51 protein-coding genes (1 of these 51 cut by a window edge) are annotated in these 56,113 nt (G+C 70.8%); 26 read left to right on the top strand and 25 right to left on the bottom strand.

From position 1 onward, the window contains the following. Positions 1–141 precede the first annotated feature (141 nt). From ACIPJI_RS24115 to ACIPJI_RS24095, 5 genes are all read right to left on the bottom strand, one after another. Positions 142–354 (bottom strand): hypothetical protein, encoded by a 213-nt coding sequence (locus tag ACIPJI_RS24115; protein WP_307709870.1) that lies wholly within the window; start codon positions 352–354, stop codon positions 142–144. A 241-nt stretch (positions 355–595) separates the two neighbouring features. Next, positions 596–2,131, bottom strand: coding sequence for an APC family permease (locus ACIPJI_RS24110; RefSeq protein WP_307709871.1), 1,536 nt, complete (start codon positions 2,129–2,131; stop codon positions 596–598). Further along, positions 2,128–3,597, bottom strand: coding sequence for an aldehyde dehydrogenase family protein (locus tag ACIPJI_RS24105; RefSeq protein ID WP_402248704.1), 1,470 nt, complete (start codon positions 3,595–3,597; stop codon positions 2,128–2,130). Before ACIPJI_RS24105 ends, ACIPJI_RS24110 begins: the two co-directional genes overlap by 4 nt. A gap of 304 nt (positions 3,598–3,901) precedes the next feature. Next, entirely contained in the window at positions 3,902–4,558 is a 657-nt protein-coding gene (locus ACIPJI_RS24100) for a lytic polysaccharide monooxygenase (RefSeq protein ID WP_402248702.1), read from the bottom strand. Then, positions 4,555–5,394, bottom strand: coding sequence for a hypothetical protein (locus tag ACIPJI_RS24095; protein ID WP_402248700.1), 840 nt, complete (start codon positions 5,392–5,394; stop codon positions 4,555–4,557). Before ACIPJI_RS24095 ends, ACIPJI_RS24100 begins: the two co-directional genes overlap by 4 nt. A 342-nt stretch (positions 5,395–5,736) precedes the next feature. Between ACIPJI_RS24095 and ACIPJI_RS24090 the strand changes: the two genes are divergently transcribed. The 4 genes from ACIPJI_RS24090 (at position 5,737) to ACIPJI_RS24075 (ending at position 10,433) form a co-directional block, all read left to right on the top strand. Continuing rightward, on the top strand, positions 5,737–6,918 hold the full coding sequence (locus ACIPJI_RS24090; RefSeq protein ID WP_402248698.1) for an ROK family protein: 1,182 nt from the start codon (positions 5,737–5,739) through the stop codon (positions 6,916–6,918). Between the two features lie 90 nt (positions 6,919–7,008). Further along, entirely contained in the window at positions 7,009–8,742 is a 1,734-nt protein-coding gene (locus tag ACIPJI_RS24085; protein WP_402248696.1) for an alpha-glucosidase, read from the top strand. Further along, complete coding sequence (locus tag ACIPJI_RS24080; protein ID WP_402248694.1) at positions 8,634–9,566, top strand: carbohydrate ABC transporter permease; 933 nt, start codon at positions 8,634–8,636, stop codon at positions 9,564–9,566. Before ACIPJI_RS24085 ends, ACIPJI_RS24080 begins: the two co-directional genes overlap by 109 nt. 498 nt (positions 9,567–10,064) lie before the next feature. Further along, a complete protein-coding gene (locus ACIPJI_RS24075; RefSeq protein WP_402248692.1) occupies positions 10,065–10,433 on the top strand; it encodes a hypothetical protein in 369 nt (122 codons plus the stop codon). 342 nt (positions 10,434–10,775) lie between these two features. Here the strand turns inward: ACIPJI_RS24075 and ACIPJI_RS24070 are convergent, their stop codons facing one another. The 3 genes from ACIPJI_RS24070 to ACIPJI_RS24060 form a co-directional block, all read right to left on the bottom strand. Continuing rightward, entirely contained in the window at positions 10,776–11,429 is a 654-nt protein-coding gene (locus ACIPJI_RS24070; protein ID WP_402248691.1) for a TOPRIM nucleotidyl transferase/hydrolase domain-containing protein, read from the bottom strand. A 243-nt stretch (positions 11,430–11,672) separates the two neighbouring features. Continuing rightward, positions 11,673–12,539 (bottom strand): GNAT family N-acetyltransferase, encoded by an 867-nt coding sequence (locus tag ACIPJI_RS24065; RefSeq protein ID WP_402248689.1) that lies wholly within the window; start codon positions 12,537–12,539, stop codon positions 11,673–11,675. Positions 12,540–12,618: 79 nt separating this feature from the next. Continuing rightward, on the bottom strand, positions 12,619–13,488 hold the full coding sequence (locus ACIPJI_RS24060; RefSeq protein ID WP_402248770.1) for a Rieske 2Fe-2S domain-containing protein: 870 nt from the start codon (positions 13,486–13,488) through the stop codon (positions 12,619–12,621). 307 nt (positions 13,489–13,795) lie between these two features. Here ACIPJI_RS24060 and ACIPJI_RS24055 point away from each other — a divergent pair, with 307 nt between their 5' ends. From ACIPJI_RS24055 to ACIPJI_RS24045, 3 genes are all read left to right on the top strand, one after another. Beyond that, on the top strand, positions 13,796–13,960 hold the full coding sequence (locus ACIPJI_RS24055) for a hypothetical protein (RefSeq protein WP_356623706.1): 165 nt from the start codon (positions 13,796–13,798) through the stop codon (positions 13,958–13,960). 37 nt (positions 13,961–13,997) lie between these two features. After that, positions 13,998–14,423 carry a DUF1801 domain-containing protein gene (locus tag ACIPJI_RS24050; protein ID WP_356623705.1) on the top strand — a complete coding sequence of 142 codons (426 nt, stop codon included), beginning with the start codon at positions 13,998–14,000 and terminating at the stop codon, positions 14,421–14,423. A 115-nt stretch (positions 14,424–14,538) separates the two neighbouring features. Beyond that, positions 14,539–15,507: a YihY/virulence factor BrkB family protein gene (locus ACIPJI_RS24045; RefSeq protein WP_356623778.1), complete on the top strand. Its 969-nt coding sequence runs from the start codon at positions 14,539–14,541 to the stop codon at positions 15,505–15,507. 72 nt (positions 15,508–15,579) lie between these two features. Here ACIPJI_RS24045 and ACIPJI_RS24040 read toward each other — a convergent pair whose 3' ends face one another. From ACIPJI_RS24040 to ACIPJI_RS24030, 3 genes are all read right to left on the bottom strand, one after another. Continuing rightward, positions 15,580–16,263: a hemerythrin domain-containing protein gene (locus ACIPJI_RS24040; RefSeq protein ID WP_402248687.1), complete on the bottom strand. Its 684-nt coding sequence runs from the start codon at positions 16,261–16,263 to the stop codon at positions 15,580–15,582. A 115-nt stretch (positions 16,264–16,378) separates the two neighbouring features. Next, positions 16,379–16,807, bottom strand: coding sequence for a DUF4383 domain-containing protein (locus ACIPJI_RS24035; RefSeq protein ID WP_402248685.1), 429 nt, complete (start codon positions 16,805–16,807; stop codon positions 16,379–16,381). Between the two features lie 202 nt (positions 16,808–17,009). After that, on the bottom strand, positions 17,010–17,870 hold the full coding sequence (locus ACIPJI_RS24030; RefSeq protein WP_402248683.1) for a helix-turn-helix transcriptional regulator: 861 nt from the start codon (positions 17,868–17,870) through the stop codon (positions 17,010–17,012). A 128-nt stretch (positions 17,871–17,998) separates the two neighbouring features. Here ACIPJI_RS24030 and ACIPJI_RS24025 point away from each other — a divergent pair, with 128 nt between their 5' ends. Beyond that, entirely contained in the window at positions 17,999–18,994 is a 996-nt protein-coding gene (locus ACIPJI_RS24025; RefSeq protein ID WP_402248681.1) for an aldo/keto reductase, read from the top strand. A 91-nt stretch (positions 18,995–19,085) separates the two neighbouring features. On the opposite strand, the gene ACIPJI_RS24020 is transcribed toward ACIPJI_RS24025, so the two are convergent. The 3 genes from ACIPJI_RS24020 to ACIPJI_RS24010 form a co-directional block, all read right to left on the bottom strand. Further along, entirely contained in the window at positions 19,086–20,123 is a 1,038-nt protein-coding gene (locus ACIPJI_RS24020) for a DNA topoisomerase IB (RefSeq protein WP_402248679.1), read from the bottom strand. Between the two features lie 150 nt (positions 20,124–20,273). Continuing rightward, entirely contained in the window at positions 20,274–21,353 is a 1,080-nt protein-coding gene (locus ACIPJI_RS24015) for a PleD family two-component system response regulator (protein ID WP_307709892.1), read from the bottom strand. Next, positions 21,346–21,570 carry a hypothetical protein gene (locus ACIPJI_RS24010; RefSeq protein WP_310650526.1) on the bottom strand — a complete coding sequence of 75 codons (225 nt, stop codon included), beginning with the start codon at positions 21,568–21,570 and terminating at the stop codon, positions 21,346–21,348. The genes ACIPJI_RS24015 and ACIPJI_RS24010 overlap by 8 nt, the downstream gene beginning before the upstream one ends. A gap of 659 nt (positions 21,571–22,229) precedes the next feature. Here ACIPJI_RS24010 and ACIPJI_RS24005 point away from each other — a divergent pair. From ACIPJI_RS24005 to ACIPJI_RS23990, 4 genes are all read left to right on the top strand, one after another. Further along, entirely contained in the window at positions 22,230–22,955 is a 726-nt protein-coding gene (locus ACIPJI_RS24005) for a phosphodiesterase (protein ID WP_402248678.1), read from the top strand. Positions 22,956–23,096: 141 nt separating this feature from the next. Continuing rightward, entirely contained in the window at positions 23,097–23,597 is a 501-nt protein-coding gene (locus ACIPJI_RS24000; RefSeq protein ID WP_402248768.1) for a DUF5709 domain-containing protein, read from the top strand. Positions 23,598–23,757: 160 nt separating this feature from the next. Then, positions 23,758–24,339: a sugar O-acetyltransferase gene (locus ACIPJI_RS23995; protein WP_402248677.1), complete on the top strand. Its 582-nt coding sequence runs from the start codon at positions 23,758–23,760 to the stop codon at positions 24,337–24,339. Between the two features lie 12 nt (positions 24,340–24,351). Then, a complete protein-coding gene (locus tag ACIPJI_RS23990) occupies positions 24,352–24,897 on the top strand; it encodes a TetR/AcrR family transcriptional regulator (protein WP_307709896.1) in 546 nt (181 codons plus the stop codon). Positions 24,898–25,063: 166 nt separating this feature from the next. Here the strand turns inward: ACIPJI_RS23990 and ACIPJI_RS23985 are convergent, their stop codons facing one another. The 3 genes from ACIPJI_RS23985 to ACIPJI_RS23975 form a co-directional block, all read right to left on the bottom strand. Further along, on the bottom strand, positions 25,064–26,275 hold the full coding sequence (locus tag ACIPJI_RS23985) for an acyltransferase family protein (RefSeq protein ID WP_402248676.1): 1,212 nt from the start codon (positions 26,273–26,275) through the stop codon (positions 25,064–25,066). 78 nt (positions 26,276–26,353) lie between these two features. Next, complete coding sequence (locus tag ACIPJI_RS23980) at positions 26,354–27,817, bottom strand: hypothetical protein (RefSeq protein WP_402248675.1); 1,464 nt, start codon at positions 27,815–27,817, stop codon at positions 26,354–26,356. Positions 27,818–27,823: 6 nt separating this feature from the next. Next, positions 27,824–28,249: a hypothetical protein gene (locus ACIPJI_RS23975; protein ID WP_356623696.1), complete on the bottom strand. Its 426-nt coding sequence runs from the start codon at positions 28,247–28,249 to the stop codon at positions 27,824–27,826. A gap of 463 nt (positions 28,250–28,712) precedes the next feature. On the opposite strand from ACIPJI_RS23975, the gene ACIPJI_RS23970 reads away from it, so the two are divergent. Next, positions 28,713–32,600 carry a WD40 repeat domain-containing protein gene (locus ACIPJI_RS23970; RefSeq protein ID WP_402248674.1) on the top strand — a complete coding sequence of 1,296 codons (3,888 nt, stop codon included), beginning with the start codon at positions 28,713–28,715 and terminating at the stop codon, positions 32,598–32,600. Between the two features lie 15 nt (positions 32,601–32,615). On the opposite strand, the gene ACIPJI_RS23965 is transcribed toward ACIPJI_RS23970, so the two are convergent. Continuing rightward, entirely contained in the window at positions 32,616–33,509 is an 894-nt protein-coding gene (locus ACIPJI_RS23965; RefSeq protein WP_402248672.1) for a hypothetical protein, read from the bottom strand. Between the two features lie 354 nt (positions 33,510–33,863). Continuing rightward, positions 33,864–35,057, bottom strand: a complete 1,194-nt coding sequence (locus ACIPJI_RS23960; protein ID WP_402248670.1) for a hypothetical protein — start codon at positions 35,055–35,057, stop codon at positions 33,864–33,866. 672 nt (positions 35,058–35,729) lie between these two features. On the opposite strand from ACIPJI_RS23960, the gene ACIPJI_RS23955 reads away from it, so the two are divergent. Then, the gene (locus tag ACIPJI_RS23955) at positions 35,730–36,464 is read left to right on the top strand and encodes a PP2C family protein-serine/threonine phosphatase (RefSeq protein WP_402248668.1); all 735 of its coding nucleotides are present in this window, start codon (positions 35,730–35,732) and stop codon (positions 36,462–36,464) included. A gap of 53 nt (positions 36,465–36,517) precedes the next feature. Here ACIPJI_RS23955 and ACIPJI_RS23950 read toward each other — a convergent pair whose 3' ends face one another. Continuing rightward, positions 36,518–37,531 (bottom strand): helix-turn-helix domain-containing protein, encoded by a 1,014-nt coding sequence (locus ACIPJI_RS23950; RefSeq protein WP_402248666.1) that lies wholly within the window; start codon positions 37,529–37,531, stop codon positions 36,518–36,520. A 771-nt stretch (positions 37,532–38,302) separates the two neighbouring features. On the opposite strand from ACIPJI_RS23950, the gene ACIPJI_RS23945 reads away from it, so the two are divergent. Beyond that, positions 38,303–39,253, top strand: coding sequence for a LysR family transcriptional regulator (locus tag ACIPJI_RS23945; RefSeq protein WP_402248664.1), 951 nt, complete (start codon positions 38,303–38,305; stop codon positions 39,251–39,253). A gap of 100 nt (positions 39,254–39,353) precedes the next feature. Here the strand turns inward: ACIPJI_RS23945 and ACIPJI_RS23940 are convergent, their stop codons facing one another. Beyond that, positions 39,354–39,845: a hypothetical protein gene (locus ACIPJI_RS23940; RefSeq protein ID WP_402248662.1), complete on the bottom strand. Its 492-nt coding sequence runs from the start codon at positions 39,843–39,845 to the stop codon at positions 39,354–39,356. Between the two features lie 328 nt (positions 39,846–40,173). On the opposite strand from ACIPJI_RS23940, the gene ACIPJI_RS23935 reads away from it, so the two are divergent. The 6 genes from ACIPJI_RS23935 (at position 40,174) to ACIPJI_RS23910 (ending at position 45,203) form a co-directional block, all read left to right on the top strand. After that, positions 40,174–40,668: a hypothetical protein gene (locus ACIPJI_RS23935; RefSeq protein WP_402248660.1), complete on the top strand. Its 495-nt coding sequence runs from the start codon at positions 40,174–40,176 to the stop codon at positions 40,666–40,668. A 110-nt stretch (positions 40,669–40,778) separates the two neighbouring features. Next, positions 40,779–41,963, top strand: a complete 1,185-nt coding sequence (locus ACIPJI_RS23930; RefSeq protein WP_402248658.1) for a hypothetical protein — start codon at positions 40,779–40,781, stop codon at positions 41,961–41,963. Between the two features lie 32 nt (positions 41,964–41,995). Beyond that, a complete protein-coding gene (locus ACIPJI_RS23925) occupies positions 41,996–42,370 on the top strand; it encodes a peptidase inhibitor family I36 protein (protein ID WP_356623879.1) in 375 nt (124 codons plus the stop codon). 100 nt (positions 42,371–42,470) lie between these two features. Beyond that, complete coding sequence (locus ACIPJI_RS23920; protein ID WP_402248657.1) at positions 42,471–43,202, top strand: peptidoglycan recognition protein; 732 nt, start codon at positions 42,471–42,473, stop codon at positions 43,200–43,202. A 160-nt stretch (positions 43,203–43,362) separates the two neighbouring features. Beyond that, positions 43,363–43,761 (top strand): 2-C-methyl-D-erythritol 2,4-cyclodiphosphate synthase, encoded by a 399-nt coding sequence (locus ACIPJI_RS23915; protein ID WP_402248655.1) that lies wholly within the window; start codon positions 43,363–43,365, stop codon positions 43,759–43,761. A 284-nt stretch (positions 43,762–44,045) separates the two neighbouring features. Beyond that, positions 44,046–45,203 carry an NAD(P)/FAD-dependent oxidoreductase gene (locus ACIPJI_RS23910; protein ID WP_307709913.1) on the top strand — a complete coding sequence of 386 codons (1,158 nt, stop codon included), beginning with the start codon at positions 44,046–44,048 and terminating at the stop codon, positions 45,201–45,203. A gap of 175 nt (positions 45,204–45,378) precedes the next feature. Here the strand turns inward: ACIPJI_RS23910 and katG are convergent, their stop codons facing one another. After that, complete coding sequence (gene katG, locus ACIPJI_RS23905) at positions 45,379–47,604, bottom strand: catalase/peroxidase HPI (protein WP_402248653.1); 2,226 nt, start codon at positions 47,602–47,604, stop codon at positions 45,379–45,381. Between the two features lie 367 nt (positions 47,605–47,971). Here katG and ACIPJI_RS23900 point away from each other — a divergent pair, with 367 nt between their 5' ends. Continuing rightward, complete coding sequence (locus tag ACIPJI_RS23900; RefSeq protein WP_189477276.1) at positions 47,972–48,382, top strand: Fur family transcriptional regulator; 411 nt, start codon at positions 47,972–47,974, stop codon at positions 48,380–48,382. Between the two features lie 201 nt (positions 48,383–48,583). On the opposite strand, the gene ACIPJI_RS23895 is transcribed toward ACIPJI_RS23900, so the two are convergent. Then, on the bottom strand, positions 48,584–49,837 hold the full coding sequence (locus ACIPJI_RS23895) for a cytochrome P450 (protein WP_402248651.1): 1,254 nt from the start codon (positions 49,835–49,837) through the stop codon (positions 48,584–48,586). 305 nt (positions 49,838–50,142) lie between these two features. Here ACIPJI_RS23895 and ACIPJI_RS23890 point away from each other — a divergent pair, with 305 nt between their 5' ends. Continuing rightward, positions 50,143–51,336 carry a hypothetical protein gene (locus ACIPJI_RS23890; RefSeq protein ID WP_402248649.1) on the top strand — a complete coding sequence of 398 codons (1,194 nt, stop codon included), beginning with the start codon at positions 50,143–50,145 and terminating at the stop codon, positions 51,334–51,336. Positions 51,337–51,526: 190 nt separating this feature from the next. On the opposite strand, the gene ACIPJI_RS23885 is transcribed toward ACIPJI_RS23890, so the two are convergent. Further along, complete coding sequence (locus tag ACIPJI_RS23885; RefSeq protein WP_402248647.1) at positions 51,527–51,907, bottom strand: winged helix-turn-helix transcriptional regulator; 381 nt, start codon at positions 51,905–51,907, stop codon at positions 51,527–51,529. A gap of 141 nt (positions 51,908–52,048) precedes the next feature. Here ACIPJI_RS23885 and ACIPJI_RS23880 point away from each other — a divergent pair, with 141 nt between their 5' ends. Together ACIPJI_RS23880 and ACIPJI_RS23875 are read left to right on the top strand one after the other, a co-directional pair. Further along, positions 52,049–52,456 (top strand): RidA family protein, encoded by a 408-nt coding sequence (locus ACIPJI_RS23880; protein WP_356623893.1) that lies wholly within the window; start codon positions 52,049–52,051, stop codon positions 52,454–52,456. Between the two features lie 213 nt (positions 52,457–52,669). Then, positions 52,670–53,338 (top strand): hypothetical protein, encoded by a 669-nt coding sequence (locus tag ACIPJI_RS23875; protein ID WP_402248645.1) that lies wholly within the window; start codon positions 52,670–52,672, stop codon positions 53,336–53,338. Positions 53,339–53,404: 66 nt separating this feature from the next. Here the strand turns inward: ACIPJI_RS23875 and ACIPJI_RS23870 are convergent, their stop codons facing one another. After that, a complete protein-coding gene (locus ACIPJI_RS23870) occupies positions 53,405–55,129 on the bottom strand; it encodes a SpoIIE family protein phosphatase (RefSeq protein WP_402248643.1) in 1,725 nt (574 codons plus the stop codon). Positions 55,130–55,704: 575 nt separating this feature from the next. On the opposite strand from ACIPJI_RS23870, the gene ACIPJI_RS23865 reads away from it, so the two are divergent. Next, positions 55,705–56,113 carry the 5' end (the start) of a SpoIIE family protein phosphatase gene (locus tag ACIPJI_RS23865; protein ID WP_402248641.1) on the top strand. Its footprint extends 1,691 nt past the window's final position, so the window shows 409 of its 2,100 coding nt (coding positions 1–409); its start codon is at positions 55,705–55,707; its stop codon lies beyond the right edge, outside the window.

The raw sequence follows: 56,113 nt of genomic DNA, 5'->3' as shown, positions 1-56,113 counted from the left end.
GACCCGGCCAGAGCCGCGAAGGACGTGCCGCCGTGGCGTCATCGCGGGGGATCCTCGCCCACCGGCCCGTCGACGGACTCGCGGATGAGATCGGCGTCCCGGTCCACGGCGTCCTACGGGGCCACCGGGCCGTCGGAATGCTCAGCCCTGCGGTCTCGAGCCTTGCAGTTCGAGATCGCCGCCCGCTGGTTGGCGGGCCGCAGCCATGACCGCGGTCGTCGTCAGACGAATGACGGAGAGGGGGAGTACGCCCTCCCAGCCCAGAATCCTCATGGCGACGGTGCCGGTAGCGTCCGTTCGGATCTCGAGGCCGAGAGTGTCGGTGCTGTTCCATGTCGCTTCGCGGTTGTCCATGGTCAAGGATGACGCTGACGAGCCCTCCAGCGGTGAGGCACGCCGATGGCAGCGACCAGGAGCGGGTCACCGGCGACTGCGGGGCCACCCGGCGCCGGTACGCCGGGAGTCCTCGTCGACGACGCAGACAGTGACGTCCGGGTCCTCCGTCAGCGGCGCCGCGACGACGACTCGGCGGTGCCGCCGCCGACCACGACATACGGGCATGTCTCTCCGGTACGAGGACCGGCGGCGGCCGGGTTCAGGGGACCTCGGCCCGGTGCTCCGCCAGCACGCCCGTGCGGTGCCGTTGCACGAACCAGTAGTAGGCAAAGCCGCCGGCGGCCACGATGCCGATGAAAAGGAACGCCCCCCAGCGCAGGTACCAGTGCTGGGGACCCGTCGCGTTGTAGACCTCGGCGCGTGGCCAGGCCAGGTTCAGCGACATCGCAGCCCCCCACAGCACGGCGAGGACGTTGATCGGCAGGCCGAAGCGGCCGAGCGAGAACCGGCCCTCCTGCGCGTGCCACTTGCCGCGCAGTCGCTGGATCAGCATCGGCACCGTCACCAGCAGGTACGCGACGTAGATCATGATGATCGCGATGCTGGTGATCACCGAGAAGATCTGCGGCTGGTCGATGTTGACGACCAGGATGATCACGCCGACAGTGCCGATCAGTACCGCTGGGATGACCGGCGTCTGGAAGCGGGGACTGACTTTGGCGAGCACCGAACCGGCCGGCAGGTTGTTGTCCCTGGCCATCGCGAACATCAGCCGGATGCCGGCGGCGTGCACGGCCAGCACGCACACCGTGATGGCGACGACGACGCACCACAGGAAGATCTCGCCGATCGTCGGCCCGAGGGTCTCGAGCACCACGTACTGGAGTCCGCCGGTGGACAGCTCCTTCGCGTGCAGATCGGGCACGGCCATCAGCGCGAACAGCAGGATGAAGCCGCCGATGAGGAACGAGGCGATCAGTGCCCGCAGGATCGCGCGTGGGGCGTTGCGCCCCGGGTCGTGAGATTCCTCGCCGAGCGACGAGGCGGTGTCGAAGCCGTACATCACGTAGGCCGACGCCAGCGAAGCCGTGAGGAAAGCGCCGAAGTAGCCGAGGCTCGACCCGCTGCCCAGCCCGTACGTCTCGGTGAGCACGCTGCTCGGGCCACGGGTGATGTGCGCCGCGAGGAAGACGATCAGGGCGACGGCCGCGATCAGCTCGATGAAGACACCGGCCGAGTTGATCCGCGCCATCAGCTGTACACCGAACGCGTTGACGAGCGTGGAGAAGAGGATCAGGACGGTGCCCAGCAGGACCGCGTTGGCGGCCGCGTCGCCCGGCTTGCTGCCGTCGCCGACGAACTGGAACCAGTCGTCGATCTGCGGCAGCGTGATCTGGTAGGCAAGGGCGACGGCCGAAAGAGTCACCATGGTGGCGGTCATCATCATCCAGCCGCCGAGCCAGCCCACATGCGGGCCGCCCATCTTCTTCGCCCAGTTGTAGACCGAGCCCGCGACCGGGTAGCGCGCCGCCAGCTCGCAGAAGCACAGCGCCACCATCAGCTGGCCGGTGAACACCATGGGCCAGGACCACCAGTAGGCCGGCCCGCCGAAGCTGACGCCGAAGTAGAACAGCTGGAAGGTGCCGGTGAGGATCGAGATGTAGCTGATACCGGCGGCGAACGTGTGGAAGTTGCCGAGCGTGCGCTTCAGTTCCGGCCGGTATCCCATCTCGGCGAGGGAGTCGTCGCCCTGCACCGCTTCCCGTCCGCCGGCGGCGCCCGGCCCGGTGGTCACGAGAACCACCTCTGCGGAGCGGGCGAGAGCCTCCGCCAGACGTGTTTTGCTTCCTGGTACTCGGCGAGCCCCGCCGGGCCCAGCTCGCGGCCGAAGCCGGACTGCTTCATGCCGCCCCACTCGGCCTGAGGGACGTAGGGATGGAAGTCGTTGATCCACAGCGTGCCGGCCCGGACGCGCGAGGCGACCCGGTGCCCGCGGTCGGTGTCCTCGGTCCACACCGCACCCGCCAGCCCGTAGACGGTGCTGTTCGCCAGCGCCACCGCCTCGTCCTCGTCGCGGAACCGCTCGACGGTCAGTACCGGGCCGAAGGATTCGTCGCGGATCACGGACATGTCCGCGTGGCATTCGTCCAGGACGGTCGGCAGGTAGTAGAAGCCGTTCTGAAGCTCGGGTTGCTGCGGGCGCTCGCCGCCGCAGCGCAGCACGGCGCCCTCGGCGAGCCCGGCGGCCACGTACGCCTCGATCTTTTCGCGGTGCGCGGCGGAGATCAGCGGGCCCGTGCGGGCGTTCTCGTCGAAGGGACCGCCGAGGGGGATACGCTGCGCCCGATCGACGATCTCGGCGACGAACGAGTCGTGCAGCTCGTCCTGCACCAGCAGCCGTGCGCCGGCCGAGCAGACCTGGCCCGAGTGCAGGAACACCGCCATCAGGGCGTGGTCGACCGCCGCTTCGAAGTTCGCGTCGGCGAAGACGATGTTGGGATTCTTGCCGCCGAGTTCCAAGGCCACCTTCTTCACCGTCGGGGCGGCTGCCGCCATGATGCGCCGCCCGGTGACCAGCCCTCCTGTGAACGACACAAGGTCGACGCGAGGATCCTCGGTAAGGGGCGCACCGACGGCCGGCCCGGCGCCGAGCAGCAGGTTGGCGGTCCCATCGGGCAGACCGGCCTCGGTGAGCAGCCGCATCAGCATCACGGCGGTGTGCGGGGTCAGTTCGCTGGGCTTCAGCACGAACGTGTTGCCGGCCGCGAGCGCGGGCGCCACCTTCCACGCGGTCTGCAGCAGCGGATAGTTCCACGGCGTGATCAGTGCGCAGACGCCCACCGGCTCGTGGACGACCCTGCTGTCGACGCCCGGGTCCCCGGTGTCGACCACCCGGTCGCCGCCGCCGGCCGCGACCAGGTTGCCGAAGTAGCGGAAGCAGTTGGCGATGTCGTCCATGTCGTAGGCGCTCTCGACGAGCCGCTTGCCCGTGTCGAGGGATTCCGCACGGGCGAATGCGTCCTTGTCGCGCGCCAGCAGCTCGGCGGTGCGCAGCAGTATGGCTCCACGTTCGGCCGCGGGGGTACGCGGCCAGGGGCCGCGGTCGAATGCTTCACGGGCGGCGGCGATCGCTGCGGCGGCATCCTTGGGCCCCGCCTCGTCGACCGTCGCCACGAGCGAGCCGTCGGCAGGGCAGCGGATCTCCCGCGTCCCGCCTTCGGCCGCGGCGGTCCAGGCACCACCGATGAACAGATCCCGCATGGCGGCCTCCGTGCTTGTGCCGGTGTCACCCGCGCATGTGCGGGTGACACAACTACCGACGGTAGCCGGGGTGACCGGACGTCGCAGCGCGACGGGCCGGTCCTCGCACGGCGGCTCCTGCTCGTCGGTCCGAATGTGTCATGGCAGTGCGAGCGGAAGCCGGTGAGGGAACACGAGCCCGATGGCCGTCTCCGAGGCGGCGAGCAGAAAGCAGGGGCCCTGGTCCCACCCTGTGCCCGAAAGCGGGTGGTGGGCCCCGCGGGAGACACGACGTCCCGCGGGGCCCGGTCGGTCCTCGGTGCCTCTAGACGAAGGTGACGTCACTGCACAGGAAGTACTTCTGGTCCATGTGCGACGCCTTCCAGACGGTCACCACGACGTGCCTTCCGCTGTACCCGGACGTGCTGACGTCCGTGGTGTAGTGCGCCTGGTAGGGGTAGCGGCCGGTCTTCTTCACCAGCTCGAGGTCGTCCCAGCCGATCAGCTGGTATTCCGGGTCGAACCCTTGCTTGGTGACGTAGACCTCGAGCCAGTCCGCGCCGTGCCGTGCCTCGTCGTAGAGGTCGACGGTGAAGTCGGAGCCGATGTCGGTGGTGCGCCACGGGCCGGGGCGGTCGAGAGGGCGGTAGTTGGTCTCGCCCTGGCCGCCGGCGCTGCAGATCTGGCCATCGGGGAAGACCTGCTTGTAGTTGTCCCCGGTGTTGTTGGCGTAGACGGCCTTCCACGCACCGATGGCGTTCGGGTTCTCGTGGTAGGTGCGGTAGCACATGGGGTCCTGGGCCTCGTTCGGCTCGCTGTAGCCCCACCGCTGCAAGCAGCCGTAGTTGCGGGTCTCAGGGGCGATGACCGTGCCGTGCGCGGAGGCCGTCGGTGCCGGCGGAAGCAGGCAGAGCAGGCCGGTGGCCAGCACTCCGGCGCTCACGGCCGTACGGCGTAACGGTGTTGCGGGTGCGAGGTTCATGGTGTTCTTCCTTCGCGTGTCGGGGGATCACCGACCTGACCAGGCTCCGGGTAGTGGATGCGCGCCGACGCGGCTGTGGGGATCAGCCGCTCCTTCTCCGTTCCGGTGGACGCCGGCTCGGCGAAGATCATCATGGAGTTGCGTGGCTCGGTGTGGATGGCCCGGTTGCCGCCACCGTCACTCGTGGTCAACGTGCCGGCGTCGTTCGCGGGGCCCGACATGTCGTTGTAGGCGGTGTACAGCTGCGGGTCGAACTCGACCGAGAACCGGTGGCCCTTGGCGTCGTAGGGCACCTTGATGCGGACCGTCTTGCTGTTGACGGGCTCCTTGGCGAAGTTCAGGCTGCTCGGCTTGAGCTTGACCTGGTCGGCCGAGGAGATGCTCTGATCGGTGCGCAGTGAGACGTCGACCCACACGTCGGTCGTGTACTGGAAGGACGACCAGCTCATGGTGAGGTTCGCCGACGAGGCGAACTCGGCGCCGTCCTCCTTGGTGTAGCCGATCTTCCCCTTGCCGCTGCGAGGAATGCTCATGTAGGCGAACGAGTCGTATCTCGTTGTCGGCGCTTCGGCGGTGGCGACCTTGACGTCGTAGAACGAGGAGCGCCGCACCTTGTCGCCCGCCACGGGGCTGCTGGTGTTGAACTCGTGATTGTCGTGCCACCAGGTCTGCAGTTGCGCACTGTCCGAAACAGCGGCGATGCGCCCGGCGCGGGTGCCCGCCGGTTCTGCGGGTCGCTGCCCGCAGGTGCCGTGGAAAGCCGGCCGTGTCCGTGGTCCATGGCCACGGTGCGCCCGGTCGCCGGATAACGTCCCGTCATTTCTTCCTCGTGTCAACGAAATGAACAAGATTCTCGCCAGGAAGTGTGGGCGGAAGCCATGAGGCAACGGTCAAAGTGGGATGAAAAGCAAATCTTGGTCACGCGTAGGCCCTCATCACGGTTATGTAACGCGCTGTTTTTTTCTTGACGCACTAAAACCAGGGGCGACACACTCCCGTCATGAGCAGCCGGCCGCCCGCGCCGGCGGTGACGGAGAAGGAGGAACGATGGCGAATTCCCCGGCCCCCTACGGCAGTGGGTGCAGCCTCCCCGGCGTACGACCTCGGCCGTATCCGGTTCGATGACCATGGGGCGTACGCACCGGCCCTGACCCGACCCCTACGTGGAGGAACCCGTGATGAGCCCGTCCAAGATCCGATTCTCGGAGCTTGTCAGTGAGCAGACCCGTGCGGAGATCTTCGCGACCGTGCTCACCGCGGGGCCCATCTCGCGCACCCAGCTCGCCCAGCGCCTGGGTCTCGTGCCGTCCTCGGTGACCCGGATGCTGCCGCCGCTTCTCGAGCACGACTACCTGCGGGAGAGCGACACCGCTCCGCAGGGCAGGGGACGACCGCAGAAGATGCTGCACGTCAACCCTGACAAGCACCTCGTCGTGGGCATGAAGATCGGTCCTGCACAGGTCTCCGGGGTGGTCACCGACATGGCGGCCAACGTGCTGGCCCGCGCCGAAGAGCCCATCGCCGACTGCACTCCCGAAACGGCCCTGTCCGCCGCGGCTTGTCTGACCGGCAGGCTCCTCGCCGAGGCGCCCGAGGCGGCGGACAGGGTGCTGGGGGTCGGCGTCGGGGTCAGCGGTCACGTCGACTCAGCAGCCGGAACCTGCCGCTACTCCGCACTCCTCGACTGGAACAAGGTCGATGTGGCCGGCCCGCTGCAGGCGGCTACCGGTCTGCCTGTTGTCGTCAACAACGACGTCAACACCCTTGTGGTCGCAGAGCGCTGGTTCGGCGAGGGCCGCGACGTCGACTCCTTCGCCGTGGTGACCGTCGGCCCCGGCATCGGCTGCGGTCTCCTTCTCGACGGTGCCCTCTACTCGGGCGCCACCGGACTCGCCGGAGAGCTCGGCCACTTGCCCCTCGACCCTGCCGGCCCCATGTGCAGCTGTGGCCGCCGCGGCTGCCTCGAAGCCCTCGCCGGCGACCGGGCCGTCCTGCGCCATCTTCAGGACGCCGGCATCCCCTGCGGCGACATCGCCGAAGCCATCGACCTCGCGCGCGGTGAGGGCGGCTCGGCCCGCACCGTCGCCCGCTCCGCGTTCACCGAAGCCGGTACCGCCCTCGGGCGGGGAATCGCCGGCATGTGCAACCTGCTCAACCTCCAGAAGATCATCATCGCCGGGGAGGGCGCGGTCGCCTACGACCTGTTCGGCCCGGCGATGACCGCAGCCATGGAGGCTCAGGCATTCTCCACGGCCGCCCGTGACTGCGACATCCATGTCGACCCCGCCCGGCACGACCTGTGGGCCCGCGGGGCGGCCTGCCTCGTCATCCGTGACGCCGTGGGCGCCGCCATCTCCTGACCCCGAACGGCCGGGAGAGCCCGACACCGGGCTCGGAACACCCCGCAGTTGTCACTTGAAGTAATCACTCGAACGCAATGAGGTTCTGACGTGCCCGTGAACGAAGCCGGTCCTGCCGACTCCTGGTGGAGCGAGGCGGTGGTCTATCAGATCTATCCGCGCAGCTTCGCCGACTCGAACGCGGACGGCATCGGCGATCTGCAAGGCATCATCGAGCGCCTCGACTACCTCACCGAGCTCGGTGTCGACGTTCTGTGGCTCTCGCCCGTCTATCCCTCCCCGCACGACGACAACGGCTACGACATCAGCGACTACCAGGACATCGACCCGTTGTTCGGGTCCCTGGCCGACTTCGACCGCCTTCTCGCAGCGGTCCACGAGCGCGGCTTGAAGCTCGTCATGGACCTCGTCGTCAACCACACCTCCGACGAGCACGCATGGTTCACCGCCTCGCGCGACGGCGGCCCTCACGGCGACAAGCGTGACTGGTACATCTGGCGCCCCGCCCGCGAAGGCATGGAACCGGGCACGCCCGGCGCTGAGCCCAACAACTGGGGGTCCTTCTTCTCCGGCCCCGCGTGGACCTACGACGAGACGAGCGGCGAGTACTACCTGCACCTGTTCTCCCGTAAGCAGCCCGACCTCAACTGGGAGAACCCGGTCGTCCGCCAGGCTGTGTACGCCATGATGCGCTGGTGGCTCGACCGGGGTGTCGACGGCTTCCGGATGGACGTCATCAACCTGATCTCCAAGACACCCGGGCTGCCGGACGGGGTCGTGCACGAGGGCAGCCGCCACGGGGACGGCAGCCCCCACTACATCTGCGGCCCCCGCATCCACGAGTACCTCGCCGAGATGCACCGCGAGGTCTTCGAGAACCACCCGCGCCGGCTGCTGACGGTCGGTGAGATGCCGGGCGTCACCGTCGAGGACGCCAAGCTCTTCACCGACCCCGCCCGCCGTGAGGTCGACATGGTCTTCCAGTTCGAGCACGTCGGCCTCGACCAGGGCCCGGGAGGGAAGTTCGACGTGCGGCCCCTGAAGCTGACCGACCTCAAAGCCAGCCTCGGACGGTGGCAGACCGGCCTCGGCGACACGGGCTGGAACAGCTTGTACTGGAACAACCACGACCAGCCGCGTGTCGTCTCCCGCTTCGGCGACGACGGCACCGCCTACCGCGACCGCTCGGCCAAGCTGCTGGCCACCGTGCTCCACCTGCACCGAGGCACGCCCTACGTCTACCAGGGCGAGGAACTGGGCATGGCCAACGCCCCCTTCACCTCGATCGAGGACTTCCGCGACATCGAGTCCCTCAACCACCACCGCGAGCAGACCGCCCTCGGTGCCGACGAGAGCAGCGTCCTGGCCGGCCTGCGCCACCGCAGCCGCGACAACGCCCGCACCCCCATGCAGTGGGACACCACCCAGCACGCCGGCTTCACCACCGGTACACCGTGGATCGCGGTGAACCCCGACCACCGCCGCGTCAACGCCAAGGCCCAGCTCGCTGACCCCGACTCCGTCTTCCACTACTACCGCCGCCTCATCACCCTGCGGCACTCCGAACCCGCCCTCACCCACGGCGACTTCCACATGCTCCACCCGGACCACGAACAGCTCTACGCCTTCACCCGCCACGATGCGGCATCCGGCACCGAACTGCTGGTCCTCGCCAACTTCGGCGCGACCGACCTCACCGTCGACCTGCCCGAAGGTTGGGAACACAGCGAGACGCTCATCGCCAACGTTCCCGCGACCACACCACTCGGGGCCACGCACACCCTGCAGCCCTGGGAAGCCCGCGTCCACCGCCGCAACGCCTGACGCCCCCACCGCCAACCGGACGGCCCCACGCCTCCCCCCCGCACCGCCCTACCCGTGCACACCCAAGGAACTCTCATGACGAACATGCGCTTCCGTGCCAGACCAGTGCGGACTACCGCACCAACGGGTCCCTGTCCTGGCCCGAGCAGTGGAACTGGGGCATCATCAGCGACGTCTGGGAACGCGTCGACTTCACCCAGAAACTCGTCAACAGCATCCAGATCAGCCTCGGCGTCGTCCTCATCGCTGTCGTCTTCGCCCTGTTCAACGCCTATGCCATCGGTATCGGCCGCGTCCGCCGGCGCACCGCGTTCCTCGTCTTCTTCCTCGGCGTCAACGTGCTGCCGCAGGAGGGCCTGGTCTACCCCATCTACTACCTCTTCAAGGAGATGGGCCTGTACGACGGCAAGCTCGGCTACACCATCCTCGTCGGCATCACCTACAGCGCCTTCGGCACCTACCTGCTCTCCTCGGTGTTCAGCAGCTTCCCCCGCGAACTCGTCGAAGCGGCCTCCATGGACGGCGCCGGCCGATGGACCATCCTGTGGCGCATCGTCCTGCCCATGAGCTGGCCCACGCTGTCGGTGATGTGCGTCTTCTTCTTCGTCTGGAGCTGGAACGAGTTCCTCTACCCACTCGTCCTCCTCATCTCCAACGACAACCAGACCGTTCCGCTCGGCCTGTCCGTCATGCAGGGCCAGTACACCAGCGACCCCACCGCCATGAGCGCCGCGGCCCTCCTCGGCGTGATCCCCATGATCGCCTTCTTCCTCCTCTTCCAGCGCTCCCTGACCCGCGGTCTCACCGCGGGCGCCGTCAAGTAGCCCGCCCCGAAGGCGCCACCGCCGCCCCGGATCCGGCACACAGCCCGCCCCGCTGCCGGATCCGGGGCTTCTCCGCGTCCTGCCGAGGGTGTGAGCGGTTAACGACCGTTCTGACGTGCGGTTTTTGCTCACGCAGTACGTTGGGCGATGCTGCTCGGTATGCAGCCTCGACGCCGCGGTCCAGCCAGATGCCGGTGAGCCCGGCCAGGGCGGCTGAGTTCACATCGCTTTCCAGCATGGGGCCCACGTCGACCGCCTGCGCGGGGTCCCCATTGGTGAGGACGAGTCGCACACCGAGTAGGCGCGAGGCCCACCGCGGAAGGGGTCGCTGGGGGAGCGGACGCGAGCGGTACGGAGGCACTGAGGACGCCGACGGGTCCATGAGATCATCGTGTCCGCGGCCCTGGGAGCGATCTGGCGCTGTCGTCCTGCCGACCACGGCTGAGAGGCTCGACCGGAGCACCGGCGGGCCACGAACTGCGGCACCTGGGGGGAAGCATGGGGAACAGCGGAATTGCGGCAGTGCGCCAGGAGCGCACACGTGCCGAGCGGCTGACCGAAGGACTGATCGTCGCCGTGGCGTCGGCCCTCTCGCTCGGCCTGCTGGCCGGACCGGCAGTCGTTTTCGGCACGACGGCCTGGCACTTGGTCACCGACACCGGCACCACCGCGTTCAGCCGGCTCCCGGTGCCGGTGATCCTCCTCGCCCTCCTGGCATTGCCGCTCGTCCTGGCCCGCGTGGCGTTCCGCTCGGGCCGGCGCAAGGGCAGGGAGCGGCTGACGGCGGCGGTCCCGGCAGTGCTGACGCTGCTCGGCGCGTCCGTCGTGCCGTTCGCGGCTCTGTGCCTGATCTTGTACGCGGACTGACCTCCGGCCACGACGGCCCGCCCTTGCGGCGGAGCAGTCCATGCGGCGGCCCTGCTCCGCGGCGGCGAACCAGGGGCTACCGGAGCCGGCGGCACGGACTGACCATGGCGGCGGGTCCCTCCTGTCGGAGGGGCCCCAGCTGTCGTTGCAATCGACTGTCAGCCCGGCCGGCGGAGCCGCTCAGGTCCAGCGTGGGGCCCCGAGCGTGGACGCTCCGGCGCTCGAAGTGTCGCCGCGCCGGCTTTGTTCACTTCCACGAACGACCCCGTTTCCGACGGACCCGAGGCCCGATTCGGGAACGTCGCACGCCCGCACCGGTGTGACGCCGTCCACCGAGCAAGTTCAGACGTGCGTGAGGAGGCGCTCCAGCGGCCGGGGAACGCGCTCGAGGTCCAGGTGTGCGATCAGCGCCTGCGCGTAGAGCGCCTTGCGGCCGCTGTGCGTGCCCATGAAGCGCCGCAGTTGGTGCTCCACGGGGCGTTCCCGCTGTGCCGGCTGGCCCTGGAAGGTGTGGAAGGGGCGCATCTCGCCCTGGTCCTCGATCACTTGCTGCACTCCATCGGCCCCGAGGGCGCGGATCAGCTCGTCCTCCAGGTCGGCCACGCACGTGTGGAACCTGAGGGTCTCGAGCCCGGCGTGCGTGAGACCGGACCCGAGCCCGACCCGCTCCAGATGGCGCCGGAAGTGCCGCTCCTCGCCGATGTCACAGAGGCCCGCCAGGGGGAGGCTGAGCCCCGGAGGACCGCATACGTCCAGGAAACGCCCGATGTTCGTTGCACCTCCGAGCGGTACCACCGCGACGCCCTCCGCGCCGAGGTCGCGGCCGTGCCGCGTGGCCAGCGCATCGAGTGCGACCTGATCACTGCTGCCCTCGACGAGCACGATCGTCCGCACACCGCCGGCCAGCTCCCGCGCCACGGCGGCCGCTGCATCCGCCCCCGCTCCGCCGGCCGCCCACGCGACCAGCGCCAGGCGGAATCGCCTCAACTCGTCCACGAGACCTCGCTTTCCGACGCCATCCTGGCACGGCCGAGATCCCGTACGCACGTACGTTTTTCCGTGGGTGACGGCTCAAGGAATCGGCGCAGGTGCGGCCTCGGGTGAGCGGTCAGGCGGGCAGCGGGGCGTACGCAGAGATCTCGCGCCCCCGCGCGACGGTGAGATGCGGCGGCTGATCTTCAGTCGTCACACCGGCCTGCGCGTCACGACGCGCTCGACCGGTGATCGAGAATTCGCGGCCTATACGTCCCGGAAGTGGTCCCGGACCTCGGGGCGTTGCTGGAAGCCCGCTGATGTGTAGGTGGCGACGGCGCCGACATTGGAGCTCGGGGTGCAGACGAGCGCGCTCGACGAGCCCAGCGCCTGGAGTGCGGCCGCCGCGGCGACGCTGATCGCCTTGCCGTAGCCGTGACCGCGATGTTCCCGGTGCACGCCCATCGGCTCGAGCAAGCCGGGCTTCCCCGGACCGGCCGACCACACCGTCACCGCTGCTACCGCGTTGCCCTGGTCGTCGTACGCGACCAGGCACCGGGCGTCGGCGTACGGCAATCCGGCCGCCATCGCGTGCCAGCGCTCGTCCGTGAACCTCGACCCGTCGAACGCCGCCCGTTGTACGGCGGCGAACACGTGCGCCTGCTCCGGCCCGACCACCTCGATCCGCACGCCCGGGTCGGCCACCGGCTCCCTGAGGTCGCGGCGCAGCGGCGTCCACGGCTCGTCGACGTCCCAGCCGTCCTCGAACAGCAGATCCTGGACCAGTGCACCCGTCGGCGCCTCGATGTTCGCCTTCCCCTCGGGCAGCACGCCGCGCTCGGGCTCGGTCACGTCGTCGACCAGCTTCTGCGCCAGTTCCTCGTCCCGCAGAGCGTCCGGTGCGATCGTCAGCCGCAGCAGTCCGGGACCGTCCAGCAGCCCCACGGCGAGAATCCGTCCGTCCCGGCTCCAGGTCCTGACCGCCGCGGCGGTCGCTTCCGCACCTGTCCGCCAGAACCAGCCCAGATCCCCCGGATGCAGTTGCATCGGCGCCCCCTCGTACTGCCACTCCCGCAGCACGCCCACAGCCTTGCTCAACCCGTCGATTCCCGGCTTGCCCATCACCATCGCCATACCCCCGATCACACACCACCGCCCAGCCGGTCCGCACCCGGTTTCCGGGCGGCCGGCGTGGCGGGGGTTCGGCCAGGTCCTAGGCGGCGTCGGTCCTGTGCGGTCCGGCGTCCGACTCCAGGCGCCGCAGGCGTGCTTCGATGCGGCCGTCGGTGATGCGGGTGTCGAAGGCGGGCTGCGGTGCCGTCGCGGGGCCGCGTACGTTCCAGCCGTCGGCCAGCCGGAACACGCTGCCGTGCCAGGGGCAACGGACGCAGCCGTCGCTGATCGTCCCTTCGGAGAGCGGACCTCCCATGTGACTGCACGCGTCGGCGAGAACGTGCACGGTGTTGCTGCTCTCCCGCACCACGAGGACCGGCACGTCGTCGACGTGCCGGCGGACCGCTCGGCCGACGGGGAAGTCGGCGACGACGCCGATCTCCTGCCACTCGGACTTCACGAGATGGGGCACCGCTTCCGCGTGGTTGGCGCCCGAAGCCTGCCGGTAGGCCAGGTGGCCGCCGAGCGTGCCTCCGAGTGCGACCGCCGCCAGCCCCGCGAAGCCGAGGGCCTTGCCCAGTCGGGTACGACCCTGTGTCCGGGCGGTGAACGACCCCGCGTACAGCGCCACGGCCGTGATGTTCGCCGCCGCGTGGACGAGTCCCACCCGCATCTGCTGTCGCTGCAGGTCGGCCCAGTCGACCCAGCCCGCCGCGGCCGCCGGGGGGACCGCGGCGAGCCCCACCCCGATCAAGACACGTGCTCCACGGCGCTGCCCGGGAAGCAGGTCGAGCACTGCCGCGGAGAACCAGCTGCCGATCGGCACCTGCACCAGCAGGGGATGGACGGGATGTCCCAGCCACCTGCCGTGCAGGAAGTCCCTGCCGCGTCCCAGAGGAAGCCCGTGCACGGCCCGCTGGACACGGTCGATCACCCGGTCGTTGCGTGGATGGCGCTCCAGGCGGTCCATCGCCGCGAGGAACCGGCCGGGGCCGGCGGACGACGAGAAGAAACGCTTCCGGAGTTCGGACCCATCGCTGCCCGGTGATTCGTCCCATCGGTTCATAGGAGCTGAGTAACCACGGGCGGGAACGCGAAACAGCATCCAGGTGGAGCCCAGGAGGCAGCAGCGTCGCGGGCGGCCGTGCAATTCACCCCACAGGTGCCGCCGGGGCGAAGTCGGAGCGTGTGGTTCTTCAGGCCTACGGGTACGCGGCCGGGACCCGAGAGGGCAACGATGGAGCCGTACACCATCCATCCCAGGAAGGAATTGGGCCATGTCCGATCAGGGAAACGAATTCATGACTCCGGAACCGGAAGAGGAGCCCGACTTCGCGGACGAGCACTCTCGCCCCACCTATGCCGATGAGCCCTCGACGGAGAACCCCGACGAGTCGGTTCCGTCGGGGGAGGGCGGCGACGGGGGAATGGACCCCGCCTGAAAGGCCGGGATTTGATCACGACCGTATAATGAGGCGCATGGCACATCGGCCGTCAGAGAAGCCGCGACTGCTGTCGGGTGGCAATCCGCAGATTCCGAAGGGCGACGGCGACGGACCTGTCCAGGCCTACATCGATGCGATGCCGGGCTGGAAACGCGATGTCGGCCGCCATCTGGACGACCTCGTCGTTCGGACCGTCCCGGGGGTGCGTAAGGCGGTCCGCTGGAACTCGCCCTTCTACGGCATCGAAGGCAATGGGTGGTTCCTCGGTCTCCACTGCTTCACGAAGTACGTGAAGGTGACCTGGCTCAACGGCTCGTCGTTGGATCCACTCCCTCCGGGCGACTCCAAGCACGAGCGCGTGCGCTACCTCGACATCCGCGAGGACGAGGAGGTCGACGAGGAGCTCCTCGCGAGCTGGATCCGTCAGGCCGCCGACCTGCCCGGTGACGATCTCTTCTGAGCGGGCCGTCCCGGCTGCAACCGTGCGCGGCACGCCGAACCCGCAGGACCTTCGATCCGTGCGAGGAGTGGATACCCCTTGTCCTGCCGGGGGTACGCTGAGAGCGGTGTTCCTCATGGAATGGCTGACAAGGCTTCCGGTGATCGCACGGCTGATGCGTACGCATGTGTGGCGATCGTACGAGCGGCTGGCCACGGTTCACTGGGCCCAGCTCGCCGCCGCCATCACCTTCACCAGTTTCATCGCGCTTTTCCCCCTGATAACCGTCGGGGCGGCCATCGGCGCCAAGCTGCTGAGCGACGACCAGCTCGGGAAACTCCAGGACAAGATCGCCGACCAGGCGCCGGGCCTTTCCGACCTGCTGGACCTGGACAACCTCGTCGCTCACGCCGGAACCGTCGGGCTCATCGCAGGCGCGCTGCTGCTCGTGATCGGCATCAACTGGGTCGGCTCCTTGCGCGGGTGCCTGCGCGCGGTTTGGGAGAAGGAGCAGGACCCGGGAAACCCGATCCTGCTCAGGATCAAGGACACCGGGGTGCTGGTCGGTCTCGGCGTGGTCGGGCTGGTCGCGATCGGCAGTTCGGTGTTCGCGAACGCTGCGGTCGGCTGGGCCGCCGACACGGTCGGGATCGAGGGAGGGGCAGGACGGGCGCTGCTGTTCGTGGCGGGCCTGGCCATCGCCCTGCTGGTCAACTTTCTGCTGTTGATCTACCTGCTCACCCGGCTGCCGCAGGTCCATCCTGGCCGACGTGCGGTCGTGGTCGCTGCCCTGATCGGTGCCGTCGGCTTCGAGCTGCTCAAGTTTCTGCTGACCGGCTACTTGCAGGGTGTCGCGGCGAAGAGCATGTACGGAGCCTTTGCCGTGCCGGTCGCCGTCGTCCTGTGGATCAACCTCATGGCCAGGCTGCTGCTGTACTGCGCCGCTTGGACGGCGACAGCGGTGCAATCCGGCGAAGCCGCTGTGGATGAGAGCTCCGGCCCCGGGGGCAGCCCCGCGGTCGGCGACGCACCACAGGGCGCGATGTCCGACGGCGGCGCACCAGCAGCACCGCCCCGCACGGTGCCTCCAGCGCACGGCCCGTGATGCCGAGCGCTGTAGCGGGTCACAACGCAGCCGACTGATGCGTCGCCGCATCACCGACGGGGACGACTTGGCTCAGTGACTCGCCCGTACTCGCCGTCCTGCGAACCAGGCGGTGATCACTGCCGCGCTCACCACCACGGTCGTCCGGACGCCTGAACTTCCGGCGCCGGCCATGACCAGGTCGCGAGCGCGGTCGAACGCGCTCAGCGGGACTCCGGCCAGCACGTTCGCGAGGGGTCGGCGGGGCACGGCCGGGTGGGGACGCGTGGGAGCGGTGCGCCGTACCGTCTCCCACGTGGTGCCCAGGCGCCTCAGCCTCGCGTGGTCATGGCCGAGCGCCTCCTGGAGCCGGGGAAGGAGCAGTTCCTCCTCGTCGCGGATGTCCTGCCGTATGAGGGAGAAGGCTTGGTCGACGAGCTCGTCGTGGCGGGGATCGGCCGGGTCGGTGCGTTCGACGGCGGCGACCAGGTCGTTGATTTCCTGATGCTCCTGTTCGACTCGCGAGGTCAGTTCCTCGCCGTCGTACGCGAGCCGCCGCAGCGCCGGCCACAGCACGGTCTCCTCGGCGAAGGCGTGGCTGAAGGTCAGCTGAATGATGTCCTTCAGCGTTTGCCGCCGCTCCTCCGGCGGCCTGCCGCCGGATACGTAGCGGTTCATGAGGTGGTCGAGCTTGGCGTGGTCCCGCCGTTGCCGGACCAGGACACTGGCCTCGCCGCCGAGCTCCTCGACGCTCTGCTGTGTGATGGAGGTGGACATCGGGGCCTCCTCAGCCCGTGTGGTGGCCGGCCGGTTCCGGCGTCGAGGCGGGGCCGTACCGACCCGAGGCGAAGTGCCCGTCACGGCCGCGACCGTTCCTCGACGCCGGACGATGTCAGCGGCCCCGTGTCGGGTTCGTCCCGCGGGCCAGCAGGAAGCCGAGGGCGATCATGCCGATGCCGAGGACGAAGTGGAGCCAGTTGTCGGCGGTGTTGAGGGGAACGAAGTTGGCGGCGCTGTCCTCGTCGATGATCAGGCCGTACAGCCACAGGGCCAGGTAGATGACCCCGCCGCCGATGAGGAAGGTGCGGGCGGTTGCGGCGGCCCGGGCCATGGCGAGACCGGCGATCCCGAACAGCAGGTGCACGAGGTTGTGCAGGATCGACACCTGGAACAGACCCAGCAGCTTGGCCTCCGAGTGATGCTCGGCGAATTCCATTGCGTCGTAGTTGGTGGTGATCCCCGGGATGAACCCGAGAACGCCGACGAGAAGGAACACCGCGCCGACGAGCATCGCGGCCTGCTGAACGGGTGACCTGGACATTGACGTGCGGAGTGTGGTCATGACGTGCCCTCCAGGGTTCGTCGCCTTCCCTGCTGGTTCCGCGAGTACCCAAGGCGTCTCGAAGGGCACTCCTTGAAGGCGGTGGACCTGTCGACGAAGGTGCTCGTGACCAGGCGACGGGAGGAGAGCTCGCACAGGCGGTGAGCCGGAGCTGTTCACGGCACAGCCGTGCCCGGCCGCTTCACCGGACGGGCGGGCCCGCCGTCCCCGTGGGGAATTCCTCGACGCCCAGCACCAGCAGCAAGTCCAGCCGCTCGCGGGCCTCGGCGTCCGCCGGGGTGAGCACCAGCAGCAGCTGCCCCTGGTCGGGAGTCATCAGGGTCTCGCAGTCCATCAGCAGGCGGCCCACCCGCGGGTGAAGCACGGTCTTGCGGTCGGCGCGCCGGACCGCCACCGCGTGCTCGGCCCAGAGCCGGCGGAAGTCGGCACTCGCTGCCTGCAACCGGTCGACGAGCCCGGCGACCGTGGGGTCGCCGGACCGGCGGCCGGCGGCCGCGCGCAGGTCGGCCACGAGCTGCCGGGCATGGTGCTCGTGCTCCTCGGGCGGGTGGACGGCCCGGGTGGCGGGGTCGGTGAACCAGCGGTCCACGAGGTAGCGCCGGTCGCCCGACAAGCCGGTGTGGTCGCCCGTGAGCAGGACGGCCGCCCGGTTCTGGGCAAGCACCTCGCCCAGGTCGGACAGCACCAGGGCCGGCGTGTCGCCGAGCAGGTCGAGCATGCGCACCAGGCCGGCGCGGGCCAGGCGGGCCACCCCGTCGGCGGGCGGGGGCCGGTGGCCGGCCAGGTGGAACAGGTAGTCGCGCTCGTCGTCGGAGAGGCGCAGCGCCCGGGCCAGCGCGCCGAGCAGCTGGGTCGAAGGCTGACTGCTGCGGCCCTGCTCAAGGCGTACGACGTAGTCCACCGACATGCCGGCGAGCATGGCCACCTCTTCCCGGCGCAGGCCCGTGGTGCGGCGGCGCGGGCCGTCGGAGATGCCGACCTCCGCCGGGCGGATCCCCTCGCGGCGGTGGCGCAGGAAGTCGGCGAGCTGGTCACGTTGCATGGCTCCATGCTCCCTTGCCGCGGGCGAGCCGATCCAGGGAGCGGCTCTCCCATGATGAACGCTCCGCTCCCGTACGCCGCGGCGCGCCCGCAAGGTGGGTGACGGATTCGACGACGAAGGAGAACGCGATGCAGACACGAACCCTGGGCAGCACCGGCCCGGCCGTTTCCGCGCTTGGCCTGGGTGCGATGGGCATGTCGGACGCATACGGCGCGGCCGACCGCGCGGAGAGCATCGCCACCGTGCACGCCTCGCTCGAGGCCGGCGTCACGCTCATCGACACCGGCGACTTCTACGCCATGGGCCACAACGAGTTGCTGCTCGCAGAGGCCCTGCGCGGCCGGGACCGGGACAGCTACCAACTGTCCGTCAAGTTCGGGATGCTGCGCGGACCGGGCCCCGACTTCGGCGGTGCCGACGCACGTCCCGAGGCGGTGAAGAACTTCCTGGCCTACTCCCTGAACCGGCTGGGCACCGACCACATCGACATCTACCGTCCCGCCAGGCTGGACCCGACCGTTCCGATCGAGGAGACGGTGGGCGCGATCAAGGAGATGATCGAGGCCGGGTACGTGCGACACGTCGGCCTCTCGGAGGTCGACGCGGCGACGATCCGCCGGGCGCACGCCGTGCACCCGGTCGCCGACCTGCAGATCGAGTACTCGCTGATCTCCCGCGCGGTGGAGGCGGACATCCTGCCCACGCTGCGGGAGCTCGGCATCGGCCTGACCGCGTACGGCGTCCTCAGCCGCGGCCTCATCTCCGGGCACTGGGCCGCCGGCCGCACCGCCGGCCCCGGTGACTTCCGTGCCGTCAGCCCGCGGTTCTCGAACGGCAACGTGGAACACAACCTCGCCCTCGTGGAGGCCCTGCGCCGGGTCGCGGACGCGAAGGGGCGCACCGTCGCCCAACTGGCCATCGCCTGGGTGGCCGCACAGGGCGAGGACATCGTGCCGCTGGTCGGCGCTCGCACCCGCGAGCGGCTGGCCGAGGCCCTGCCCGCGATGGAGCTGACCCTCACCGCGGACGACCTCGCCGAGATCGAGAAGGCGGTGCCACCGGGCGCGGCGCGCGGCGACCGGTATCCGTCCGCGTCCATGTCCGGCCTCGGCGTGGGGAACTGAGTCCGGCTCTCCGGCGACGCCCGTGCGCGGGGTCGTGCGGGAAGCAGGCACCTGTGCAACGAAGTTCTGCCCCGCACCGCGTGAGCCGGGTCTAGGAGGGGACCTCGGGCGGGTCGTCCGTGCGCAGCATGTGCAGGACGGCCCGCTCGGCGGGCCCCCGGGTGGCGGGAATGCCGTACGCGCCCTCGTCGCCGAGGTGTGGGAGGGCGGCGGCGATGGTGACGCCCTCTTCGTACAGCTCGATCACTCGCGGGTTGATGTAGGAGTTGCGGCAGATCGCGGGGGTGTTGCCGAGGTATCCGGAGACCTCGCGCACCGCGCGGGCGATGGCACGGCGGCGGGCGGTCTCGCTGCGCGCGACGGATTGTGAGACGGCGAGCGCGACGGCGGCCATGACCGTGGCGTGCCAGGTGCGGAAGTCCTTCGCGGTGATCTCCAGGCCGGCGATCTCCTGGAGGTACGCGTTGACGTCGGCGCTGCTCACGTTGTGCCAGGCGGGCCGCTCCCAGTACGCGAGGAGGCGGTCGCCGCCGCCGCGGCGGCGCAGCAGCGCGGTGAGGCTGCGGCAGACGGCGGGGTCGGCGACGGTCTGGACGATCTCCTTGCCGTGCTTGCCGGTGTACGTGAAGAGGACGGCGCCGCCCTGGCAGCAGGAGTGTTCGCGGAGCAGCGTGGTCAGGCCGTAGCTGTTGTTCAGCTCGGTGTACTGGTCGCTGCCTATGCGGAAGAAGCCGAGGTCGAGGAGGCGTACGGCGGTGGCGAGGACCCGTTTACGCGTCAGGCCACGGTCGCCGAGGTGTCCTTCGACGGCCTCGCGTACGGCGGGCAGCGCCTCGGCGGCGTCGAGTACGTGGTCGTGCTTGGCCTGTTCCTGCTCGGCGCGGAACTGCGGGTGGTACAGGTACTGGCGGCGGCCGGCGGCGTCGGTGCCGACGGCCTGGAGGTGGCCGCCTGGTCGGGTGCAGATCCACACGTCGCTCCAGGCGGGCGGGACGACGAGCGCGCGGATGCGGGCCAGCTCGGCGGGGTCGCGCAGCGGCTGCCCCTCGGCGTCCAAGTAGCGGAAGCCGCGCCCGTGTCGTTTGCGGGTGTAGCCGGGATCGGTGGGCCGGCTGTGGTGAAGACGCAACCCCGCCTCCTCGGACGCGATCGGCCGTCGACATGAGCCGATCCTCCTGTTCCACCTCGCCGCAGCGCGTCTCCTCACGAAGGGCGCTGCTGCACACCTCGCTCCTGTCCGGATACGCCGGCCACAAACTCGCCCCGTCCCGACGCTGGTTCACCGGTTTCCTCGGCGTTCGAGGTAGATGGAGGTGAAGACGGCGACCTTGGCGCGCAGCGCCCAGGGATCGAAGGGCTTGCTCATGTAGTCGACGGCGCCGGCGGCGTATCCGCGGGCGGAGTGCTCCGGATCGACACCCATCGCGGTCAGGAAAATGATGGGGACGTCGCGGGTCCTCGGCCGGCGCTTGATGTGGGCGCACGTCTCGTAGCCGTCCATCTCCGGCATCTGCACGTCCATGATGATGACGGCGAAATCGTCGTGGTCGAGCAACGCCTTGAGCGCCTCGCGGCCGGAAGAGACGGTGACGAGCTCCTGGTCCAGTGTCGCCAGCACCGCGGTCATGGCGAGGAGGTTGTCCGCCTGGTCGTCGACGATGAGGATCTTGGGCATGTCCTGCGGCTGCGAGACGGCGGGCAGAGCCGCAGGCCGCTCCACGGCCTCCAGTTGACGTTCGAGGAGGTCGCAGCGTGCCTCGGCGGCGGCACGCTGTTCCCGTGCCTCACGCAGTTCGTTGTCCAGGCGGGAGACCTCCATCTCGAGGTCGTTGCGCTCCTGGAGGAGTTCGGTGACGTCGGAGTGGGCGGCAGCGAGCTTGTCCGCCCGCTCCCGTTCGGCGCTCCGGTCGGCTTCCAGCTGGTTGAGACGTACCTCCAGATCGGCGATGCGGTGCGTGCGGTCAAGGAGCGCGTCGCCCAGGACGTCGCCGCGGACGCTGGAGCGCCGGGACACCCGGTCGGCGTCGGCCAGTTGCTGTTCCAGGAGTTCGACCGCGTGCTTGGGCGAGGAGGCGGCGTCGACCGCCGAGCCGTACAGGCCGCGAACGAACTCGATGGCCTCCGTGGTGACGGCGGTTCCACGGTGCTCGGCAAGGTCCGTGAAGAGGTCCATGATCACTTGCCACGGGGGTAAACGGGTCCCGTTCAGGTAGCGCGAGAACGTCCCGGGATCGCGCCGGCGCCGCGCCGCATAGCGTCGTACGGAGACCTCCATCCCTTCGAACAGCTCCCGCAGCGCCTGGGCGAGAGCGCGGGACGCCTCGGTGAGATCGTTGCCGAGAGGTCGCAGCTCACCCACGGTCTTCCGCCTCTCCGGCGCCGGCACCCGCCGCTTCGCGGCAGCCGGCGGTCTCGGCGGCGATGAGGCGGTTGAAGAAGGGCACCGACAGCCCGGCGGTCGCGAGGCCCGCGAGAACGCTGCGGGGCGTTCCCTCGCCGGCGAGCGCGGTCAGAACTCCCGCGGTCACGCCGCCGATCAGGGCGAGCAGGAACACCAGGGTCGCTCTCTGGGACAACAGAGGCCGGTCCACCACAGATCTCCGTCCATTCAACCCGTGCAGGGGCAACGGGACTTGTCACGCTTCCGGCGGATTGCCGGAGCGGGGAATCACAGAATGGCGGGCAGTGGGGGCGATGCGCTCCGCGACCGGAGAAGAAGTGCAACAGCGATCGCTGTTGGCACCGGGTCCCTCTGCGGGCGGTGTCGGTTTCCGCTGGTCGGAGCGGCGTGCACGTGACCGTTGCCTGGCGTTGCCCTGCAACGCTGCTGACGCGTTGCCGCGGGCACAGCGGAAAACCGGCTCGCGGGCCGTTCGTCCGGCGCCGTCGGCACGCCGCCCGGGCTCAGCGACCGAGCACCGTGGACCGTCGGCCTCCGCCGGTCCGCTCACCGGCGAGCAGATCTTCGAGGGCGCCACCGGAGCCGTCGCCGACGCGCCGGCAGCCCGAGCCGGTCCAGGCCCGGGCGGCGTCACGCCGCCCACCGCCCCGGCCCGCCACACCGACGTCGCCCGGTAGCCCGCGGGAACGCCTCCGGGGCGTAGCGGGGCGCTGCGTCGCCAAGCGCTGCGTTCGGGGTACGTCGGCCCGCGCAGGGTTCACGTTGCCCGGTACGGGCACCCGCGACGGTGTCCGCTTCCCTCGCGACAGGAGCAGATCGTCGTTGACCAGTCACATGTCTCAGGCAGCAACGAAGCTGCCCGTCGGCGTCAGGCTCGCCGCGCGGGCCGCACGCGGCATCGCGCGCCGACGCCGCGCGCCCGCTCTGCACCCCTTCGGTGTCAGCTGCAACGGCGTCCTCGAGATACATCCGGCCGGTCTTCCTTGGGGCGAGCCGTGGCTCGACGACCCGGGCGTCTACCAGGTCCGGCTGCGGTGGTCACGCGCCGCCGGGCTGACCGGGCGGCTGCCGGACGCACTGGGCCTCGCTGTGCGTGTGTACGACGCCGGAGGCCCCGATCGCCCCTTGGACCTGCTGCTGACCAGCAGCGGCAGCGGGCCGCGGACCAGACATCTGCCCAGGCCCCGGCTCGACGCGCTCGCCGGCCCCTACTCCACGTTGCTCGCCTACCGGATCGGCGACCGGGAGGGCACGCTGGCCGCACATCCGGTGGTGACCTCCCCCTTCGCGCCCGGCGACCTCGCAGGTCTGCGCAGAACCCTTCAGGCGGCCCCGGTCACGTTCCACCTGTGCGCGGCGCAGGCAGGGCAGGCGTGGCGCGCCCTGGGGACGCTCACCACAGGGCCGCCCCACGACCTTCCGCCCGAGGAGACCGTCTCGTACGACCCCTGTCTGAACCGCCTGCCGCATCTGCACCCGACCGCCAGGCTCGGCAGGCTGCGGGAGGCCGCCTACGCCGCCTCCAGGGCGGGAAGACGCGCCGACCGTCCACGGTCGTGACCTCGCCCGGCGCCTACGGATGGGTTACAGAGGAAGACAGGAAGAGATCGAGCCGGTCGGGATGCACAGTGCGACCCCGAACGAGCGTCGCGCCGAACGGAGCGGGACCGGCCCGCGGAGAGGAGAACGGAGGCGGTGATGATGACCGAGGGCAGCATGGCGGACGACGTCTATCAGCCGATGGGCAGGAACGAAGAGCAGGAGGACGCCGCACCTCTGGACCTCCAGAACACAGTGGGCGAGCGTAGCTACGACGACATTCTCGACGAGGGCTATTCGCCGCCCGAGCGGCCGCTCGGGGTGGAAAAGACCGGTACCACCGCGTCGGAGCAGCACGACGGCGAGACCCTCGACCAGCGGCTGGCCCAAGAGCTGCCCGACGCCGGAACGGACGAGTCGGACGGCATCGGCGACCTGCCCGGCGGCGAGGGGGAACCGATCGATCCCGAGGCAGGGACCGAACGGGCAGGACGGCTCGTCGCGCCGGACGAGGGCGCCCACCCGGACACCGACAAGGAGCTCTTCGCCTCCGACGTGGGCATCGACGCGGGCGCGGCCGGGGCCGAGGAGGCCGCCATGCATGTCGTGCGCGACAACGACCTCGAACGGTCGGAACGGGACATGGACAGGGGAGGGACGTGAACCCCGGCCGAAGCCCGTGCCGCGGACGCGCGCGGCGGTCGGACGTCACGGCCGTGACCCGGCGCTGCGCATGAAGCAAGCCGGTGCACCGGTCATGCCGGGCACGCTGAAGGGAAGCGGGAGTGTACGAACGTACCTTCTGGGGTGTACGGTCGTACGCATGGCGACGGACCACTTTGCTGACGACCCTCGCACCAACCTGGAGCGCATGCTCGCGGGCGACCTCTACATCGCCGACGACCCGGCGATCGCCCGCAGACAGCAGCAGGCCATGCGGCTCGCCGCCCGCTACCACGCCGCACACCTCGAGGACCCGGCGAAGGCCCGGCCGATCCTCGAAGAACTGCTCGCCTCCGCGGGCGAGGACGTCGAGGTGCGCCCACCGCTGTACGTCGACTACGGCAGCAACATCACCATCGGGGCCCGCACCTTCGTCAACTACAACCTGACCGCGCTCGACGTCGCCCGGATCACCATCGGCGAGGACTGCCAGATCGGCCCGAACGTCCAACTCCTCACCCCCACCCACCCGCTGGAGCCGCAGCCGCGGCGCGACAAGCTCGAGGCCGCCATGCCCATCACCGTCGGGGACAACGTCTGGCTCGGTGCAGGTGTCATCGTCTGCCCCGGCGTGACCATCGGCGACAACAGCGTCATCGGCGCCGGCTCGGTGGTCACCAAGGACATTCCCGCCGACGTCGTCGCCGTCGGCAACCCCGCCCGGCCGATCCGCCACCTCTGAGACACGGCACCCATGGCTACCGGACACACCGACCCGCAGCGGCGCGAACGGATCATCGCCGCCACCCTCGACCACATCGCCGACGAAGGCATCGCCGGCGTGTCCCACCGCAAGATCGCCACCCGCGCCGGCGTACCTCTCGGCTCGATGACCTACCACTTCGCCGGCATCGACGAGCTGCTCCGCGAAGCCTTCACCCGCTTCGCCGACCACTTCGTCGCCGTCTTCGAGCACCACCTGGGCCGCGTCGACAGCCCGGAGCAGGCGCGCGAAGCGGTCACCGACCTCATCCACACACTCTCCGAGGGTCCGCAACGCGACCTGGTCCTCACCCACGAGCTCTACACCCTCGCCGCCCGACGCCCGGAGTACCGGGAACTGACCCAGGCGTGGATGCTCCGCAGCCGGCATCTCCTGGAACGGCACTTCGACCCCGACACCGCCCGCCAACTCGACGCACTCATCGAAGGACTCACCCTCCACCGCGCCCTCGACCGCGCACCGCACGACCGCGCACTCACCCGCGAAGCGGTCAAGCGCATCACCACCACCGCCTAGCAGCGGCCACAGAGCAGCCTGTGGGGGCGCGGCCCTGACACCGCGTCCCCACAGGCACGAGCACGTCACTGCGGGGCCATGCGTGCGGCAGAGGGGCACGCCGTCCTCGGCCGGTGCCGGGTTGCCAGGGTGGGCGTCCTCGGGCTGTACATCGCGCTGGAGGAACTCACCGAGCAGTGACCGCGGTCCCGCCGGGTCCGGGCTCGGGGCGCATGCCGAACAAGAACCGCGTCACCCGGGTCCTGCGTATCGCGTACTCGTACACGACGAGGATCACCGCCAGTGAACCGGCCACGATCGCCGCGTACTTGACCAGGATCGGCGCGGGCCGGCCCACCACCGCGTACGCGAAGGCGACGACGACCGGCTGGTGCAACACGTACAACGGCAGTGCGGCGAGGGTGAGATATCCCCACACCCGTCCACCCCGGCCCGTGGGACGACCACCTCCCCGGGGCCTGTCCAGCAGTCCCAGGATCGCCATGACCCAGCACCACCCCGCCGCCCCGAACAGCGCCCGGGTGGCCAGCGCGAGCGGGCTCCACGCGGTGAACGGGTCGTCCCCCGCCACGAACCCGGGTGCGGACGCGGCGAACAGGGCGAGCCCCAGCAGCCCGACCGGTACGGCGAGGCGGCGCAGGGCGGCGCGGAACCGGGCGTCGTCGGCCAGTGCGTAGCCGCAGAGGAAGAACAACAGGTAGGCCCAGCGGTTCCAGCCCGCGTAGTCCTCCTCCATGCCCAGCAGCGCGTTGAGCAACGCGAGTGGCAGCACGGGCAGCAGAAGCAGTCCGGGCCTGCGGGCCATCGCCGCGGCCGCGTGCTCGCCGGCGACCGCGACCACGCCCGCGACCGGCACGAGGAGCAGGCAGAAGGCGAGGAGGAGCACCACGAACCACAGGTGGCCGGTCTCGAAGTAGCGGCCGTCGAGGACGAACGGGAAGTCACCGAGGTCGAGACGGACGGTGAGGAAGCGGGGCCAGAAACGCCAGTACGACTCGTGGTAGCCGGGGTCCGCCGCCCTCAGCCGCAGCCACTGCGGGAGGGGATTGAGGGCGAGCGAGGCGACGACCAGCGGAACACCGAGGCGCAGCAGGCGTTCGCGGGCGAACCTGCCGGGGCCGCGGCGCCGGATCGAATGCCGGGTGCCGAGGCCGGCAACGAGGAACAGCATCGGCATCGCCCACACCACGCCGAATCCCGCCAGCACCGTGACGGCGTACGCCGTCTCCGCGTTCTTGACGTAGAAGTCGTCGTCCGGCGCGAAGACGAGGGCGGCATGGAAGAAGACCAGGCCGAGAACGATCAGGGCGCGCAGCGCGTCCAGTTCGCGGCGCCGAGGAGCGGGCGCCCGTGGCTCGGTCTCCGTCTCCGTGTTCATGTCCCCCCTGCCTTCGGCCCAGTATGGGAGAGGACGTGCATGGAGGACAGCGTTCCTCCGGGAGCAGGCGGTCCATGGTCACCGTTCGACGGCGGGCCGGAAGACGACGGGCCGGAAAGCGTCCCGTACGTCGGACCTGGCGGTGGAGACGAACTCGTCACCGCCCGGCCCGAGGTCCGTCGGGCCGTAGTACTCGTAGTGCAGGACCCTCGGGCAGCTGCCGCCGCTGATCTGCACCTCGCGCGGGTCGACGCGCTTTCCGGTGCGCAGTTCGTAGACCTTCAGCGGGATCTTGACCTTGTGGAAGGTCACCTGGTGGGGGAGGTACTCGGACAGGTCGTTCTCGTAGTAGCACGTCTCGACGGCGGCGCCGTTCTCCGCCGTGTCCGCGCAGACCACGAGCGCGGCCTTGGCCGGGTCGCTGGTGCGCCAGTCGCGGGGGAGCTTGTCGGTGTATTCGGTGTCGCCGAGGAACAGCGCGCGGTTGGACCCCTTGCGGTACGGCGGGGCACCGCTGTACTTGGCGGGATTGTCGCAGTAGCCGGTCGACGTATCGGTCGTGGCCTCCACCAAGCGGCGTACCGTGTCCAGTTCGATGGCGCGGCCGGCCTTCTCCACGCCGCTGTGTGCCTCTTTCGTCCGTGCGTCGTCCGGGTACTCGTCGAGCAGGCGCTGGTAGCGCGCCCGCGCCTGCTGCCAGTCGTCCTCGTCCATCAGGTCGTCGCCGCATCCCACCAGCGCGGCGGGTCCTGTACGCGCCGCCGTGTCGGCGGACCGGTCCAGTACGTCGCGGGTGGGCTCGCGGTCGCGGAGCCAGTCGGTGATGTCGGCGGTGTCGCAGGGGTCCTTGGTGGGCAGGCCGTCGAGGAAGGCGTCCAGGACCGTCGCGACGGTGTTCTCGTTGCCGGGCTTCCTCAGGACGAGGGCGAGGACCGCGAAGCCCTCCTCCAGGTTCTCGACGTTCCCGTCCCGTCCGGCGGCCAGCGTGGAGGCGGCCCGCTCCAGCCGGTGGCAGGCCTCCACCACCGCATCGCCGGGGTCGACCACCGGTGCGGCAGCCAAGCGGTGGCCGAACCACACCTCGGCCTGCGCGTCCACGGCGGTTCCGCAGTCGCCGCCCTCGCGGGCCTCGTTCACGCGGTCCTCGATCCCGTAGGCGTCGACGCGCAACAGCACGGCGGTCAGCAGCACCGCGACCGTGACCGCCAGGGTGCCCGCGCGCTGCCCGCGCCGTACGACGTGCTCCGCGCGCCCGCGTGCCAGGAACCAGCCGTGGGCGGTGCCGGCCACCCACCACAGGAGCAGCAGGATCTCGCACCAGGCCGCTGCGGCCGAGGCGGTGAGGCCCAGGAGCATGACCGTGCCGAGGGCGGCGAGCGCGGCCAGCCATCGGTGGCCCAGCAGCAGATGTCCGATGCCGAGCAGCGAGGCGTTGCCGAGTGCCGCCGCCACCGGGTCGCACGGCGTCGGCGGCGTCCTGGGCGGCTCCGGCGGTTCCCCCGGGGACCGGAACGGGTCGTGTTCGTGCGTCGGGTGGTCCATGGGTGATCACCCCTGAGGCGCGGTCGCCGGGCCGCGTACGGAGAACCAGTGGCCCGACCTCTCACCGCACACCACCCACAGCGCGACCCCATCGATGCCGAGGACGACGAGCGCCGCGAGGCTGGGCGTCCCGGCGGCCAGCGAGCCGAGGAGACCGATGAGCGTCGAGAGCGCCACGAAGATCAGCCACGCGGCGAGCACCACGCGGATCCAGGGGCGGCGCTTGCGGGCCAGGACGACGCAGACGACCTGGAGCGCAGCAAGCCCCCAACAGAACAGCGCCACGAACCAGGCCAGGCCCATCGGCATGAGCAGGTCCTGGCCGTGCTCCTGTTTGCTGTAGTTCTCCTCTAGGACCGCCCAGCCGCCGAAGGCCGTGCCCAGCGCGTGCGCGGCGACGATCACAAGGACGAAGATGAGGGCCCCGGACATGCGCGCCGTCGCGGGGGGACCGGCGGGACCGGGTGGATACGGAGAGCTCTGCATCGTGGATCACCTCACGTTTTCGTTGTCCGGCAGGTCGTGGCCGCGGGCCCGGTCCACTTCGTGGACGGCGCTCCGCGGGTCGTCGGTGTATGCGGATACGGGAGGCCCGAGCCCTCTCCTGTTCGCCGGCTCGGACCGCCGTGGGCCGTCCCGGCCACGTCCCTCGGGTATTCGACCGCCCTTCGCGGTTGTTCAGCAGGTCCTCTACCGGTGCCGAACAATCCGGGACGTGGACCGGACGATGCGGGCGGGAGGAATCGTGCGGATCGAGTGAACGCCCGTGCCCCGCCTGCCGATACACCGGAGGCTCGGTTGCGGCCGTCTCCGTGACTGCCTACCGTGGGCGCCCGAGCGGACGCGCTGGGTGATGGCTCGGCGCGACGTGGGTGTACGAGGGTGGGGCGGGCACGTGTCGGGACGACCAGGACCGGGGCGCACCGAGGGCGAGTTGGATCCGCAGGCCGGACCGGTGCCGCGGTTCGCCGCCGAACTGCGCGCGCTGCGCGAGTCCGCTGGGAGGCCCACGTACCGGGCGATGGCTCAGCAGGCGCGGTACGGGGTGACCACCCTGTCGCAGGCGGCGGCCGGGAAGCAGCTGCCCACCCGCGCGGTGACGCTCGCCTACGTGAAGGCGTGCGGCGGCGACGTGATCGAATGGGAGCGGCGCTGGCGCGAGGCGTCGGCACAGTCGGCCGCCGAGGCCGCCGACGACGAGACCTGCCGGCCGCCGTACCGTGGCCTGACCCGGTTCGAACCGGGCGACGCCGAACTGTTCTTCGGCCGCGACCAGCTCGTGGAGCGGCTGACCGAGCTGAACCGCAAGCACCGCTTCACCGCCGTCTTCGGCCCCTCCGGCAGCGGCAAGTCCTCGCTGCTGCGCGCCGGCCTGATCCCCCGGCTGCGCACCCCGGGCGACGGCGAAGGCGCCGGAGAACGTGACGCCGCGCCCGCTGCCGTGCGGATCCTCACGCCCGGTGCGGACCCGTTGCGCACGCACGCCGACCGGCTCCTGCCCGTACCCGGCACCGACGCCGACACCTGGCTGATCGTCGACCAGTTCGAGGAGCTGTACACCCTCGGCGCCGACCCGGCCGACCGGGACGCGTTCATCGACCGCCTCGTCGCCGCCACCGACGCCGACAGCCGGCTGCGCGTCGTCATCGCGGTGCGCGCCGACTTCCTCGGCCGTTGCGCCGAACACCCCCGTCTCACCGCCGCGTTGCAGGACGCTACGCTGCTCGCCGGGCCGATGAGCCGCGCGGAGCTACGTGAGGCCGTCGTCCGCCCGGCCGCCGCGGACGGCCTGATCGTCGAACGCTCCCTGACCGACCGCCTCCTGGACGAGGTCGAGGGCGCCCCGGGCGGACTGCCGATGATGTCGCACGCCCTGCTCGAGACGTGGCGCCACCGCAGCGGCCGCGCCCTGACGGAGACCGCGTACGAAGCGGCCGGCGGGCTGCACGGCGCCGTCGTCCGGACGGCCGAGCAGGTGTACGGCGAACTCACCGCGTCTCAGGCCGAGCTGGCCCGCCGTATCCTGCTCCGCCTCGTCGCCCCCGGCGACGGCACACCCGACACCCGTCGCCCCACCGCGCATACGGAGCTCGACTTCGGCGGCCCCGCCGACACCCGAGTGGTACTGGAACGCCTGGTCCGCGCCCGTCTCATCACCTTCGACGACGGCACCGTCGACCTCGCCCACGAAGCCCTCATCACCGCCTGGCCCCGCCTGCGCGCATGGATCGACGCCGAACGCGACCGGCTGCGCGTCCACCGCTCGCTCTCCGAGGCGGCCCGCACGTGGCAGGCACTCGGCCGGGAGAACGCCGCGCTCTACGCCGGTTCCCGTCTGCACGCCGCCCGCGACGCCTTCCCGCAGGACACCGCATGGCCGCACAGCGCCGCGCAGGAGGGGCGTGAGGACCACCTCACCGATGAACTCACGCCGCTGGAACGGCAGTTCCTCACCTCCTCGCTCCGGCGCCGGCACCGCGCCGTACGCCTGCGCCGTACGGTCGTGGCCGTACTGGCCGCGCTCGTGCTGCTCGCCACCGGCACCGCCGTCGTCGCCCTCCAGGCGCGCGCCACGGCCCAGGCCGAACGGGACGACGCCGTCTTCGGCCGCCTCACCGCCGAGGCCGACGGCGTCCGCGGGACCCGTGCCGGGCTGGCCGCCCGGCTCGACGTCGCCGCGTACCGCATGCGCTCCACCCCGGACCTGCGGACCCGGCTGGCCTCGGACGCCGGCCGGGCGCTGGCCACCCGGCTGCCCGGCCACGGCGGCCTCGGCAGCTCCGTCGCGTTCGCCCCCGACGGCCGCACCCTCGCCAGCGGCGGCCACGACGGAAACGTCCGGCTGTGGGACACCGCCACGCGGCCCGGGTCCGAGGGCGGGCCGGAAGGCACGGGCAGGCTCCTGGGCGAACCGCTGCGCTTCCGTACGGGACCGGTCGGGGCGGTCGCCTTCGCACCGCCGGCCGGAAACCTGCTGGTGGCCACCGGGAAAGGCGGGGGAGTCCAGCTGTGGGACGTACGCGACCGGGCGCGGCCCCGCGCCGTCGGCCGGCCGCTGGTCAGTCACGACGAGGAGAACATCGTCTCCGTCGCGTTCGCCCCCGACGGCTCGACGCTCGCCACCGCCGGCGACGACGGGACCGTACGGCTGTGGGACCTGAGCGACCCGGCCCGCCCCACCCCGCTCGGCGAGCCCGCCAGGGCCGACGGCTCCGAGGCGGGCAGCGTCCGAGCCGTCGCCTTCGCCCCGGACGGGGACACACTGGCCACGGCCGGCTTCGACGGGACCGTACGGATGTGGCGGTTCACCGAGGACGACGGGATCACGCTGCTCGGCAGGCCACTGCGCGAACACACCGCCTCCGTCTGGACGCTGGCCTTCTCCCCGGACGGCCGCACTCTGGCCACGGCCGGCTTCGACGAGACCGTACGGCTGTGGGACGCGTCCGACCCGAGCCGCCTCGAGCCACTGGGCGAACCGCTCACCGAGCACACCGCGCCCGTCATGTCGGTGGCCTTCAGTGCCGACGGCCGCACACTGGCGACCGCGGGCGAGGACGACTCCCCGATCCTGTGGAACGTGGCCAATCCGGCGTACCCGCAGCAGCTCGGGGAGCCGCTGACCGGTCACACGGAGGCCGTGTGGGATGTGGCCTTCCATCCCGACGGCCGTACCCTCGCCAGCACCGGCGCCGACCACAGCGTCCGCCTCTGGCACCGGCCGCCGACCGTCCTCACCGACTTCACCAACCCCCTGACCGCCGTCGCCTACAGTCCCGACGGCCGCCTGCTCGCCGCCGCCAGTACCGACGACGCGCTGATCCGCCTGTGGGACGTACGTGAGCCGGGCAACCCCCGCCGCATACCGCGCACGCTCGCCGGCCACGAGGACGAGGTGCTGACCGTCGCGTTCGCCTCGGACGGCCGTACGGTGGCCAGTGGTTCGAAGGACGGCACCGTACGGCTGTGGGACGTCTCCGCGCCCGAACACCCCGCCCCGCTCGGCGAACCGCTGCACGCGCACGACGGCGCCGCCCTCTCCGTCGCCTTCGCCCCGGACGGCCGGACACTGGCCACCGGCGGCGAGGACGACACGGCGCGGCTGTGGGACGTACGACGGCCGGACCGCGTACGGCCGCTCGGCGGACCGCTGCGCGGCCACACGGACGCTGTCACCTCCGTGACCTTCGCGCCGGACGGCCACACCCTCGCCACCGGCGGCGAGGACGACACGGCGCGGCTGTGGCACGTACGCGATCCGGCGCGGGCACGGCCCGCAGGCAGAGCGCTCACCGGGCACGACCAGACGGTCGCCGCGGTGGCCTTCGCCCCGGACGGGCAGACGCTGGCCACCGGCAGCGGCGACCGTACGGTGCGGCTGTGGGACGTACGACGGGCCGACCGCGTACGTCCGGTGGGGGAGGAGCTGGCCGGGCACCGCGGGCCGGTCACGTCCGTGGCCTTCGCCCCGGACGGTCGCACGCTCGCCACCGGCAGCGGCGACCATACGGTCCGCCTGTGGGACGTGGCCGACCCGGCCCGCGCCGAACCGTTCGGCCAGGAACTCGCCGGCCACCTCGAGACCGTCACCTCCGTCGCGTTCAGCCCGGCCGGCGACACCCTCGCCTCCGCCGGCTACGACCTGACGGCCCGGGTGTGGACCCTGGACGCGGACCGCGCGGCCGACTACGTCTGCGACCGCACCGGCGGCGTCCTCACCCGCGCCGAGTGGGAGGAGCACCTGCCGCAACTCCGCTACCGGGAGGCGTGCGAGGGGCGTTAGGGCCGCCAGGGGCGCTCAGGGGGTGGTGAACCTCAGCACGGCTCCGTCCTCGTTGTGCGCGACGACGGTCGCCTTCAGTTCGTCGCCGAACCCGGCCTCACCGCCCGCGCCACCGAGTTGCATCAGGGTGCCTGCCGTCTGGAAGGTGACGACGTCGTCCCCCACGGAGACATGCACGCTCACCCCGTTCGCCGTGATGTCGGCTGTGGAGGTCACGAGGACCTCGCACTCGCCGTCCGAACAGGCGCCTGTGTTCCTGCCGTCCGCCGCCTTGGGCAGCGGGCTGGTGGGGTCGGGGGCGGGCGAGGACGCCTCGGCGGGCTTCCAGCCCGGGGCGCACTGCTCCGCCCGCTGATAGGCGGCCGCGAGCTGGGCGTCCTTCTTCGTCAGCGCGAGCAGGTCCGGCTGGGGCGAGGTGAGGGACTGCACGAGTTTGTCGACGCCTGCGGCACTGCCCTCGGCGTCGTCGAAGGCCGCGGACGGGGACACGTTGTCGAGTTCGGTCACGACACCCTTCACCTTCTTCAGCCAGGCGTCGAGCAGCCGGTCGGCCGCGGGAACGCCCGACCGGCCGAGGGCCTCCAGGTCGCTTTCCACGTCCTCCACCGTCCTCGGTGCCCCGGAGAGGTAGCTGACGGCAAGGGCCTGGGCGGACAGGCCGCCTTCGTCCGCCTCCCGGATCTCCTTCAGATCCGCAGAGCTGTCCGTCCGAAGCGCCTTGAGCGCGCCCGTCGATCCGCACATGCCGCCGACCCACGTCACCAGTTCCTTGGACGGCGGCCGTGCCGGAGTCGGCTCGGCCGGCCGCTTGCCCGACGCGTCGGCCTTCTCGCCCGGCCCGCCCCCGCAGCCGCCGAGAGCCAGTACCAGCCCGGCGGCCACGAGGGCGACGCTCCCCCTCTTGAACATCCGACGACCTCTCTCCGTGTGCTGAACCCGTCTGGGCCGGGCCGGATGCCCGGCACCGTACGACCAGTTCAACGGGGCGCGGATTGTTCGGTCACCCGGTCCGCAGCAGTGAACAACGCCCCGGGGCCGGCCGCAGCTCGGATCAGCGCGGCGCGGCAGTGTTCAGCAGGCGCTCCCGCTCGTCCGCGCTGAGCAGTCCGGGCGGAAGGGTCTCGTCGCCCAGCAGCCCGCGGAGCAGGGGCGCATGGTCGTCGACGGGAACTCTTCCCGGGGAGGGAGGTCCAACGCAACTGCAGAAGCCTGCGTCGAACGGAGAAACCCCTCGCGGCCGGTCTGCCGGCGGCGAGGGGTCCGCTATTTCTGAGGTTGCTGCTTCGACGTGTCCTTGAAGCGCCCCAGAGCCTTGATCAGAGCGCTTCGTGGGGAGCCTGCCGGCTTGGCGGCCGTGTCCTCCGGGGCCGGGTGCGGCACGCTGCCGGAGCCGGTCGCCTCTGCCAGCGCGGCCTGCGCGAGTTCGGCTGCTTCCCGGTACAGGTCCCGGGACCTGGTCATGGCCTCGAGAGCCTCCGCGTACTTGGTGACGAGCCGGCGGGTGTGGGCCAACTCCTCCTCGATGGTGAGCAGATGCCAGCGGTGGCGCAGGCTGTCGAGCGCCTGTTCGGCGTCGGCCGTCAAGGTACGCGGCAGCTCGGCGAAGGCGGTGACCTTCTCGACGAGTTCGGTGGGCTCCGAGCCGTCCAGGAAGACGCTGCGGACGGCGAAGCGTTCAGCGTCGTACTCCGGGCCCGCTGACGCCGTGGGCAGGACCACCGCCCCGCCCCGAGGCACCCGAACGTGTAGGTCCCTCATCGCCCAATTGACGATCTGGAACTGTTCCGGCGCGGCTCGGTGCTCCACCACCCGATGGCGCAGGCTCGGCGGCAGGAAGGGTGTGAGAGGCCGGCGGCCGCGTGCGTCGGGGGTCATCGCCTCGTGGACGACGATGTGGACGTTCCAGCTGGAGCGGCTGCAGTCCTTGAGCAGACGACGCATCTCCTTGTCGTCGTCCGGCAGCCGATTGGTGGTCCGCAGCCGCAGACCGGGGACGGCGTCGTGGTCCCACTCGATGCGGTCGCTGTCCGGCCAGAACATCGTCGCGGGGGAGGGCCACCGCTGGTCCCAGGTCCGTTCCGCCTTCGCGGCCAGCACCCATCCGACCGCTTCACCTTCGCGTTGCCTGCCGTGGGAGTCGAAGCACGTCAGCTGGGCGCGCACGGTCACATCGCCGTCCACGCGCCAGCGGGCCTCGAAGAGGCGGCGTACGGAGGGGTCCGGTTCGGCGGCGTTCTCGTCGGTGTCGGGTGCGGGGGGCAGGCCGACCGCACCGGCTGCGTAGGCATCACTGGCATCGGCAGGAGCGAGGTCGAGGAAGTCGTCGACGACCCCGGCGGCCTTGAGCGCGATGAGGTTGCGCCGGACGTCCTGCTCGGGCGTCGGTCCGAGGTGGCGCCCGTGCCCCAGCCACGTCGTGTCGGGGGCGGTGGTCGAGGAGGTACTGGTCTTCGGCATGGAGTCGTTCTGTCAGGGGGTCGCGGGCAGCTCCAGTATGGTCCGGACGCCCGGCGGGAAACACAGGAGGGGGAGGCCCGAGATCACGGGTCAGGATGCGCTTTGTCCGCTTATGGGTCGCGGGAGGTTGCTGGCGCCGGCCGGCTCCAGGTGGTCCACGCGGCGAAGGTGTCGATCACGCGCACGGGTGGTCAGTCGCTCCTCGCGCCCCGCCGGAACGGGTGACATGGTGAGGTCGCCCGCATCGAATGGCGCAGTCCCAGATGCCTTTTGCGTGGAATGGTCCATGCATGTACAGATGCGCGACCTCAGCACTGTCCAAGCCGATCTGTCGTGGAAGGCGGATGCCGGATACATCCTCGGCCGCCTTCTTCCGTTCCTGGTGATCGCTCTGTCCGTCGCGGCCGATGCGCTCACTTCCGACCGTGAACCCTTCGACCGTGTGCTCTTCGCGGCCCCGGCACTGGCAGCCGTGACCTGGGGAAGCCGTGTCACCGCGGGCGTGGGACTGCTGTCCATGGTGGCCTCCGCGGGCCTGGCGGAACTGCGGGCCGAGGATCTTCCCGGCGTGCTGATCAACGAGACGGTGCTCCTGGCCGTGACGCGGTCGCCGCAGCCTGGTCGAGCCGTCTCCGGCAGACCCGGGAGGTGGAGCTCCGCCAGGTGTACTCCGTGGCCGAAGCCGCGCAGACGGCACTGCAGCGACCGATGCCGTCACACCTGGGATCCGTCGATCTCCACCTTCTATACGAGGCGTCAGCCGCGGGAGCACATGTCGGCGGGGACTTCTACAAAGCTCTCGAAGTACGCGGCGCGGTACGGATCATGTTGGGTGACGTCCAGGGGAAAGGGCTTGGTGCGCTGGAGACGGCATCCATCCTCCTCGGCTCCTTCCGCGAGTCCGCCTATACGGCCCCGGACCTCCCCGCTGTGGCCGAGCGTCTGGAATTCAGCATGGCCCGCTACGCGGAGCGGACTCAGGACTCGGACGTGGCCGGCCGATTCGCGACCGTGCTGATCGCCGAGATCCCCGACGACGAACCGGTCGTACGGCTCGTCAGTTGCGGGCACCCGGCACCCCTCATCCAGCATCAGGATGTCCTGACGACGGCCGACCTGCCCTCTCCCTCGCTTCCCGTCAATCTCTCCGGACTCGGGCTCGGGAACGGCGACCACGACGTCCAGGAGCTGCCCTTCGAGGAAGGGGACAGGCTCTTGATGTTCACGGACGGCGTGAGCGAGACCCGTGATCACACGGGCGCCTTCTACCCTCTGGAGGAGCGGATGCGTGCGTGGATCAGGGAACCCGCGGACCGGATGACCACGCTGCTGCGGGAGGACCTCGTCCGCTACAGCGGCCACGGCTTCGACGACGACACCGCAGCGGTACTCGTCGTCCGCCGCTGACGAGTCGCTGCCGGCCGGGGCCCCGGAGAGCAGGCATCGCGCGGCCCGCGGCTTCAGTCGGACGCCGGGTGAGGCGGGAGTTCGCCGTGGAGAAGCGCGGTGCCCAACGGAGTGAGGGTGTGGATCACTTGGGCGCGGGCGCGTTGGCTGTGCGCGAGGTTGGCCTCTCTCAAGGCGGTGATGTGTTCGCTCGCCGAGGAAGCGGAGATCTTCAGGCGCAAGGCGAGCTCTCCCGTGGTCGCGGTGGTGTCCAGCGCCGCCAGCACGCGTGCGCGGGTACGGCCCAGCAGCGCGGCCAGAGCCCTGGGATGGCGGTCCCGGGTGACCGCCGGGGCCCAGGACGGGGGATGGGCCACGGGATAGGCGAGGACCTGGGGCAAGCCGGGGTCGGCCAGAGCGATGGGCGTGTTCCAGCAGAAGTGGGAGGGGATCAGCCGCAGGCCGCGCCCGCCCAGGTGCAGGTCCCGGTCCTCGGGGTAGCGCACGTGCAGTACGGGCGGCCGCCAGTCCATCAGGGGCCGGAAGGAGTCCAGCAGTCCGTGGACGCCGCTGTCGCGCAGGACGCGTGTCCGCAGGGCCCGGTCGGCCTCGGTGGTCATGGCCGCCCCGGTCCAGCCTGGCGCGATGATCGCGCGGTGCACGAGTCGGAACGCCGTCGCCACCTCCTCCATCCGGTGCAGTTCGCCACCGGCCAGCGCGCGGGCCCAGTGGGGGAGCGGGTGGGTGACGGCCAGTCGGTGCATCTCCTGGCGCACCTGTTGCCCGGGAGTGGCGTGCAGGGCCTCGAGCGCGGCCCCCAGGCCGTCGGCCGAGGCGTCGGGAGTGAGGAAGTCGGGCCAGTAGCCCGCCGAGGCGGGGGCCAGGGTGGAGAGCATCTTCACCGGGCCCGCCAGGTGTTCCTCGGCCAGCCGGGCGCGGGCGCTGCGCCGCCAGGGGGCGAAGACGGGCAGGCCCCGCCGTGGCTCGGTCAGCTGGTGCAGGCCCAGCAGCGTCTCCCAGACCGGGTCCGGTTCCCGGGCCAGATGGACACGGGCCAGGTCCCCCTCCGTGAGATGAATGCGCAGCACCTTGTCTCCCCCTGTGTGTCGGTCGGTACCGGACACGTTTTCCGGTCATTTCTTCAGGGACCGCGCATCGCGGTCCGGCCGCCGCCGGGACGTGGTCCGCGTCCCGGCCCGGGCCGCGGGCGGGCAGGCCGCCGCGACGCGCCCGCCCACGGCCGCTTCGGCCGATCGCTGTCACGGTCTCGTTGCGTCGGGGCCCGAGGAGAGTCCGCTGCGGCTCGATGGACGGCCCCTGGCCCCCGGTGCTGGGCCGAGGAGCCCAAGAGCGCGGGAGTTCGGAGCTCGGAAGCCGTGCCCGTCGGGTCGGCACCGGTCGGGCCGTCCCCAGCCGTCACGGTGGCGGGGTGTCGTCTTTGGTCCCGGGCGTCGAACCCGCTTTGCGGGCGGCGGGGTCGGTGCGCGACGCGGCGGAGCGGCGACCTCGCGGCCTCCGCCGGAACGGCCTCGGCGTCAAAGCCCCCCGGCCGCCAGGCTGTTACGGTCGAGGTCACCGACGCGGTGACGAACAGGCCGTCGTACGGAAGGCAGCCGACGGGCAGCGCACCGAGGTGCAGCGCACGGCCCACGGCAGAACGCAGGCGCGCCTTGGTTCACCCTTTCCCCCGTTCCCGATGATTCCGCCTGTGCGCCGCCGACCCCCGCCCGTCCCGGTGGTCAGCCCGGTCGGCGGAGCGGCACACACAGCGTCACACGGCGAAATCGCGTCTGCCAGGGAGACGGCGATGAGAAAATAGGCGTGATCGATGCAGAGGCCGCAATGGCCGCAGGTGGAGGATGTCTGCCGTGCCCGAGTCGGTGGGATCAGTGGAGCCGAGCATCCATCAACTGCGTCTTTTCCTGGCGCTGAGCGAGGAGTTGCACTTCGGCAGGGCGGCGGCGCGGCTGTTCATGACCCAGTCGGCGCTGAGCCGCCAGATCCAGGACCTGGAGAGGCGGCTGGGCGTCCCGCTGTTCGCCAGGGACAGCCGCACGGTCCGTCTCACCGACGCGGGCAGCGCCCTGACGATGGAAGCGCGCGCCACGGTGGAGGCGATGGGTCTGCTACGCGTCCGCGCCGGCCAGTGGGCCCGTACGCTCACCGGGCACGTGGTGGTCGGGACCATCGGCGCGGAGGCGGCGATGCCCTACACCAGCGCGATCCTGGAGCGGCTCGGTGTCCTCCACCCGGGGATCACCGTCGAGGTACGCAGCCTCAACTTCACCGAGCATCTCGCCCAGTTGCTCTCCGGTGACATCGATGTTGCCTTCCTCCGGCCCCCGGTGCCGCCGGCCATCGAGCTGCTGGAACTGGCGACCGAACCCCGTGTGGCCTGTCTCGCGGCCGGCGACCCTCTGGCGGACCGGTCCGAGATCTGCCTCGCCGACCTCGCCGACCGGGTCTTCGTGGACGTCCCACCGGAAGTCCCCCGGGTGTGGTGGGACTTCTGGGCGGTGGACCCTCGCCCGGACGGCACCCGTGTGCGCTACGGCCCCGTCGTCTCCGACATGGAGGGGCTGCTTCTGTCCGTGGCACGGGGCGAGGCAATGTGCTTCCTGCCCGCGGCGGCCCGGGACTTCTTCCCCCGCCCGGGGGTGCGTTATGTCGACGTGGTGGACCTGTCCCCGTCCGTGTCGGCCCTCGGCTGGCCGGCCGAGCGTCGCCTTCGGCCGGGCGTACAGGCGGTGCGGGAGGCCGCGGCCGCCGTCATGGCCGCGCCCGGCCGGGAACCCGTGCCGTCCCCCTGAGCGGGCCGACCCTCCACCGGCCGTCGGGGCCTCTCCTGCGAGGCCTCGGACGACCGGGGCAGGTCCCGTGCACACATCACCGGGACCTGCCCCTGGCTCACTAGCAGTTGCGAAGGGACCAGACCGGCGCCCAGTCCTGGGCGTAGACGCCGTTGTCGGCAAACATGACCCTCAAGTGGTTGCCGTTCCCGTCGTACAAGTGCCCGAGAGCACCGCCGGTCTGGCTGTTCTGGAATTCGCCCCAGCCGTTCCAGTTCGACAGCGAGTACCGGTTGCAGGAGTAGAAGAAGAAGACCTTGAAGGTCCCCGCGGAGGGATCGTAGACGGCGGCGCACAGGTTGCCCGTCCGGCAGAAGACGCCACTGCCCGGAGGCACATGCACGGAGTACACGCCCGGTGAGGTCGTCGGCGGGGCGGCCGCCAGGGCCTGCGCGGAGCCGGCTCCCTCGGGCGCCGACGGCATGATCATCATGTGGCCGCCCCGCTTGTCGTCCGGGGCTGATGCCGCCTGGGCCGGTCCGGTGGTGAAGACGGAGGCCAGCACCAGGGTCAAGGTGCCGATCACTCCGAGAAGTGAGCGCTTGGTACGCATTGCTTCACAACTCCCTGTTGGCGCGGCGACACCCGTGCACCCGCCTGTATCGCGCATGCCCGTTGCGCCGACTCGTTCTCGGGCCGTGCTTGCGCCACACAGAGGACCATGCCGGAGGGGCGCGTACCAGGCTCTTCGGGCAGGACCGAAAGGACTTCTCCCGGCAGGCACGGATCAGGAAGCATCACGACCGCGGGCCGGGACGCCGGGTGGACGGTGCCACTGTCCCGCGTCCGGTATGTGCGACGGCGCGACGGCTGCCGCGGCCTCGACAGATGTCGAGAGAGGCCGGCGCCGCTGTGGCGTCGCCTGACAGGAGGTTCAGTCCATGCGCTCCAAGCGCTCCTTCCTCGGCATCGTCGGTGTCCTGGCCTGGATACTGATGGCCGTTGTCTCCACTGGATCGGCTCGGGCGGTCACCGCCTCGGGCAACGGCGTGAGCGGCGATGTGCGGGTGGCGTCGCCGGCCCCGCACGACGCCGGCACGCTGGCGGCCCGGGCCGAGGCCGCGGTCTCGCCGACCGTCTCGCCCGCCGCCCACTTCATCCACCGGGCGGACGGCGAACTCTTCGACTGCAACCCGGGGAATCTCTGTGTCGAGGTCTGGGATCCCACCGTGTCCAAGTGGAAGATCTTCTTCCTCTACCACTGCAACAGGTACTACCTGTCCAACTGGCACGGCAACGGCTACTACCTGAACAAGCAGACCGGAGGGGTCACCTCGTACTTCTACGGGCAGAGCGGCAACGTGCTCCGGGCCTTCACCCCTCCGCAGGTCGGGACCCAGGACTGGACGCCGGTCTGGTCCATCCGTAACTGCTGACACCGGGCCTCCGGCGGGCGTCGGCCCCGGCCGGTCCGGCACGGCATGCCTCAGGGCAGGGCCGGCCGTCACCGGCGCGTCCCGCTCGCCACTCGACCAGGAGATCGTTGATGCACACGACAATGCCCGGCGGGTTCGCCCGCGCCGTTGGACGGCTCGTCCTCGCGGCGGCGTTACTCGCCATGGCCGCAGCACCCGCGCGCGTCGCGACCCCGCAGACGGCCGCGCAGGCCGCCCCACGGACGGCCACGGCGGAGATCCCGCCCGGCGTGAGCGCGGGCGTCGCCGTCTACGACCGCCACACCGGCACCTTCACCGAACAGCACAACGCGCACACACCGTTCCGTGCCGCCTCGGTGGTCAAAGTGCTCATCGCGCTCGACCACCTGTGGAACCGCGGCCCCGCCTACAGTCTGCCGGCGGACGACCGGGCGCGGCTCGATTCCATGCTGCGCGCCAGTAACGACGCCGCCGCCGGCCACTATTGGACGCTGAACGGCGGCTCCTCGATCATCGACCGGATGACCTCCCGTCTGGGACTGGTCGACACGGCGGGCCCGCCCGCCGGTTACCCCGGACACTGGGGCTACACGGCCCTGTCCGCGGCCGACACCGTGCAGATGTACCGCTGGCTCTTGGAGCGCGCCCCGGCCACCCTCCGCGACATCGTCATGGGCAACCTGCGTGCGTCGACGCGGTGCGGCACGGACGGCTTCGACCAACGCTTCGGCATCCCCGCGTCGTTCGAGCGGCCGTGGGCGGTGAAGCAGGGCTGGTCCGGTTTCGGTCCTTCGAGCGATTGCACCAACACGACCGCGACGACGGCCACGCCCGCCACCACGACGGCCGGGAGGTCGGCGGCCGGCCAGGCCGCCATCGACCTCTCGCGACCGGCACTGCACACCACCGGCACCGTCGGAACCGGCGACCGATCGATCGTGGCCGCCTTCACCCTGCACCCGCAGGACACCTCTTTCGGCGCCGCGTACACCGCCACCAACCGGCTCGTTCGTTCGCTGAACGTGCCCGGCGCCCAGCCCCGGGCCGGTGCGTGGTTCGGCACCTGGGGCTCACAGGTCCAGGTCCGTGCCGGCACGACCACCGCTTCGACCGCACTCACCAAGCTCCCCGCGGGGGTGGAAGTGCTGGTCAGCTGCCAGAAACGGGGACAACAGGTCACCGTGCCGCCCTACACGAACGACTGGTGGGCGTACCTGCCCCTGTACGACGGCTACGTCACCAACATCTACATGAGCTCGCCGGACAACGAACTGCCCGGCGTGCCCGTCTGCTGAACCTCCACGTGACGACAAGGAAGGCAACCACTGTGCGTAAACACGTTCTGAGCGCCCTGGCCGGAGTCGCAGCCCTCGCAGGAGTGATGATCACCGCTCCGCCGGCCAACGCCGAGCCCAACCCGCCCGGCTGCCCGAAGGGGTACTTCTGCGCCTACTCCGAGCCGGACCAAGGCGGAACACTGCTGATGAAGACGGCCGGTGACTGGTCGGGCGAGATCCATAGCGTGGGTTCTGTGTTCAACAACGGCTACGTGTTCCCCGGCGCTGATCACATCGACCTGAGCTACGGCTACACGACCTCGGTCCGCCATATCTGCCTGCACTACAACCCCGGTCCCGGACAGTACAAGGCCAACATCATCTACGCCACGATCGGGACGGTGAAGTGGCGAGGGGAATGCTGAGCGATCGCTGACGGGCCCACTGCTCGTCCCGTCGGCGCCGCATTCACCCGAATGGCTTGCTCACCTGTGAGAGTGGGTGGCCGGGGCGCAGGGTGGTCCCATGTGGTCCCGTCGGATCGTCCTGGGTGCCGGGGTCGTGGTGCTGGCTCTGCTCGTGCTGCGGGACGCCCCGCCCCGGGCCGCCCGGCCAGAGCCCGCCGCCGTCGGTCCCATGGTCCCGCGACCGCCGATCGTCAGCCGTAAGGCGTGGCGGGCGGACGAGGGGATGGTAAGGGAGCGGGCGACCTACACGGGTGCGGTGAGCGCGGTCTTCGTCCACCACACCGGTCATCTGAACGGATACGACTGCGCCGACGTCCCACGCATGCTGCGGGAGATGCAGAGGGACCACGTCGAGAGTGACGGCTGGGACGACATCGGCTACAACTTCGTGGTGGACCGCTGCGGAACCATCTACGAAGGCCGGGCCGGCGGCGTCGGACGTCCCGTACAAGGGGCGCACACCAAGGGCTTCAACGGCGACAGCATCGGCATCGCGGCGCTCGGCACCTTCGGTCCCGGCACAACGGTCCCGCCGGCGCTCGAGGCGGGGATCGTGAAGGTGGCCGCCTGGAAGCTCCGGTCGGGGGCAGACCCGAACGGCACGGTCCGGCTCGTCTCGACGAACGACGAGAGCACCTACAAAAGGGGCGAGGTGGCCCGACTCCATGTCATCTCGGGCCATCGCGACACCTTCCGCACGGACTGTCCCGGCGACGTGCTGTACGAGCGGTTGCCGGTGATCAGGGAGGCGGTGGCCCGTCTGCGGAAGAGCTCGGAGACCGTTCGGTAGGGTCGACGTCCCCCCGAACGCTGCCCTGAGGAAGTCCATCCGCCATGACGACGCCGCCTGGTGGCGTACCGTTTGCCCGCCTCCAGCTGCCCCGGATCGGGACCGGCGTGGACATCCATCCGTTCGCGGCGGGGCGGCCGTTGCGTGGCCGGACGAGCCCGTGGGCCTGGCGGGCGAGCCGGATGGCGATGTCGTTGTTCATGCCGCGTGCAACGCGTTGCTGACAGCGGCGGATCTCGGCGACCTGGGCGCCCACTTCGACACCTCCACGCCGGAATGGGAAGGTGCCGCTCCGACCGTACTGCTGGCCAGGACCGCACAGTTGGTCCGGGACGCAGGCTTCGAGGTGGGCAATGTGTCCGTGCAGCTGATCGGAGAGCGTCCCAAGCTGGGACCCCGCCGGGCGGAGGCCCAGGAGGTGCTCGCCACTGCCCTCGGTGCCCCGGTGTTCCTCGGCTCCGCCACTCCGGAGGGACTGGGCTGGATCGGCCGTGGCGACGGGCCGGCAACCATCGCCAACGCGCTGATCGTCGAGTTGCCGAGGCGCACCGACAACTGACTTCGGGCTGTATGGCGGCTCGGTCGGTCGGGCGCCGGTGCTGCGAGGAGTCCGCCGGTCAGGGCACCCGGCTTCACCGGTCTCCCTGGATGTGCCGGGCCTGGCCGCATCCCTCCTCGAGGCAGACCCGGCTTGCCGTTCCTATCGAATATCGATAGATTTCCATCGTCATTCGACCGGTGCTCGCGCTGTGCGCAGCCGGACTGCGCCCTTGCCGCACTGCCGGCCGGCGTCTGTCCGCGTACCGATGCGATCCGATGACGGACCCTCATGAGGAGCAGAGCATGACGACAGCCGACTACCCCTACCGCCTCCCGGCCACGGACAGTGCCGACGTACTGGTGGTCGGGGCCGGGCTGGCCGGGCTGCACACCGCCACGCTCCTCGCCCGCCAGGGTCACGACGTGCTCCTGGTGGAACGGCGCGCCGCTCTCGCCGGCGCGATCCGCACCACGGGGATCTTCGTGCGGAAGACGCTCGACGACTTTCCCCTGCCTCCCGACTGCCTCGGGCCGGCGATCCGGCGCGTGGTGCTCTACCCGCCGAACCTCCGCCGCCCCGTCGACCTGGTCAGTTCCCGTGACGAGTACCGGGTGGGCGACATGGCGCCGCTCTACGAAGCGTCGGCCGCCTCCGCCGCCGAAGCCGGCGTGCGGATAGCACTGAGCACCCGTTACGCCGGCCGGCACGGCGACACCTTCCACCTGGCCGGTCGCGACGGGCCGACGACCGTCCGCGCCCGGTTCGTCGTCGGTGCCGACGGAGCACGCTCGAGAGTCGCCCGCGACCTCGGTCTCGACCGCAACCACCACCTGCTGGTCGGCGCGGAGGAGGTCTTCGAGCTGCCCGGGAGCGACGAGCCCCCGACCTTCCACTGCGTGCTCGACCCCTCGCTCGCCCCCGGCTACCTGGCCTGGGTCGTCAACGACGGGCAGCACGCCCATGTCGGCGTCGCAGGCTATGCCGACCGCTATCCGGAGGGTCTTCGCCGGGCAGTGGAGCGCTTCAGTGCATCAGCGCCCGGGCTGGCCGGAGTCGAGCGTCCGGAGGCGGTGGAGCGGCGTGGGGGCCTCATTCCCGTCGGTGGCCTGCTGCGTCGCATCAGCTGCTCCGACGGGCTTCTCGTGGGGGACGCGGCAGGCGCGGTCTCTCCCCTCACCGCGGGCGGCCTGGACCCCTGCCTTCGGCAGTCCGAGCTCGCGGCCGAGGTCCTCGACGACGCGCTGCGGGCCGGGAAGCCGGACGCGATGAGCGACTACGACGGAGCCGCTCTGCGCCCCCACTTCCGTGGACGGCTCATGCTGCGCAGGGGACTTGCCCACGTACGGACGCCGGCTGCCGCGGCGGCGGCGTTCACCCTGCTGCGCACACCGTTCGGGCGGGCCGCGGCCGGACGGGTCCTCTTCGGCGACAGATCCTTCCCCGACCCGGTACGCGGGTGACCATGAGCCCGCCCGCTGACGCCTGGCGGCCCCTGAACCGGGCCGGGAACCGCAGATGTCCGGGCCGGGAACCGCGGATGTCCGGGCCGGCCGGTGTCGGCCGGCCCGGACATCACGTCCAGGTCATGGAGATCGCGTCAGACGCCCGAGATCACGTCGGATCCCGGAGGCCGTGTCAGGCGATGTCGAACCGGTCGAGGTTCATCACCTTGTCCCACGCCGCGACGAAGTCGTTCACGAACTTCTCCTTCGCGTCGTCGCTCGCGTACACCTCGGCGAGCGCGCGCAGCTCGGAGTTCGAGCCGAAGACGAGGTCGGCACGTGTGCCGGTCCACTTCACCTCGCCCGTGGCGGCGTCGCGGCCCTCGAAGGTGGTCTGGTCCTCGGACGTCGACTTCCACGTCGTGCCCAGGTCGAGCAGGTTGACGAAGAAGTCGTTGGTCAGCGACCCGGGCGTCGTGGTGAGGACGCCGAGCTGCGACTGCTGGTGGTTCGCGCCCAGCACGCGCAGGCCACCGACGAGGACGGTCATCTCGGGGGCGCTGAGGCTGAGCAGGTTCGCCTTGTCGAGAAGCAGGTACTCGGCCGGCAGGCGGTTGCCCTTTCCGAGGTAGTTGCGGAACCCGTCGGCAGTCGGCTCCAGCGCGGCGAACGACTCGGCGTCGGTCTGCTCCTGCGAGGCGTCCACCCGGCCCGGCGTGAAGGGCACCTGGACGTCGAAGCCGGCGTCCTTGGCGGCCCGCTCGACGGCCGCGACGCCGCCGAGCACGATCAGGTCGGCCAGGGAGACCTTCTTGGCACCGGAGTTGAACTCCTGCTGGATTCCCTCGAGGGTGCGCAGCACCGTGGCGAGCTGGTCGGGGTCGTTGACCTCCCATGTGCGCTGCGGCTCCAGGCGGATGCGGGCGCCGTTGGCGCCGCCGCGCTTGTCGCTGGCACGGAACGTCGAGGCCGCCGCCCACGCGGTGGACACCAGCTGCGGGACGGACAGCCCCGAGTCGAGGAGCTTGGCCTTGAGGGCCGCGATGTCCCCGGCATCGATGACCTCGCCCTCGGCCTCCGGCAGCGGGTCCTGCCACAGCAGGGTCTCCTCCGGGACCTCCGGGCCGAGGTACAGCGACTTCGGGCCCATGTCACGGTGGGTCAGCTTGAACCAGGCGCGGGCGAAGGCGTCGGCGAACTGGTCGGGGTTCTCCAGGAAGCGACGCGAGATCTGCTCGTAGACCGGGTCGAACCGGAGCGCGAGGTCGGTCGTCAGCATCTGCGGGGCGTGGGTCTTCGACGCGTCGTGCGCGTCGGGGACCGTACCTTCCCCGGCACCGTTCTTCGGCCGCCACTGGTGCGCGCCGGCGGGGCTCCGGGTCAGCTCCCACTCGTAGCCGAAAAGGATCTCGAAGAAGCTGTTGTCCCAGGTGGTCGGGGTGTTCGTCCACGTCACCTCGAGACCGCTGGTGATCGTGTCGCCGCCCTTGCCGGTGCCGTAGGCGTTCTTCCAGCCGAGGCCCTGCTCCTCCAGCGAGGCGGCCTCGGGGTCGTCGCCGACGTTGTCGGCCGGGCCCGCCCCGTGGGTCTTGCCGAAGGTGTGACCGCCCGCGATCAGGGCGACCGTCTCCTCGTCGTTCATCGCCATCCGGCGGAACGTCTCACGGATGTCACGGGCCGCGGCGAGCGGGTCCGGGTTGCCGTTGGGGCCCTCCGGGTTGACGTAGATGAGGCCCATCTGGACCGCGCCGAGGGGGTTCTCCAGCTCACGGTCGCCGGTGTAGCGCCGGTCGTCGAGCCAGGTGGTCTCGGGACCCCAGTACACGTCCTCCTCGGGCTCCCAGACGTCCTCACGGCCGCCGGCGAAGCCGAAGGTCTCGAAGCCCATCTGCTCCAGCGCGACGTTGCCCGTGAGGATCATGAGGTCGGCCCAGGAGATGCTCCGGCCGTACTTCTTCTTGACCGGCCACAGCAGTCGGCGAGCCTTGTCGAGGTTGGCGTTGTCCGGCCAGCTGTTGAGGGGGGCGAAGCGCTGCTGACCGGCGCCGGCACCGCCACGGCCGTCGCTGATCCGGTAGGTGCCCGCGCTGTGCCAGGCCATACGGATCATCAGCGGGCCGTAGTTGCCGAAGTCGGCGGGCCACCAGTCCTGCGAAGTGGTCAGCACCTCGGCGATGTCCCGCTTCACGGCCGCGAGGTCGAGGGACGTGAACGCCGCCGCGTAGTCGAACTCCTCACCGAGCGGATTGGCCACGGCCGGGTTCTTGGCGAGGATCTTCAGGTTGAGCCGCTCCGACCACCACTGGCGGTTTCCGCCGCCTTGAGTCGGGTGCGGGGCGCGCCCGTGCGCTACCGGGCAGCCGCCGCCTCGGCCCTCCGTCTTCGGGTCTGTGACGATTGCATCCGGGTTCTCGGACATGGGAATCCTTTCGGGCGGAGCGGGATCGTGGTGCTCAGGAAGTGCCGGCGGCGGAAGGTCGGGGCACATGCGTCCCTGTGATGGGGGCCGGACTGCCGGCATGGCGAGGCCTGCACGGCACGACGTGAAAGGCCGGTCAGCCGCTGCCCGTCAGCCGCGACCCGGCAGCGTCCGGCTGCTCGGCGGTCCCGTCATGTCTCAGTCTCCTGCCGTAACTGGAGTGCCGGCTCCCTTGGCTGATGCCGGAACCGATCCTACGATGGACGCTGTCCAGGTCAAGAAGTTCGCGCGTTTCATATCCCATCGGGTTCCGGACACCTGCCGGTAAACTACGGGTATTCCGCCAAGCCTGAATAGGTGAACCGACATGAGTGACCTGCTGGAACGGCTGCGAGGACGCGGCTGGCGGGTGACCTCCCAGCGGCGTGTCGTCGCGGAGGTCCTCGACGGCGACCACGTGCATCTCACCGCCGACGAGGTCCACGCACGCGCGGCACAGCGACTGCCCGAGATCTCACGGGCGACCGTGTACAACACGCTGGGCGAACTGGTCTCCCTCGGTGAGGTCCTGGAGGTCTCCACCGACGGGCGCGCCAAGCGCTACGACCCCAACGCGCACCGTCCGCACCAGCACTTGGTCTGCTCCCGCTGCGGCACCATCCGCGATGTCCACCCCACCGGCAATCCGCTGGCGGACCTCCCGGCGGAGGAGCGGTTCGGCTTCACGGTGTCCGAGGTCGAGGTCACCTACCGGGGCGTGTGCCCCTCCTGCACCTGACCGCCGACCTTCGACAGACGGGCCCTCGGGCCGTTCCCCCATGAACAGCCTGCGCGCGCCACCGTGTGGGGCGGTGGCGCGCGCGGGCGCCGTGTGCGGTCGGGCCTCGAAGTGCCCCGTGGGTGCGGGAGTTCCGCCCGCTCGGTCGATGCGCAGTCGGCCGGCGGCAGTCCGCCTGCCGCAGTCGCCCGGCCGGGTGCGTCAACGACCGGGCTGCCGCTCCACCACGACCTCCAGGGGCGCCCGGAAGGACAACAGGCCGAGCATCGGCGGTCGTGCCCCTTCCGGCGCGAGCCGGACCTCCGGCAGACGGCGTGCCACCGCCCGCAGGGCGATCGCCGCCTCGGTGCGTGCCAGGGACGCGCCCGGACAGCGGTGGCGTCCGGCGCCGAACGCCAGGTGGTGACGGACGTTCGCCCGCCGCGGGCACATCCGCTCCGGCTCCGCGAACACGGCCGGGTCGGAGCCGCTGCCCATCAGCATGAGCAACAGCTGTGCGCCCGCCGGAAGCTGTGTGCCCGCGAGTTCCACCGGGCGGGCGGTGACCCGGCGCCAGGTGGTCACCGGCGGCTCGCGCCGCAGCACCTCTTCCACCCAGGCCTCGGCCAGACCGGCTTCCGGCACCAGCCGCGGCCAGAGCCCCGGTTCGCCGAGGGCCCGGCGCAGCACGGTGGCGATCAGCTGGCCGGTGGTGGACTGCCCGGCGATGAAGACGAAGAAGCAGGCGCTGACCGCGGTCGCCGTGTCCAGCGGATCCCCTTCGGGCAGGAGGTGGCGGGACAGCGCTTGGATGAAGGACTCCGGCAAAACGTCCGGCGACGACGTGGCACTGCGTACGGTGTCGGTCAGCCATCGGTGGAACTCGCCGACCAGCTCGGCCAGTTCCAGCTGCCGTTCCGCCGGGGGCCTGCCCCAGAACAGCTCCAGCGACGCGTCGCTCCAGCGGATCAGCGTGTCCGGCGTGACACCGCGGACGCCGAGCAGTTCCATGAGCACCCGGCACGGCAGGACCTGGGCGTAGGAGGCGAACAGGTCCTCGTGACCGTCGGCGTCGATCCTGGCCTGCGCCGTGTCCAGCAACTCTTCGGCGCACTGCTCGATGACGGGGACGGCGGCCGCGACCCGCCGGGCGTTGAAGAACCGGTTGACCAGTCGGCGCAGCCCGGCGTGGCTGCCGGTGCCGTTGTTGGCCAGTGCGGGTGGCAGGGTGAAACCGGCCTTCGCGAGCGTCCGGAGCACGGCAATCGGGAGCGGGGCGACCGCGTGCTGGGCGTTGTCGGGCAGGAAGACCGACGCGTCGGACAGCACCCGCCGCACGTCCTGGTGGCGGCTGACCAACCACAGTCCCGTCGCCTCGTCGTGGTGCACGGGCGCGTCGGTGCGCAGAAGGTCCAGCCACGGGTACGGGTCGCGTACGAAGTCCGCACCGAACAGGTCGAGTCGATCGCCGGGCACTGGAGCATCCCAGATCCGCGTCGGTGGCGCTGCCGCTCTCCGACCAGGCACGCCGTCCGCCCCGGGGGCCGCGGTCGCGGTTCCCGAGGCCGATGCGTCCCTGTCCGGAAAAGTCACGCGCGGACGCTAACACGCAGCGTTGCCGTCCTCGCCGGCCTGTGCGCCGGATCACTCGGTGGGCATACGCTCCGCCCGCCGATGCCGCCGCCGCTCCACGCCCGGACCCGCCGTAGGCGGCCCGACCCTCCGGGAGCGCCGGGCCTATGATCGGCTCGGCCGGCGGAGGCCGGAGGGGATGAGGCGCAGTGGACGAGGGGGAGGACGGTTCGTTGCGTGAGGTCGCCTGGGGGCGGGATCTGCCTCTGCGCTTCGCGCTCGTCAGCGAGGAGTGGGACGGGGAGCAGACGGTGTGGGCGCGGTGCGTCGATGTCGACGGGCTGTTCATGGACCGTGCCGCGTTCCGGGAGCGACTGACCCTCCTCGGCTGCGCCGCCACCGGCCGGCTCCTCAAGGCCGCCGAGCGGTGCGCGAGGAACGCTCCTGTTCCCTTCGGCGAGCTGCACTTCACGGTGCACGACGTGGACGCCGAGGATCCGTACACCTACGACTACTGCGCGCTCGACGACGTCGTCGTCATCGACAGCAGGCCCACCGCGGAGGACCCGAGGCTGCTCGACCTCGTCGTGGAATGCGTGGTCACCGACGGGCCGCCCGGCTACCGCAAAGAGCCCGCGAGGACGGATGTCGCCCTCCTGAACGGCACGAGCGGCGGCCCGCTCGGGCACTGCCGCCGGGTGGAGGGCGCGTACGGTGACCGGCCGGACCCCGCCCCCCGGCCCGTACGGCTCATCGGCTGCGAGCCCTCGCCGAACATGGTGCGCCGGTTGGTCCACCCCGGAGGCGGGGGCGACCACATGAAGCTCTGGCTCCTCGACCGTACGGGCCGGCCGACCGCGGTCGACGAGCACATCACGGCGGATGCGGACGAGTGCCGCCCCTCCGCGCTGGGCGGTGCGCTGATCGACGTGACGCTCAAGGGCGGGCTCTTCCGCCGTCTGCTTCCCCCGCCCGCGGCCCGACCCGTGTGGGACGTCTGGCACGAGGGCCCGCCCCGGGAACGCAACGCATGGGCGCGGTTCCCGATCGAGGGGCGCAGCGAGTGGCTGCGGTTCACCAAGGCGTGCGGGGGCCCCGAGGAGCCCGGCACGGTGTGCGAGATGGACGGGCGGTACGCCACCGACATCCCGGGCCTGCACTGCGCGATCGGCGAGGCGGTCGGCGGCGCGGGGCACCGGTGGCACCAGTGCTGGAACACGCTGCGCGGCTGCCGGTGCGGCGGCGAGGCGCCCTCCGCGCCCTTCACGCTCGTCTGGCACGCCGCGGACGTGGCCCGGCAGGCCCTCGCGGGTGTCAGCGTGGACACGGACGGCGAGGTGGGCTACTTCGACGCGGTGGTGCCGTTTCTCGAGCGGATGGGCGTCACCGTGGTGCTGCGCTAGGCGTTCACCGTCCGAGGCGGGTGCCCGTCCGCAGCAGGAGGAGCGCGATGTCGTCCGCCGGAGGGGGTGGCGCATTCGCCTGCGCACGAGGCGAGGGCCGGGCTCCGCCGATGGCCGGCGCCGCGCCGCGGCCCTGTCGGCATCGCCGGGCGCCGGTCGAGCGGGCCGACTCCGGCACGGCCAGGAGCCGTCAGGTGTCGAAGCGGCGGCGGGAAGCCTCGATATGACCCAGGTACTGGTGGGTCCAGTCGCACATGCCGTTGACCGTCGCTCGCAGGGCCTGGCCCGGTTCGGTGAGGGTGTACTCGACGCGTGGTGGCACCGTGGGGTGCACGTCGCGCTCGACCAGGCCGTTGCGCTCCAGCATGCGCAGGTTCTGGGTGAGCATCTTGTGGCTGATGCCCTCGATCTCGTTTCGCAACTCGCTGAAGCGCAGGGTGTGTTCTCCGAGAGTCTCGATGATCAGGAACGCCCACTTGTTGGCGACGTCCGAGAAGATCTCCCGGGCCAAGGAGTCGGCGCGCGTCAGGTCCGCGTCCTCGGGCGAGCCCTTGAACTGCTTGGTCACCATAAGGTTCCCCAGTCACTCAAAAGTGCGTTCTTCCAGGTCAGCGCTCACTCTCCTACAGTTCCTGAGTAACCACAAGAGACCGCGGGCGCCTTGTTCCGTGGGAAAGGGCCCACGGGCTCTCATGACAAGGAGGCGGGCAGCATGGCCATCACCCTGGTGAACCCCGACGGACTGCCGGAGATCGACGCCTACCGGCAGGTGTCGATCGCGACCGGGTCGAAACTGGTCTTCATCGCGGGGCAGGTCGCCTGGGACGCCGACGGGGTGACGGTCGGCGAAGGCGACCTGGCCGCTCAGGTCGAGCGGTGCTACCTCAACATCGGCACCGCGCTGGCCGAGGTCGGTGGCTCCTTCGACGACGTGGCGAAACTGACCGTCCACGTCGTCGACTGGACCCCCGACAAGATGCCCCTGTTCCTGGAGGGGGTTGCTCGGGCAGCGGCGAAACTGGGGGTCACGCCGGTACCGCCGGGCACGCTGCTCGGCGTTGCGGCACTGGACGTCCCGGACCATCTGGTCGAGGTCGAAGCCACCGCGGTCCTCGACTGAACAGGGGTTTCCCTGAACAGGTCCTCGCCCCGAGAGGGTGCTTCGACGACGGCCGGCGCCCGGCACGCAGCTGGTGCCTGACATCCGCAACCGGGAGGAGAGCAGGCGCGTCCCCAACCGCATACCGGACCGCACCCGCGGCCCGGTATGCGGAACAAATGGGGGGGGCCTGCGGTGAACGGAACCAGAGGCTGGACAAGACGGGGATCCTGGGTGATCGCCTCGCTCGTCCTGGCATCAGTGGCGGTGGGGTGCCAGGACACGGACGGCAACGGCAACGGCAAGGGTCCCGGTGCCAAGACGCCCGATCGGGGCCGGGCTTCGCAGTCGCCCGGCGGCGGTTCCGGCCATGACGACGGGAAGGAGTCCGCCAAGCCTTCGCCCCGATCCTCGGACAGGCCGGCCGGTGGGCTGACGTGCGACCAGCTCCGCAACGCGGAACTGCAGAACTCCGAGCTGCGGCTGCCGGACGCCCCGGCGGGATCCATCTCGTTCACCGACGGGCGGTGGGAGGGCGACGGCATCGTCATCGAGCTCCAGCCGCAGTGCGACATCGGCGACATGACCGGCGACGCGGCACCGGACGCCGTGGCGCCCATCAAGGTGACCACGGAGGGCACGGGCAGGTTCTACGCCCTGGTCACCTGGCGCAACGACGCAGGCACGCCGGTCCCGGCCGCAGCGGCCTCACTCGGGGACAGGACGCCCGTGGAGTCCGTCGAGATCTCCACGGCGCCCCCGAAGCAGGCCACCGTCGCCTACCTCACCCGCGGTGACGCCGATCCGGCCGCTGTGGTGACGATCAGGCGGACCGCTGTCTACCGGGTGGCGGGTCCCGTCATGGCCGAGCTCCACCACAGCGACGCCCCGTACACCCCGTGAGTCCTCCGTGAAGGCCGCCGCGGGCTGCTGGTGCACGGGACCGGGTCCAGCCCGCACGGACGAGGTTCATCCAGGGAGCCGTACGGCCAGCAGCGCGACGTCGTCCTCGTTCTGCGGAGGGCGGGACCGCTTGAGCAGATGGTCGGTGAACGGCTCCAGAGGTCGGTGGGCCAGGGACGCGGCGTTCCGGCGCAGCCGCTCCAGGCCCTCGTCCAGGGAATGGCCCGAGGCCTCGATCAGACCGTCGGTGTAGAGCACGAGGGTCGACCCCGGCGGCAGGGTCACGGTCGCGTCGACGCGACCCTTCGGGGCCTCGTGGGCCTCGATGCCCAGGAGGACGCCATGGCCGTCGGTGAGGAAGTCGGCCACGCCGTCGTGCGTGACCAGCAGCGGCGGCGGGTGGCCGGCATTGGTCCAGGTCATCTCGCACCGCCCGTCGTCGGCCACCGTCATCCGGGCATAGATCAGCGTGGCCATGGAAGCTTCGGCGATGTGCAGGGACGCGTGGTCGAGCCACTCGACGATCTTGCTCGGTGGTTCGTGCTGCGCCCAGGCGTAGGCGCGGAGCATGTTGCGCAGCTGCGCCATGCCGGCGGCGGCGTCCAGGTCGTGGCCGACGACGTCACCGATGGCCAGGGCAGTGGCACCGTCGCTCAGGCCGAAGGCGTCGTACCAGTCGCCGCCGACCTGCGAGGCGTTGGGCGCGGGCAGGTAGCGGGCGGTCATCTCCAGCCCCGGCACGCTCGGCAGCTGGGGCAGCAGATGGCGTTGCATGGTCTCGGCGACCTTGCGCTGCCGCTGGTAGAGGCGGGCGTTCGCCAGGGCCAGACCGGCCCGCCGGGCGATGTCCTCGAGCAGCGCGATGTCCGCCGCGGTGAACGGCTCCGGCTGCTCGGAGCGGCCGAGAGTGATGGCTCCCACGATCTCCCGTACGCCGCGGATGGGGGCGATGGCCGCCGAGTGCATGCCGGTCACGTCGAACAGGCGCCGCTGCTCCACCGCGATGCCCGAGTCCGGCGGGCCCTGGTAGGTCTCCGGCCCGGCCAGGGCGGACGACACACCGCGCAGGGCACGGGACAAGGGCATCGGGGAACCCTCCGGTACCGGCGGCATCGGTCCCTCGAGTTCCTCCGAGTGCACCATAGCCCCGTTCTGAGCGTGCACGACGGCGCGGCGCCATACCTCGTCGCGCTCGGTGATCAGGTCGATGACGGCCCAGTCCGCGAGGCGGGGCAGCACCAGGTTCACAAGTCTTCGCAGCGCCTCGTCGACGTCCAGCGTGGACGTGAGCGTCGTGGTCGTCTCGGCCAGCAGGGCCAACCGCTCGAGCTCCGAGAGCGACGCGGTGGGCCGCTCCGGGAGTGCGGCGGGCGGACCTGGGGTATGGCGGGCATGGAAGATCACAAGGGTGACCGGGGTCCGGCCATCGATGTCGCAGGGAGTGACCAGCCACGACACCGGCAGCATCGAGCCGTCGCCACGTTCGACCCACTCGTTCGTCCCTTGTGCCGTGCCTCCGGCGAAGATGGCCTGCCGCACCGGACACTGTGCCCTCGCGATGGGCTCTCCGTGGCGGTTGCGGTGCAGCATGTCGTGCGCGTCCTGACCGAGGAGTTCCGCCGCGGACCGGCCCAGGAGCTGTTCTGCCCGGGCATTGACGCCGATGATGCACCCATCGTCGTCCGTCAGATAGGCGCCCGTGCGCAGGGCGGCCAACGCCCCGGTCAGCGCCTCCACGGCCTTGTCCGGAGACCCGTCGCCGACCGTTTCCACCCTCTGGGGGTCCGTCATGTGATTGCCTCCCCTGGCCGAAGGGCCCGTTCTGCCGTCCGTCGCTGCCGTCTCTCCCATGCCACATGCCCCGACGGGCGGATATGACGCTCGCGGGTCCGCCGGGCCGCAGCGCCTTGCACCCGGATTCGACGGGTTCGCCCTGACAAGGTGTACGCCCGGACTCGCGCGGCCGGAGAGGACGGCCGGTCCACGGTATTCGACGCGGAGGCCTGCCGAGCCGACGAAGGGACGCATCCGAGGCCGCTCCGGGGCCGGGCCTGTTGCCGTCGGCGGGCCTCGGCGACCGCGACCTTCCTCGCCTGCGGACGGGTCAGCCGCCTGACCTGGTCCTCACCGGTGTCGGCCGGGGCGAGGCGCTCCGCGGGACGCCGAAGGTGTTCTGTGAAGCCGGGCCGGGACAGCGACGGACGGCCCGGCCGGCGTGCGCTGATCGCACGGGGCCGGGCGTATCCGTCGGGCGGGCCGGGCCGCCGCACTGCCATGGCGAGGGGTTGAGCGCGGGAGCATGCTGGAGGAGAGCCCGCGCCGGCTCCGCGGGGCGGTCGTACGGCGAAGGGCGAGTGAAGGTCCCCATGGACGAAGACGTGAGCGGCCGGCCGGACCCCGGCGGGGACGGTCCCGTCGGCCTGCCGTGGTGGATCCTCGAGCAGCTGCCCGTCCCCGTGGTGTTCTTCGACCGGCGGGCCCGGCTCGTGTCCGCCAATGAAGCCACCCTGGAGTCGGTGGCCATACCCCTGGAGCAGCTCGTCGGTCTGCGGCCGGGTGAAGTGGAACCGGGTGTGGTGATCAAGGGCGCGGAGGGCCTCGAAGCCGCGGTCGAAGAGGTGATGGCCACCGGCGAGGGGCGCAGTTACGAAACCCTCATCCGCCCCGAGATCGGCCGTGAGGGCGTGTGGACGGCGGTCATCTCCCCGGTCAAGGACGGCTCCGGGCATGTGCACGGCTGCTCCGTGGTGACCCTCGACACCACCGAGCAGTACC

The organism is Streptomyces sp. NPDC086835 (assembly GCF_044745705.1).
Taxonomy (GTDB): Bacteria; Actinomycetota; Actinomycetes; order Streptomycetales; family Streptomycetaceae; genus Streptomyces.
This window is presented reverse-complemented; position numbering and strand designations above follow the sequence as displayed.

Bases quoted from the DNA above. Each gene is read 5' to 3' on its own strand.
- ACIPJI_RS24035 (WP_402248685.1), bottom strand. From the start codon at position 16,807: ATGTCCAGGTCACCCGTTCAGCAGGCCGCGATGCTCGTCGGCGCGGTG.
- ACIPJI_RS23985 (WP_402248676.1), bottom strand. From the start codon at position 26,275: ATGAACACGGAGACGGAGACCGAGCCACGGGCGCCCGCTCCTCGGCGC.
- ACIPJI_RS23975 (WP_356623696.1), bottom strand. From the start codon at position 28,249: ATGTCCGGGGCCCTCATCTTCGTCCTTGTGATCGTCGCCGCGCACGCG.
- ACIPJI_RS24005 (WP_402248678.1), top strand. From the start codon at position 22,230: ATGTCTCAGGCAGCAACGAAGCTGCCCGTCGGCGTCAGGCTCGCCGCG.
- ACIPJI_RS24025 (WP_402248681.1), top strand. From the start codon at position 17,999: ATGCAGACACGAACCCTGGGCAGCACCGGCCCGGCCGTTTCCGCGCTT.
- ACIPJI_RS23880 (WP_356623893.1), top strand. From the start codon at position 52,049: ATGGCCATCACCCTGGTGAACCCCGACGGACTGCCGGAGATCGACGCC.
- ACIPJI_RS23980 (WP_402248675.1), bottom strand. From the start codon at position 27,817: ATGGACCACCCGACGCACGAACACGACCCGTTCCGGTCCCCGGGGGAA.
- ACIPJI_RS23920 (WP_402248657.1), top strand. From the start codon at position 42,471: ATGTGGTCCCGTCGGATCGTCCTGGGTGCCGGGGTCGTGGTGCTGGCT.
- ACIPJI_RS24000 (WP_402248768.1), top strand. From the start codon at position 23,097: ATGACCGAGGGCAGCATGGCGGACGACGTCTATCAGCCGATGGGCAGG.
- ACIPJI_RS24030 (WP_402248683.1), bottom strand. From the start codon at position 17,870: ATGCAACGTGACCAGCTCGCCGACTTCCTGCGCCACCGCCGCGAGGGG.
- ACIPJI_RS24055 (WP_356623706.1), top strand. From the start codon at position 13,796: ATGTCCGATCAGGGAAACGAATTCATGACTCCGGAACCGGAAGAGGAG.
- ACIPJI_RS24105 (WP_402248704.1), bottom strand. From the start codon at position 3,597: ATGCGGGATCTGTTCATCGGTGGTGCCTGGACCGCCGCGGCCGAAGGC.
- ACIPJI_RS24065 (WP_402248689.1), bottom strand. From the start codon at position 12,539: ATGGCGATGGTGATGGGCAAGCCGGGAATCGACGGGTTGAGCAAGGCT.
- ACIPJI_RS23910 (WP_307709913.1), top strand. From the start codon at position 44,046: ATGACGACAGCCGACTACCCCTACCGCCTCCCGGCCACGGACAGTGCC.
- ACIPJI_RS23965 (WP_402248672.1), bottom strand. From the start codon at position 33,509: ATGTTCAAGAGGGGGAGCGTCGCCCTCGTGGCCGCCGGGCTGGTACTG.
- ACIPJI_RS23945 (WP_402248664.1), top strand. From the start codon at position 38,303: ATGTCTGCCGTGCCCGAGTCGGTGGGATCAGTGGAGCCGAGCATCCAT.
- ACIPJI_RS23930 (WP_402248658.1), top strand. From the start codon at position 40,779: ATGCACACGACAATGCCCGGCGGGTTCGCCCGCGCCGTTGGACGGCTC.
- ACIPJI_RS23990 (WP_307709896.1), top strand. From the start codon at position 24,352: ATGGCTACCGGACACACCGACCCGCAGCGGCGCGAACGGATCATCGCC.
- ACIPJI_RS24060 (WP_402248770.1), bottom strand. From the start codon at position 13,488: ATGGACCGCCTGGAGCGCCATCCACGCAACGACCGGGTGATCGACCGT.
- katG (WP_402248653.1), bottom strand. From the start codon at position 47,604: ATGTCCGAGAACCCGGATGCAATCGTCACAGACCCGAAGACGGAGGGC.
- ACIPJI_RS24045 (WP_356623778.1), top strand. From the start codon at position 14,539: ATGGAATGGCTGACAAGGCTTCCGGTGATCGCACGGCTGATGCGTACG.
- ACIPJI_RS24075 (WP_402248692.1), top strand. From the start codon at position 10,065: ATGGGGAACAGCGGAATTGCGGCAGTGCGCCAGGAGCGCACACGTGCC.
- ACIPJI_RS23935 (WP_402248660.1), top strand. From the start codon at position 40,174: ATGCGCTCCAAGCGCTCCTTCCTCGGCATCGTCGGTGTCCTGGCCTGG.
- ACIPJI_RS24100 (WP_402248702.1), bottom strand. From the start codon at position 4,558: ATGAACCTCGCACCCGCAACACCGTTACGCCGTACGGCCGTGAGCGCC.
- ACIPJI_RS24090 (WP_402248698.1), top strand. From the start codon at position 5,737: ATGAGCCCGTCCAAGATCCGATTCTCGGAGCTTGTCAGTGAGCAGACC.
- ACIPJI_RS23870 (WP_402248643.1), bottom strand. From the start codon at position 55,129: ATGACGGACCCCCAGAGGGTGGAAACGGTCGGCGACGGGTCTCCGGAC.
- ACIPJI_RS24050 (WP_356623705.1), top strand. From the start codon at position 13,998: ATGGCACATCGGCCGTCAGAGAAGCCGCGACTGCTGTCGGGTGGCAAT.
- ACIPJI_RS23940 (WP_402248662.1), bottom strand. From the start codon at position 39,845: ATGCGTACCAAGCGCTCACTTCTCGGAGTGATCGGCACCTTGACCCTG.
- ACIPJI_RS23960 (WP_402248670.1), bottom strand. From the start codon at position 35,057: ATGCCGAAGACCAGTACCTCCTCGACCACCGCCCCCGACACGACGTGG.
- ACIPJI_RS24040 (WP_402248687.1), bottom strand. From the start codon at position 16,263: ATGTCCACCTCCATCACACAGCAGAGCGTCGAGGAGCTCGGCGGCGAG.
- ACIPJI_RS24115 (WP_307709870.1), bottom strand. From the start codon at position 354: ATGGACAACCGCGAAGCGACATGGAACAGCACCGACACTCTCGGCCTC.
- ACIPJI_RS23900 (WP_189477276.1), top strand. From the start codon at position 47,972: ATGAGTGACCTGCTGGAACGGCTGCGAGGACGCGGCTGGCGGGTGACC.
- ACIPJI_RS23995 (WP_402248677.1), top strand. From the start codon at position 23,758: ATGGCGACGGACCACTTTGCTGACGACCCTCGCACCAACCTGGAGCGC.
- ACIPJI_RS23885 (WP_402248647.1), bottom strand. From the start codon at position 51,907: ATGGTGACCAAGCAGTTCAAGGGCTCGCCCGAGGACGCGGACCTGACG.